Annotated in this window: 56 protein-coding genes (2 of these 56 only partly in view); 26 read left to right on the forward strand and 30 right to left on the reverse strand. The window is 64.5% G+C overall.

Annotated features, from left to right (window positions below):
- The 4 genes from ileS to mutL form a co-directional block, all read left to right on the forward strand.
- Positions 1–169 carry the end of an isoleucine--tRNA ligase gene (ileS, locus tag AAA969_RS03030; RefSeq protein WP_338243486.1) on the forward strand. Its footprint begins 2804 nt before the window's first position, so only the last 169 of its 2973 coding nucleotides appear in the window; its start codon lies off the left edge, out of view; its stop codon occupies positions 167–169.
- Positions 162–761, forward strand: coding sequence for a signal peptidase II (lspA, locus tag AAA969_RS03035; protein ID WP_338243488.1), 600 nt, complete (start codon positions 162–164; stop codon positions 759–761). The genes ileS and lspA overlap by 8 nt, the downstream gene beginning before the upstream one ends.
- 94 nt (positions 762–855) lie before the next feature.
- Positions 856–1392, forward strand: coding sequence for a DUF3035 domain-containing protein (locus AAA969_RS03040; protein ID WP_338243491.1), 537 nt, complete (start codon positions 856–858; stop codon positions 1390–1392).
- An 89-nt stretch (positions 1393–1481) separates the two neighbouring features.
- Entirely contained in the window at positions 1482–3374 is a 1893-nt protein-coding gene (gene mutL, locus AAA969_RS03045; RefSeq protein WP_338243493.1) for a DNA mismatch repair endonuclease MutL, read from the forward strand.
- Between the two features lie 74 nt (positions 3375–3448).
- Here mutL and AAA969_RS03050 read toward each other — a convergent pair whose 3' ends face one another.
- The 4 genes from AAA969_RS03050 to AAA969_RS03065 form a co-directional block, all read right to left on the reverse strand.
- Positions 3449–5113 (reverse strand): thiamine pyrophosphate-dependent enzyme, encoded by a 1665-nt coding sequence (locus AAA969_RS03050; protein ID WP_338243495.1) that lies wholly within the window; start codon positions 5111–5113, stop codon positions 3449–3451.
- 142 nt (positions 5114–5255) lie between these two features.
- Positions 5256–6368: a hypothetical protein gene (locus AAA969_RS03055; protein ID WP_338243497.1), complete on the reverse strand. Its 1113-nt coding sequence runs from the start codon at positions 6366–6368 to the stop codon at positions 5256–5258.
- Positions 6369–6472: 104 nt separating this feature from the next.
- On the reverse strand, positions 6473–7057 hold the full coding sequence (gene rsmD / locus AAA969_RS03060; RefSeq protein WP_338243499.1) for a 16S rRNA (guanine(966)-N(2))-methyltransferase RsmD: 585 nt from the start codon (positions 7055–7057) through the stop codon (positions 6473–6475).
- A gap of 6 nt (positions 7058–7063) precedes the next feature.
- The gene (locus tag AAA969_RS03065; RefSeq protein WP_338243501.1) at positions 7064–8275 is read right to left on the reverse strand and encodes a pseudouridine synthase; all 1212 of its coding nucleotides are present in this window, start codon (positions 8273–8275) and stop codon (positions 7064–7066) included.
- Between the two features lie 14 nt (positions 8276–8289).
- Here AAA969_RS03065 and tadA point away from each other — a divergent pair, with 14 nt between their 5' ends.
- Positions 8290–8805 carry a tRNA adenosine(34) deaminase TadA gene (gene tadA / locus AAA969_RS03070; RefSeq protein WP_338243504.1) on the forward strand — a complete coding sequence of 172 codons (516 nt, stop codon included), beginning with the start codon at positions 8290–8292 and terminating at the stop codon, positions 8803–8805.
- A 101-nt stretch (positions 8806–8906) separates the two neighbouring features.
- The gene (locus tag AAA969_RS03075) at positions 8907–9371 is read left to right on the forward strand and encodes a hypothetical protein (protein ID WP_338243506.1); all 465 of its coding nucleotides are present in this window, start codon (positions 8907–8909) and stop codon (positions 9369–9371) included.
- Between the two features lie 9 nt (positions 9372–9380).
- Here AAA969_RS03075 and AAA969_RS03080 read toward each other — a convergent pair whose 3' ends face one another.
- The 5 genes from AAA969_RS03080 to purD form a co-directional block, all read right to left on the reverse strand.
- A complete protein-coding gene (locus tag AAA969_RS03080) occupies positions 9381–9956 on the reverse strand; it encodes a GNAT family N-acetyltransferase (protein WP_338243508.1) in 576 nt (191 codons plus the stop codon).
- Positions 9953–10696 (reverse strand): sulfite exporter TauE/SafE family protein, encoded by a 744-nt coding sequence (locus AAA969_RS03085; protein ID WP_338243510.1) that lies wholly within the window; start codon positions 10694–10696, stop codon positions 9953–9955. The genes AAA969_RS03080 and AAA969_RS03085 overlap by 4 nt, the downstream gene beginning before the upstream one ends.
- 625 nt (positions 10697–11321) lie before the next feature.
- Complete coding sequence (locus tag AAA969_RS03090) at positions 11322–12386, reverse strand: phosphotransferase (protein WP_338243513.1); 1065 nt, start codon at positions 12384–12386, stop codon at positions 11322–11324.
- Complete coding sequence (locus AAA969_RS03095; protein WP_338243515.1) at positions 12383–13699, reverse strand: metal-dependent hydrolase family protein; 1317 nt, start codon at positions 13697–13699, stop codon at positions 12383–12385. Before AAA969_RS03095 ends, AAA969_RS03090 begins: the two co-directional genes overlap by 4 nt.
- An 83-nt stretch (positions 13700–13782) precedes the next feature.
- Positions 13783–15060, reverse strand: coding sequence for a phosphoribosylamine--glycine ligase (purD, locus tag AAA969_RS03100; RefSeq protein WP_338243517.1), 1278 nt, complete (start codon positions 15058–15060; stop codon positions 13783–13785).
- Between the two features lie 117 nt (positions 15061–15177).
- Between purD and xseA the strand changes: the two genes are divergently transcribed.
- From xseA to AAA969_RS03115, 3 genes are read left to right on the forward strand one after another with little or no spacing between them, the layout of a single operon-like run.
- Positions 15178–16635, forward strand: coding sequence for an exodeoxyribonuclease VII large subunit (gene xseA / locus AAA969_RS03105; protein WP_338243519.1), 1458 nt, complete (start codon positions 15178–15180; stop codon positions 16633–16635).
- A 48-nt stretch (positions 16636–16683) separates the two neighbouring features.
- The gene (locus tag AAA969_RS03110; RefSeq protein WP_338243521.1) at positions 16684–16914 is read left to right on the forward strand and encodes a DUF2093 domain-containing protein; all 231 of its coding nucleotides are present in this window, start codon (positions 16684–16686) and stop codon (positions 16912–16914) included.
- Positions 16911–17822, forward strand: a complete 912-nt coding sequence (locus AAA969_RS03115; protein WP_338243522.1) for a M23 family metallopeptidase — start codon at positions 16911–16913, stop codon at positions 17820–17822. The genes AAA969_RS03110 and AAA969_RS03115 overlap by 4 nt, the downstream gene beginning before the upstream one ends.
- Positions 17823–18199: 377 nt before the next feature.
- On the opposite strand, the gene AAA969_RS15070 is transcribed toward AAA969_RS03115, so the two are convergent.
- The 5 genes from AAA969_RS15070 to AAA969_RS03135 all read right to left on the reverse strand — a co-directional run bounded on the left by AAA969_RS15070 (position 18200) and on the right by AAA969_RS03135 (position 22533).
- The gene (locus AAA969_RS15070; protein WP_425324986.1) at positions 18200–18439 is read right to left on the reverse strand and encodes a DUF2283 domain-containing protein; all 240 of its coding nucleotides are present in this window, start codon (positions 18437–18439) and stop codon (positions 18200–18202) included.
- A gap of 79 nt (positions 18440–18518) precedes the next feature.
- Complete coding sequence (locus AAA969_RS03120) at positions 18519–19439, reverse strand: lysophospholipid acyltransferase family protein (protein WP_338243525.1); 921 nt, start codon at positions 19437–19439, stop codon at positions 18519–18521.
- 9 nt (positions 19440–19448) lie between these two features.
- The gene (lpxK, locus tag AAA969_RS03125) at positions 19449–20462 is read right to left on the reverse strand and encodes a tetraacyldisaccharide 4'-kinase (RefSeq protein WP_338243527.1); all 1014 of its coding nucleotides are present in this window, start codon (positions 20460–20462) and stop codon (positions 19449–19451) included.
- Positions 20459–21754, reverse strand: a complete 1296-nt coding sequence (locus AAA969_RS03130) for a 3-deoxy-D-manno-octulosonic acid transferase (RefSeq protein ID WP_338243529.1) — start codon at positions 21752–21754, stop codon at positions 20459–20461. The genes lpxK and AAA969_RS03130 overlap by 4 nt, the downstream gene beginning before the upstream one ends.
- Positions 21751–22533, reverse strand: a complete 783-nt coding sequence (locus AAA969_RS03135; protein WP_338243531.1) for a lysophospholipid acyltransferase family protein — start codon at positions 22531–22533, stop codon at positions 21751–21753. Before AAA969_RS03135 ends, AAA969_RS03130 begins: the two co-directional genes overlap by 4 nt.
- A 103-nt stretch (positions 22534–22636) precedes the next feature.
- Here AAA969_RS03135 and AAA969_RS03140 point away from each other — a divergent pair, with 103 nt between their 5' ends.
- Positions 22637–23299 (forward strand): fused DSP-PTPase phosphatase/NAD kinase-like protein, encoded by a 663-nt coding sequence (locus AAA969_RS03140; RefSeq protein WP_338243533.1) that lies wholly within the window; start codon positions 22637–22639, stop codon positions 23297–23299.
- 130 nt (positions 23300–23429) lie between these two features.
- Complete coding sequence (locus tag AAA969_RS03145; protein ID WP_338243535.1) at positions 23430–25037, forward strand: GAF domain-containing sensor histidine kinase; 1608 nt, start codon at positions 23430–23432, stop codon at positions 25035–25037.
- A 24-nt stretch (positions 25038–25061) separates the two neighbouring features.
- On the opposite strand, the gene AAA969_RS03150 is transcribed toward AAA969_RS03145, so the two are convergent.
- The 6 genes from AAA969_RS03150 to AAA969_RS03175 form a co-directional block, all read right to left on the reverse strand.
- Positions 25062–26843, reverse strand: a complete 1782-nt coding sequence (locus tag AAA969_RS03150) for an ABC transporter ATP-binding protein (RefSeq protein ID WP_338243537.1) — start codon at positions 26841–26843, stop codon at positions 25062–25064.
- Between the two features lie 15 nt (positions 26844–26858).
- Complete coding sequence (locus AAA969_RS03155) at positions 26859–27113, reverse strand: DUF4170 domain-containing protein (protein WP_338243539.1); 255 nt, start codon at positions 27111–27113, stop codon at positions 26859–26861.
- A 35-nt stretch (positions 27114–27148) separates the two neighbouring features.
- On the reverse strand, positions 27149–28510 hold the full coding sequence (locus tag AAA969_RS03160; protein WP_338243541.1) for a TldD/PmbA family protein: 1362 nt from the start codon (positions 28508–28510) through the stop codon (positions 27149–27151).
- Between the two features lie 40 nt (positions 28511–28550).
- Positions 28551–28943 (reverse strand): MAPEG family protein, encoded by a 393-nt coding sequence (locus AAA969_RS03165; RefSeq protein ID WP_338243543.1) that lies wholly within the window; start codon positions 28941–28943, stop codon positions 28551–28553.
- A 37-nt stretch (positions 28944–28980) separates the two neighbouring features.
- Positions 28981–29643, reverse strand: a complete 663-nt coding sequence (locus AAA969_RS03170) for a DsbA family oxidoreductase (RefSeq protein WP_338243545.1) — start codon at positions 29641–29643, stop codon at positions 28981–28983.
- Between the two features lie 167 nt (positions 29644–29810).
- A complete protein-coding gene (locus tag AAA969_RS03175; protein ID WP_338243547.1) occupies positions 29811–30029 on the reverse strand; it encodes a hypothetical protein in 219 nt (72 codons plus the stop codon).
- Between the two features lie 215 nt (positions 30030–30244).
- Here AAA969_RS03175 and AAA969_RS03180 point away from each other — a divergent pair, with 215 nt between their 5' ends.
- The gene (locus tag AAA969_RS03180; RefSeq protein ID WP_338243549.1) at positions 30245–30817 is read left to right on the forward strand and encodes a YkvA family protein; all 573 of its coding nucleotides are present in this window, start codon (positions 30245–30247) and stop codon (positions 30815–30817) included.
- Between the two features lie 68 nt (positions 30818–30885).
- Here AAA969_RS03180 and AAA969_RS03185 read toward each other — a convergent pair whose 3' ends face one another.
- Positions 30886–32079 (reverse strand): LL-diaminopimelate aminotransferase, encoded by a 1194-nt coding sequence (locus tag AAA969_RS03185; RefSeq protein WP_338243551.1) that lies wholly within the window; start codon positions 32077–32079, stop codon positions 30886–30888.
- 214 nt (positions 32080–32293) lie between these two features.
- Here AAA969_RS03185 and AAA969_RS03190 point away from each other — a divergent pair, with 214 nt between their 5' ends.
- The 4 genes from AAA969_RS03190 to AAA969_RS03205 all read left to right on the forward strand — a co-directional run bounded on the left by AAA969_RS03190 (position 32294) and on the right by AAA969_RS03205 (position 35801).
- Complete coding sequence (locus AAA969_RS03190; RefSeq protein WP_338243553.1) at positions 32294–32713, forward strand: MAPEG family protein; 420 nt, start codon at positions 32294–32296, stop codon at positions 32711–32713.
- Between the two features lie 60 nt (positions 32714–32773).
- A complete protein-coding gene (gene prfA, locus AAA969_RS03195) occupies positions 32774–33847 on the forward strand; it encodes a peptide chain release factor 1 (protein WP_338243555.1) in 1074 nt (357 codons plus the stop codon).
- A gap of 8 nt (positions 33848–33855) precedes the next feature.
- Entirely contained in the window at positions 33856–34812 is a 957-nt protein-coding gene (gene prmC, locus AAA969_RS03200) for a peptide chain release factor N(5)-glutamine methyltransferase (RefSeq protein WP_338243558.1), read from the forward strand.
- A 215-nt stretch (positions 34813–35027) separates the two neighbouring features.
- On the forward strand, positions 35028–35801 hold the full coding sequence (locus AAA969_RS03205) for a DUF4167 domain-containing protein (protein WP_338243560.1): 774 nt from the start codon (positions 35028–35030) through the stop codon (positions 35799–35801).
- Positions 35802–35883: 82 nt separating this feature from the next.
- Here AAA969_RS03205 and AAA969_RS03210 read toward each other — a convergent pair whose 3' ends face one another.
- Both AAA969_RS03210 and AAA969_RS03215 read right to left on the reverse strand, forming a co-directional pair.
- Positions 35884–37296, reverse strand: coding sequence for an MATE family efflux transporter (locus AAA969_RS03210; RefSeq protein ID WP_338243562.1), 1413 nt, complete (start codon positions 37294–37296; stop codon positions 35884–35886).
- 221 nt (positions 37297–37517) lie between these two features.
- On the reverse strand, positions 37518–38291 hold the full coding sequence (locus AAA969_RS03215) for an MOSC domain-containing protein (protein WP_338243564.1): 774 nt from the start codon (positions 38289–38291) through the stop codon (positions 37518–37520).
- Positions 38292–38460: 169 nt separating this feature from the next.
- Between AAA969_RS03215 and clpB the strand changes: the two genes are divergently transcribed.
- From clpB to AAA969_RS03230, 3 genes are all read left to right on the forward strand, one after another.
- The gene (clpB, locus tag AAA969_RS03220; protein WP_338243566.1) at positions 38461–41067 is read left to right on the forward strand and encodes an ATP-dependent chaperone ClpB; all 2607 of its coding nucleotides are present in this window, start codon (positions 38461–38463) and stop codon (positions 41065–41067) included.
- Between the two features lie 416 nt (positions 41068–41483).
- Positions 41484–41705 (forward strand): hypothetical protein, encoded by a 222-nt coding sequence (locus tag AAA969_RS03225; protein WP_338243568.1) that lies wholly within the window; start codon positions 41484–41486, stop codon positions 41703–41705.
- A complete protein-coding gene (locus tag AAA969_RS03230; protein ID WP_338243570.1) occupies positions 41702–41908 on the forward strand; it encodes a hypothetical protein in 207 nt (68 codons plus the stop codon). Before AAA969_RS03225 ends, AAA969_RS03230 begins: the two co-directional genes overlap by 4 nt.
- 13 nt (positions 41909–41921) lie before the next feature.
- On the opposite strand, the gene arsB is transcribed toward AAA969_RS03230, so the two are convergent.
- The 5 genes from arsB to AAA969_RS03255 all read right to left on the reverse strand — a co-directional run bounded on the left by arsB (position 41922) and on the right by AAA969_RS03255 (position 46303).
- Complete coding sequence (gene arsB, locus AAA969_RS03235; RefSeq protein ID WP_338243573.1) at positions 41922–42995, reverse strand: ACR3 family arsenite efflux transporter; 1074 nt, start codon at positions 42993–42995, stop codon at positions 41922–41924.
- Between the two features lie 17 nt (positions 42996–43012).
- Complete coding sequence (locus tag AAA969_RS03240) at positions 43013–43483, reverse strand: arsenate reductase ArsC (RefSeq protein WP_338243575.1); 471 nt, start codon at positions 43481–43483, stop codon at positions 43013–43015.
- Between the two features lie 81 nt (positions 43484–43564).
- Complete coding sequence (locus AAA969_RS03245) at positions 43565–44008, reverse strand: glyoxalase superfamily protein (RefSeq protein WP_425325025.1); 444 nt, start codon at positions 44006–44008, stop codon at positions 43565–43567.
- A 374-nt stretch (positions 44009–44382) separates the two neighbouring features.
- Positions 44383–44814: a DUF6896 domain-containing protein gene (locus AAA969_RS03250; protein ID WP_338243579.1), complete on the reverse strand. Its 432-nt coding sequence runs from the start codon at positions 44812–44814 to the stop codon at positions 44383–44385.
- Positions 44815–44830: 16 nt separating this feature from the next.
- Positions 44831–46303 (reverse strand): M23 family metallopeptidase, encoded by a 1473-nt coding sequence (locus AAA969_RS03255; protein WP_338243581.1) that lies wholly within the window; start codon positions 46301–46303, stop codon positions 44831–44833.
- A 231-nt stretch (positions 46304–46534) separates the two neighbouring features.
- Between AAA969_RS03255 and chpT the strand changes: the two genes are divergently transcribed.
- From chpT to AAA969_RS03285, 6 genes are all read left to right on the forward strand, one after another.
- Positions 46535–47206 carry a histidine phosphotransferase ChpT gene (chpT, locus tag AAA969_RS03260; protein WP_338243583.1) on the forward strand — a complete coding sequence of 224 codons (672 nt, stop codon included), beginning with the start codon at positions 46535–46537 and terminating at the stop codon, positions 47204–47206.
- 130 nt (positions 47207–47336) lie between these two features.
- Positions 47337–50120: a chemotaxis protein CheA gene (locus tag AAA969_RS03265; protein WP_338243585.1), complete on the forward strand. Its 2784-nt coding sequence runs from the start codon at positions 47337–47339 to the stop codon at positions 50118–50120.
- The gene (locus AAA969_RS03270; RefSeq protein WP_338243588.1) at positions 50117–50602 is read left to right on the forward strand and encodes a chemotaxis protein CheW; all 486 of its coding nucleotides are present in this window, start codon (positions 50117–50119) and stop codon (positions 50600–50602) included. Before AAA969_RS03265 ends, AAA969_RS03270 begins: the two co-directional genes overlap by 4 nt.
- 14 nt (positions 50603–50616) lie before the next feature.
- Positions 50617–50991 (forward strand): response regulator, encoded by a 375-nt coding sequence (locus AAA969_RS03275; protein ID WP_338243590.1) that lies wholly within the window; start codon positions 50617–50619, stop codon positions 50989–50991.
- A gap of 11 nt (positions 50992–51002) precedes the next feature.
- A complete protein-coding gene (locus AAA969_RS03280; RefSeq protein ID WP_338243592.1) occupies positions 51003–52187 on the forward strand; it encodes a protein-glutamate methylesterase/protein-glutamine glutaminase in 1185 nt (394 codons plus the stop codon).
- A gap of 1 nt (position 52188) precedes the next feature.
- Positions 52189–53025: a CheR family methyltransferase gene (locus AAA969_RS03285; RefSeq protein WP_338243593.1), complete on the forward strand. Its 837-nt coding sequence runs from the start codon at positions 52189–52191 to the stop codon at positions 53023–53025.
- A gap of 101 nt (positions 53026–53126) precedes the next feature.
- Here the strand turns inward: AAA969_RS03285 and AAA969_RS03290 are convergent, their stop codons facing one another.
- Both AAA969_RS03290 and ctrA read right to left on the reverse strand, forming a co-directional pair.
- Positions 53127–54272, reverse strand: a complete 1146-nt coding sequence (locus tag AAA969_RS03290) for a hypothetical protein (protein ID WP_338243595.1) — start codon at positions 54270–54272, stop codon at positions 53127–53129.
- Between the two features lie 130 nt (positions 54273–54402).
- A complete protein-coding gene (gene ctrA, locus AAA969_RS03295) occupies positions 54403–55098 on the reverse strand; it encodes a response regulator transcription factor CtrA (protein ID WP_338243597.1) in 696 nt (231 codons plus the stop codon).
- Positions 55099–55625: 527 nt separating this feature from the next.
- Between ctrA and fliI the strand changes: the two genes are divergently transcribed.
- Positions 55626–55951, forward strand: the beginning of a protein-coding gene (gene fliI / locus AAA969_RS03300; protein ID WP_425325026.1) for a flagellar protein export ATPase FliI. The gene runs 1018 nt beyond the window's last position; the window shows 326 of its 1344 coding nt (coding positions 1–326); its start codon is at positions 55626–55628; its stop codon lies off the right edge, out of view.

The raw sequence follows: 55951 nt of genomic DNA on the forward strand, positions 1-55951 counted from the left end.
CCGGATCGATGACACGCCCGACATCGCGGTGGTGTCCGGCCGGGCCGATGGCCGCAAATGTGCGCGCTCGTGGAAATACTCGACCGAGATCGGCGCCGACAAGCGCTATCCCGATCTGAGCCCGCGCGATGCCGATGCGGTCGCCTGGTGGGACGCGACGCATGCCTGATTGGGCCACGGATATCCGGCGGCGCTTCGCCGCGTCGCCGGTGCCGGCGCTCGGCCTCGGTCTTGCGGCGATCATCCTGGTCCTCGACCAGCTGACCAAATGGTGGGTGCTGGCCGGACTCAATTTCTCACCGCCCGGGTGCCTCGACTATCAGCGTGCCGAGGGCGCCGAGCGCCTGGCCCTGCCCAATACCTGCGGTCATATCGAGGTCTCGCCGGTCTTCGATCTGACCATGGTCTGGAACAAGGGGGTCAGTTTTGGCCTTCTGGGCGCTGACGGGCCGGTCGGACGGACGATTCTGATCGCCTTCTCGGTTCTGGTCGCCGCCGGTCTGATCGCCGGACTGCTCAATCGCGGCCCGATCCGGGCCACCCGTCGCCTGCAGGGGGTGGCTTTCGGTTTCATCATTGGCGGCGCGCTGGGCAATGCGATTGATCGCGGCCTCTATGGCGCAGTCGTTGATTTCCTCAATTTTTCTGACGTTTACTTCCCTTACGTCTTTAACGTCGCGGATGTCGGCATCAATCTGGGCGTGGTGGCCATCGTGCTCGATGTCTTCCTCAATGACCGCAAGCCCGCCGCCGGCACCTAGGTCCGGAACAGGGTGTGGATTGCGGGGTGGAGTGATGGCCCCGCTTTGGGTTAAACTCCCGCCAACAGAAATTCGGAGTCTCACAGAGATGCGTATGCGTACTGCTCTACTTGTCGCCTCAACCGCGGCTATCGCCCTGTCCGGCTGCAGCAATGTCTCGCGCGCTCTTGGCGCCGAGCGGTCGACGCCGGACGAGTTCCGTACGGTCACAATCGCGCCGCTCTCGGTTCCGCCGGAATACAATCTGCGTCCGCCGCGTCCCGGCGAGCCGCGCCCGGAAGAAATCTACCCGGACCAGCAAGCCCGTGCCGCCCTCTTGGGCGCCCAGGGTGAGTTCGAAGGGTCTGACGCGGAAGCCCTTCTCGTCGCCCGCGCCGGTGGTGGGTCGGCCGACCCCTTCATCCGCTCGATCATCGATGGCGAGATGGCCAGCGTTGTTCGCAAGAATCGCAGCTTTGCCGACCAGGTCCTGTTCTGGCGTGATGGCGCCTATCGTCCGCAAGGCGATGCCACCCCGCTCGATTCGGAAGCCGAGGCCCTGGCCCAGGAGCGCATCCAGAACGTCACCGGTGGTGGCGATGTGGAAATCGAGCGTGATCGTCGTCTCCTGCCCAAGCTGCCGGGTCTTTAGGGCGCGCGCCGAGCGGCACGTCCATTTGAACGATCCAGACACTTGACCCGTTAGAGGCCAGCCATGAGGCTGGCCTCATGTCTTTGGCCATGACCCAACCCATCATCCGACGTCTTCCCCCGGAAACGGTGAACCGTATAGCTGCCGGCGAAGTCGTCGAGCGGCCGGCCTCTGTCGTCAAGGAACTGGCCGAGAATGCGCTCGACGCCGGGGCTCGCCGGATCGATATCACCGCCGAGGGCGGCGGCCTGGTCCGTCTCCTGATCGAGGATGATGGCAAGGGGATGAGCCCGGAAGAGCTCGAGCTTTGTATCGAGCGCCACGCCACCTCGAAACTGCCGATCGGCGAGGACGGGCAGGACGATCTCCTGAACATCTCCACCATGGGCTTTCGTGGCGAGGCCTTGCCCTCGATCGGCTCGATCGCGCGCCTGTCCATCACCACGCAGGCGAAGGGGGCCGGTGATGCCTGGGCGATCCTGGTCGAGGGCGGCAAGACGAATGGCATCGCACCGGCCGCGCCGCTGGGCCGCGGCGGCACGCGGATCGAGGTGCGTGACCTGTTCTATGCGACCCCGGCCCGCCTGAAATTCCTCAAGTCCGAGCGCTCGGAAAATCTCGGCATCACCGATGTCGTCAAGCGCATGGCCATGTCGCGCCCCGATGTCGGTTTCTTTCTCACCCTGGACGGCCGCAAGCGCATGTCGGTGGCGGCCGAGCGTGGCGAGGGGGCCGACGCCCGCATCGCTCGCATGTCCGCCATCCTGGGTTCGGACTTCGGCGAGAATGCCCTTGAGGTCGACCAGACCCGCGACGGTGTCCGCATTTTCGGCTTTGCCAGCCTGCCGACCTATTCGCGCGGCTCGTCCATGCACCAGTATCTCTTCGTCAATGGCCGCCCGGTCCGCGACAAGCTGCTGGGCGGCGCGGTGCGCGGTGCCTATCAGGACTTTCTCGCCCGTGACCGCCACCCGGTGGTGGCGCTCAATATCGAGCTGCCGACCGGTCAGGTTGACGTCAATGTCCACCCGGCCAAGGCTGAGGTGCGCTTTCGTGACGCCGGCGGTGTGCGCGGGTTGATCGTCGGCTCGCTGCGCCATGCGCTGGCCGGCGCCGGGCACCGCGCCTCGACCACGGTCGCCGGCTATGCACTCGGCCGCGTGCGGCCCGAGGGCTACCAGGCGCCGACCCCACCGCCCGGCGGCTATCAGTCCCACACCGCCAGCCTCGCCGCCTGGGGGGGCCCGAGGCCGCCGTCCGAACCGGTCCAGGACCGGGTCTTCGATCCCGGCATGTCGGCCCGCGTGGAACCGGATCAGACCCGCTACGGGGCAGGCTTTGGTGAGAGCCCGGCCCAGGGCTTTGCGCCGGACCAGCAAGCCTCGGCCCCACCGCCGCCGGACTGGCCGCTCGGGGTCGCCCGGGCCCAGCTGCACGAGACCTATGTCGTCGCCCAGACAGCCGACGGGATCGTGATCGTCGACCAGCACGCCGCCCACGAACGCCTCGTCTATGAGCGCATGAAAAAGATGATCGCCGAGACCGGGGTCCAGCGTCAGCGCCTTCTGGTGCCGGAGATCGTCAATCTCGACGAGGCCGAGGCCCGTCGCCTGCTCGACCGGACCGGTGAGCTTGAAGAGCTCGGCCTGGTGATCGAGGCCTTCGGACAGGGCGCCATCGCGGTGCGCGAGACGCCGTCCCTGCTCAGGAAGCTCGATGTGCAGGGCCTGATACGCGATCTCGCCGATGATCTCGCCGAGTATGACCAGGCGCTGTCACTGAAGGAAAAGCTGGAAGATGTCGTCGGCACCATGGCCTGCCACGGCTCGGTCCGCTCCGGCCGCCGACTCACCGGCGAGGAAATGAATGCCCTGTTGCGCGAGATGGAAGCCACCCCGCATTCCGGCCAGTGCAATCACGGCCGCCCCACCTATGTGGAGCTGAAACTGAGCGATATCGAGCGGCTGTTCGGGCGGCGCTAGGGATGCCGCTCACCCGGCCGGTCTGGCCCCGTCTTCCGCAAGGGCGGGGGCGGCTGCAGCCCGCCGGATCGATCTCAGCCCAGAAATTCCCGCGCCTTGGCTATGCCGAATTTCACGGCCTGTTCGGCAGAGATCTTGGGCGGCATGATCAGGGCCTGCGGGTCGACCATGACCTCCACCACACTTGCCTTGGGATGCGCGAAGGCGTCTTTCAAAGCGTCGGCGAGGTCGGCCGGGTCTTCGACACGGATGCCGTGGCCGCCGCAGGCCCGTGCGAAGGCCACGAAGTCGGGATTATCCAGCGCCACGGAATGCTCGGGCAGGCCCTTGGCTTCCTGTTCCATGGCGATGAAGCCGAGCTTGCCATTGTTCAGCACAACATTGACGACCGGCTTGTCATAGCGGATGGCGGTGACGAAACCCGACATCAGCATGGCGAAGCCGCCATCGCCGGAAATCGCGCAGACCGGGCGGTCGGGATAGGCGAATTTGGCACCGATCGCGCCGGACGGGGCAAAGGCCATGCTGGCCAGGGCGCCGGACAGGGTGAAGCGCTGGTCAGGCCCGACGATCAGGTGGCGCGCGGCCCAGGCGGTCGAGGTGCCGGTGTCGATGGTGTAGACCGTGTTGTCCGGTGCCGCGCGATTGATCTCGCTCATCACCCGTTCCGGGGCGATTGGCTTGGCATCCGACGCGCGCCGCTTGTCCTGGTCGCGGTTCCAGCTCGCCTTTTCCGCCTGCATCTGGTCGTAGAATTTGCGCGATGATTTGGCCTCGGTGCCGGTCAGCAATGCCTTCAGGGCCGGCTTGCAATGGCCCGGCAAGGGCGCATCGACCGCAGCGCGTCGACCCATGCGGGCGGGGGCGTTCTCGATCTGGATGATCTTGGCATCGTCAGGGAAGAAGTCGACATAGGGAAAGTCTGTCCCGGCCATGATGAGGCAGTCGCACTGCGCCATGGCGGCGCTGCCAGGTGCCGAGCCGAGCAGGCCGAGCCCGCCGATACAGGCCTCGATATCCTCGTCGATCACGTCCTTCGACCGCAGCGAGCGGATGATCGGCGCTCCGAGGTGGTGGGACAGGGCGAGCAATTCCTCGCGCGCACCGGCACAACCGATCCCGGCCAGGATGGCGACCTTGCTGGACCCGTCGATCACCTTGACCGCGGCCTCCATCGCCTCCGGGCAGGGCATGGACGAGGCGTTCGAGGCCTGCATGTTATAGGTGGTCCGGCTGGTGGACACGCTGCGTCCGGATATATCGGTCGGCACGGCGATGTGCCCGACGCCGGGGCCGGCCAGTGCCGCACGGCAGGCTTCCAGCATGACCTCGGGCAACTGGTCCGGCGTCATGATGGTGCGGGTATACTCCGCGACATCGGAGAAAAGGCGTTCGAGCGCGACTTCCTGGTGATATTCGGTGCCGACAAACCGGGTCGCGGCCTGGCCGGTAATGGCGATCACCGGGGCATGATCCATTTTGGCGTCGTAGAGTCCGTTCAACAGGTGGATCGCACCGGGGCCGGACGTGCCCATGCAGGCGGTCATGCGTCCGGTTAGCTTGGCTTGGGCCGAGGCCATGAAGGCGCCGGCCTCCTCGTGTCGGACCATGACGAATTCCATGTCGTCGCGGTTCTGCAGGGCGAAGGTGAAGTCATTGATGGCGTCGCCGGGGACGCCGTAAACCTGCCGCACGCCATGGGCAGCCAGGATGTCCAAAACCAGGTCGGCCACGCGCATGTCGTGTCCTCCATGGGTTGCTGCTGCTTCTGGACAGGTAGGACCGATCTACAGGGACGCAAGGGGGAAGCGGGCTGCAGGCCATTCATGTGCCTGAGTTTGTTGAGCTATGCTTCAGCGTGCGGCCGGGCCGCTCCCCGCCTCAGAGCGCCTCACCCAGCGCGATCGAGAATTCGTTTAGGATCGCGAAGGCGTCTTCGGCTTCGATCTGATTCGGCTTGCTCCGGGGTTGCTGAAAGCCCCACAGGGAACAGATGTGCTGGACCGTGGACAGGTCCTCGCCGATGACTTTGAAAATGTCCGGCGCATTCAGGATCATGCCGCGGAAGGACTCGACATTGTTGTTGAGCGTAAAATCCTGAAACGACTTGTTGTATCTCTCGATATGAGAGGCTGTGCGTGACAGGCGCCGCTTCGACTCCGTGATGATGTGGCCCAGTTTGTGCTGGAGATATCGGGTATCCGAGGTGCTGGTCCCGACGAACTTCACGTCCTGCATCCGGGTCAGATGGGTCGCTGCGGTCCGCAGGATGTTCTTGTATTGCCACTTGTAATAGAGAATGCCTTTCCAGCCGAACATTCCCTGCTCGTAATTCTCATTGCCGAGTTTGAGGGCATCGCGAATCGGATTGAGCTTTTCGGAGTTCTCGTTGGAGAGGACGATCTTGGCCAGCTTTCTCGAGACGGTGGCGGAGTCGATCGACTTGAAGTCATAGGCCCGCTCCACCAGTTGCGAGATTTCCGTCGAGACGAATTTCTCGATCAGGGCGAGATCGGAGTCGCTGATATCGAAATAGACCCGGTCGGCCTCGACCCCGAAGGCGCGCAGGCGCTCCCTCAGCAGGTAGGGGTCAAACGAGGGCATGCGCGAGATTTCATTGAGAACGTCGAGGTCGCGCTCGACGTTCTCGGGCGCATCATTCCGCGAGAAAACCAGTTCGAGGGCTTCTTGCTTGTTTTGCTGTTCACAGAAAAACGAATAGCCGCCCAGTCTCAGGTTATCGCGCGAAATGGGAATGATGACCTTGGTCACAACCACGCGGTTGTCCAGCACCAGCTCGCGTTCGTGGGGACGCAGGGTGTGCTTGACGATCAGGGCTTCATTGAGCCGGGTGTTGTGGAAAAGCGGCGCATTCTGATAGCCGCTCTTGTTGCTGTGACGCTTGTGAATCTCGTTGAGATTGATGACCCGCGATGTTGACCCGGTGGCGGCCAGTTTCGACAGATCTTGAACTTTTTGATGTGAATTGCTCATGGTCAGCTCCCGACCGGAAACGCCTGTTACCGATCACACGCCCATTTGCCGATAATAATTTATACAAATTGCTAATGTCAGGCGCATGTGAACTGTTCAAACTGTCAGTCGGGGCTGGTCATTCCGGGATGGTCGCGCGTCAGGAACAAGACCTTGGCCGCACCATATTCCTTGACAACCTGACGGACCCAGCCCGGCGTGACCGGCTCTTCATCGGCGCCGACTTCCAGCACGGCCACTGCGTCCTCGCTGACCCAGTTGCCTTCGAGCAGCTTGCTCAGCGTCTTGGGGCCGAGGCCGAAGCCGTAGGGCGGGTCGAGGAAGACCAGGGTGAAGGGGTCGCCGAGATTGGATGGCTTGTCGCCCAGCTGGGTGGCGTCGCGCCGGTGCAGGCGGGTATGTCCGAACAGTTGCAGGACATCGATATTGTCGCGGATCGCGCCGCGGGCCTCGGCGGCCATCTCGATGAAGAGGCAGAAGGCGGCGCCGCGCGACATCGCTTCCAGACCGAGCGCGCCGGAGCCGGCATAGATGTCGGCGACCCGGGCGCCTTTGATCGGCGGACACCAGTCGGCATGCTCGATCACATTGAACATGTTCTCGCGGGCCCGGTCCGAGGTCGGACGGGTCGATTTGCCCTTCGGGGCGACGATGGCGCGATTGCGATACTTGCCGCCGACAATGCGCATGCCGGACTAGCTCCGTCCGCCCGGCTTGCGCGGACCACCCGGGCCTGAGCCGCCATTGCGGGGGCCGCCCGTCCGGGGGCCACCGGTACGGGGAGCCCCGGTGCGCGGGCCGCCTGTGCGGGGGCCTCCGGTTCTTGGTCCATCGCCACGAGGGCCGCCTGTCCGCGGTGCATCACTGCGCGCGCCACCGGGCTGACCAGCGGTCCGGCTGCTTCCCGGACCGCTTGGGCGCGGTGCCGCCTTGGCGGTCGGCTTGCCATCCTTGTCGCGGCGCGCGCGGGTGGATTTGGCGTCCAGCGGACGCCCTTTGCGGGCGTCCTCGATCAGGCTGTCATCAACCTCGCGCTTGGGGAGGCCCGGCTGGCCCGGTCCCCCCATGGCGCGCTGGCCCGGCTTGGCGCCGGGGCGGCCCGGCGCCTTGCGCGGCGGTCGGCTGGGTGTGCGCGGCTTGGCGATGGCCTGACCGGTCGGGGTTTCGCCCATCTCGATCAGGTGGCCGCACTGGTCGTGCAGCACGCGGGACGGCACCGACTTGATCTCGCCCTTTTCCAGCTGGCCGAGCTGGAAAGGACCGTAGGCGATGCGGATCAGGCGGTTGACGCGCAGGCCGACGGCGTCGAGCGCCTTGCGGACCTCTCGGTTCTTGCCTTCGCGGATACCGATTTCGAGCCAGATATTCGACCCCGTCTCGCGCTCCACTTCCACTTCCATGGGCCCGTATTTGAGGCCTTCAACGGTGACCCCGGCGCGCAGGATCTTGAGCGCGCTCTCGGAGATCGAGCCGAAGGCGCGGGCGCGATAGCGGCGCGTCCAGCCGGTCGAGGGCAGTTCAAGGGCGCGGGCGAGGGCGCCGTCATTGGTCAGCAGCAAAAGGCCTTCCGACGTCAGATCAAGGCGGCCGATCGAGATCACTCGGCCGATATCCTTGGGGATGGCGTCAAACACCGTCTCGCGGCCTTCCGGGTCGGCGTGGGTGGTCACCAGACCGTCCGGCTTGTGATAGCGCCACAGCTTGGTCGCGGCCGGCGGGTCTATCCGTTTGCCATCGACCTCGATCACTTCCGTCCCGGTGACCTTGAAGGCCGGCGTGTCGAGTGTCTTGCCGTCGACCTTGATGCGGCCATCCTCGATCATCCGCTCGACCTCACGGCGGGAGGCCACGCCGGCGCGGGCGAGGAATTTGGCGATGCGTTCTGAAGTGTCGGCAGTCCCGGTCACGCTTGACCCTTTCGATGCGGCGCTCTATCGCGCGCAGTATGACGAACCCGCGCGATACACGTTTTATGACGACGGCGCTACGCCTGGCGCAGGCCGCCGCTGAGGCGGGCGAGGCGCCGATCGGGGCGCTGATCGTCGATCCGGCTACGGATAGCATTATCGCGCAGGCACACAACCGTCCGATTGCCGGTCATGATCCGACCGCCCATGCCGAGATCCTGGCCCTGCGCGAGGCCGCGCAAAAGCTCGGCAATTACCGGCTTACCGGTCTGGAACTTTATGTCACGCTGGAGCCCTGCGCCATGTGTGCCGGGGCAATCAGCCATGCCCGGATCGGTCGACTGGTCTTCGGCGCCAGTGACCCGAAAGGCGGGGCGGTGATCAGCGGTCCCCGATTCTTTGACCAGCCGACCTGTCATTGGCGGCCGGACGTGGTCTCGGGTGTGCTGGCCGATGAGGGCGCGATCCTGCTCAAGGATTTCTTCCGTGAACGGCGCAAGGCGAAGGCAGGGAGCCAGCGCCCGGTCTGAGTGCATTTCGATAATTCGGGTTCATGCCAATTTGTCATAAAACCTTGTCTTGAGTTGCCGCGGGGCGCGGACGAAGAGGAGCCATCCAAGCGGAGCGCCTCATGCGTCGTGCACTGATCACATCGTCGTTCGTTCTCGCCCTGGCCACCCTTGTCGGTGGTTTGGCGCAGGCCGAGACCGCCGTCTGCCGCGAGGCCTCCATCCTGCTGCGCGACGTCACCATCATTGACGGCTCCGGTGAGTGGGATGATCAGGACATTCTGATCGAGCAGGGCCGGATCTCGGCAATCGGCTCGGAAATCGAGCTGGAAACCGGACAGGCTCTGGTGGAACTGGACCGTCCCGGTGCGATCGTTCGGCCCGGCGTCCAGACCGCTGCTGCAGCCGGTGCGATCTATATCCGCACGTCGACGGCATCGAGCCGCGGCCGGACCGCCATCCTGTCGGCCGGCTCCCCCGCCGATCTGCTGGTCTACGCCACCGATGCCGCGCGTGCTGGTCAGGTCGAGATCGAGATCCGCGGTGGCCGGATCGCCGGGCTTAATGACAGCTGTCTAGCCGGCTAGGCCTGGAAGCTAGGCCAGTCGCGCATCCAGGCCGGCTTTGACCGTCGGCCATTCATCCCGCAAGACCGAGAAGAAGACCGTATCCCGCCATTCGCCTGTCCAGCACAGGAGGTGGTGGCGCAAGGTGCCCTCGCGGGTCGCGCCCATCTTGGTCATCGCAGCTTGCGAGCGCGTGTTGAGATGGTGGGTCTTCAACTCGACCCGCTCTGCGCCAGCCTCGAAGGCACCGCCGAGCAGCAGGCGTTTGGCAGCGGGATTGATCCGGGTGCCGCGTGCGTCTGCCCGATACCAGGTCCAGCCGATCTCCAGCCGCTTGTGCTCCGGGGTGATGACCAGATAGGCCGAATGCCCGACTGCGGCGCCATCGCTCTGGCGCCGGACCAGATGACTGATCTGGGCAGCCGACTGCGTATTGGCCAGCATGAGATCGAACCAGGCGTCGAAATGCCCGCCATCGCCACGCAGCGAGGTGAGGGCCCAGAGCTCGGCCTCGTCGGCGAGCGGGCGCAATTCCTCACGGTGATGCGCGGTTAGCGGTTCGAGGCGAACGATCGCGTCCTCGCGAATGACGGGGGTGATAATCATGCCGAAGCTCCGGTCAGAAGAAGCACACCCCTCACCACGTAGAGAAGACCGATCGCCGAGACGATCCATTTCGTCCACTGGCGGAACTGGACATCGCTCATCAGGGCGAGGAAACGCGCGCCGGCCGTGGTGCCCAGAATGGCGAGGGGGGCCGCGACCAGCAGCCAGTACAGCGAGGGCAGGTCCCGTGATCCCAGCGCGGGCAGGATATAGTAGGCAATCTTGACGCCATGGCTGATCACCTGGGTGGCCGCCTTGGTCGCGACCACGGTCCGGCGATCCTTCAGGGTGTTGGCAAAGAACACGTCGAGCAGCGGTCCGGATACACCGGCCACGACATTGAGCCCGGTGACCACAAAGCCGCAGGCGACGGCATGGTGGGGCTTGTCGGCATCGAGGTGCAGGACGCGTTTGGGCAGCCAGACAACGGCTGGAACCAGGCCGAGGAGGATAAACAGCCAGGCCTTGGACAGCTCGAAACTGGCAAAAGCCAGTCCAGCCGCCGCCAGCGCCGACCCGGCGAGGTAGATGACCAGGACGCGCCAGTCGATCCAGCTGATGTGCAGCACGGCGCGCCAGCCATTCGACACGCTCTGGATCATGCCATGCACGACCATGGCCGACGCGACCGGCAGGACCAGCGCCAGCGCACCCATCAGGATCAGTCCGCCCGCCATGCCGAACACGCCTGAGATGAAGGCGGTGGCGAAGGTCGCGAGGAGCAGGAAGGCCGCGGTCATACCGGAACTATATCGCCCGCGGTGTCGGGGGCGAGGGCGGGGTACAGGGGATGAGGGATATTGCGGAACGCAACCAGAGCATGTCGTGTGTGACTACGCGTGATTGGCTTGATTGGATGACACGCCTTTTTGCCGCAGTCTTTGTCCGGTTGGTGCGGTGGCGGCCGGCGGGACTGACAGCGAACCCGGCTCTTTGGCGAAGTTGGGAGCAGTCAAGCCGGGCTGTCGGACTGGGGCCTTTCGGACTGTCGCTCTTCACAGATGATGGGGTTGTCAGGCCGGGGAGCTTTTGCGCCGGCGCTGCGTCGCTTGTGGTAAGCTGGGTCTGCGCGTTTTACCTTGGTCGTCTGGAGGGGCCGCGATGATCGGAGGCATTCAAGTCGTCCTTTGGCCCGCTTGGGTTTTCCTCGGGTTGATGGTCACAGTCGTCACCTGCGCGGCGATGGCCGAGGAGGCCCGTCGCAAGCGCGGACGTGAGGATTGACGCGATCAACATGTCCGGCTGATCGGGGGGCGGGGTCTACGGTGTGGAGGCTGGCAAGATCCCGGGCGGATCACAAGCGCTACCGACCGAAGCCCTTGCTTGGCTCTCTAAGGTTCTTGGAACGCCCGTAGACCTGCCCGATTACGCTCCTGCCTGCTTCGCAAATCCCCACGCGGCTTCCGCCATCGGCTCGACCGCTGCGCCCATCTCCGACGCCTTCGCGTTCGAGGCATTGCCCTGCAGCGAGCGGGCATAGACGCCCTGGATGATCGAGGTCAGGCGGAACACATTATAGGCGAAGTAGAAATCCAGCGCCGGGATGCCCGAGCGGTTGGTCCGCTCGCAATAGGCCTGGGTGTATTGCTCGATGGTCGGAATGCCGAGCGCGGCAATGTCGACGCCGAGCAAGCCATTGCGGATTTCCGGTGGCATGACCCAGCCCATCAGCTGATAGGTGAAGTCGGCCAGCGGATCGCCCAGGGTCGAGAGCTCCCAGTCGAGCACGGCGATGACGCGCGGCTCGGTCGGGTGGAAGACCATATTGTCGAGCCGGTAATCGCCATGCACCACGCTGACACGCTCCTGCTCCGGCGCGGCGGTCGGCAGCCACTCGATCAGCTTGTCCATCGCCGGCACGGTGGTCGTTTCGGCGGCCCGGTATTGCTTGGTCCAGCGACCAATCTGGCGCTCGAAATAATTGCCCGGCTTGCCGTAGTCGGCGAGGCCGGTGGCCTCGACATCGATGCCGTGCAAATGGGCAAGGGTGGCGTTGGAGGCGTCGTAGATGGCGCCGCGTTCGGACTTGTCGAGGTCGGGCAGGAGCGGGTCCCAGAAGATCCGGCCCTCGACGAAATCCATGATGTAGAATTCGGTCCCGACGACGTCGCGCTCCATGCAAAGCCCGTGCATGACCGGGGCCGGGAAGCCCTGGCCACCGAGGGCCTTCATGACACGGAATTCGCGATCAACCGCGTGGGCCGAGGGCAGCAGCTTGCCCGGCGGCTTGCGACGCAGGACATAGGCTTTGCCCGGCGTGACCAGCTTGTAGGTCGGGTTGGACTGTCCGCCCTTGAACTGCTCGACCTTGAGCGGCCCGGCAAACCCGTCGACATGGGCGGTCATCCATTCGGCCAGCGCCGCCTCATCAAAGGCCAGCGCATCCACGACCGGTTTGGTACCGGAGAAGCTGTCGTCAATCTCACTCATGGGTTCAGGTAAACCTCGCCGCCCTTCATCACGAAATCGATATCCCGGAGTTCCGAGATGTTATCCAGCGGATTGCCGTCGACCGCGACGATATCCGCAAACTTGCCGGCCTCGATCGTGCCGATATCCGCGTCCATCTGGACATGGCGCGAGGCATTGATGGTCGCCGTGACGATGGCTTCCATCGGTGTCAGGCCGGCCTCGACATAGAGTTCGAATTCGCGCGCATTGACGCCATGCTGCGAGACACCGCTATCGGTGCCGAAGGCGATCGTGACGCCGCCCTCATGGGCCCGGCGGGCCATCTCCAGCATCAGCGGGCCGACCTCGCGCGACTTGGCGCGCTGGTTGTCGGTCATGAAGTCGGCGGTTTCGGCCAGCTCGGCGACGGTGACACCGGCCAGTACGGTCGGCACCAGATAGGCGCCATTGCGCCGCATCAGGCGGATCGAGTCGCGGTCGAGATAGGTCCCGTGCTCGATCGAGTCGCCACCGGCTTCGAGGAAGGAATTGATGCCGGTTGCGCCATGGGCGTGCGCCGTGACCCGGCGACCCATCATGTGCGCGGCCTCGACGATGGAGGCGAGTTCGTCATCGAAGAATTGCTGCTCGACGCCAGCCGCCGTGTCCGACAGCACGCCGCCGGTCGCGGTGATCTTGATCACGTCGGCGCCGCCGCGGATCAGCGAGCGAACGGCCTCGCGGCATTGCGCTTCCCCATTGCAGGCGGTCTCGCTGGCAAACATGTGCAGCACGTCGAGCGAGAAGCCGTTGATATCGGCATGACCGCCGGTCGGGGTTACGGCTGAGCCGGCAATCCGCATGCGCGGGCCGGCGACATCGCCGTCATTGATCGCATCGCGCAGGGCGAGAGACGCTTCGAAATTGCCGCCGACGTCCTGCACCGTCGTGAAGCCGGCCATCAGCGTGGTCCGGGCGTTGACCGCGCCGTCAAAGGCCAGGTCGGCCGCCGACATGGTGAAGGTATTGAAGCGCCGGCCCGGGCCGAGTTCCGATTGCAGGTGGACATGGCTGTCGATGAAGCCGGGCATCACATAATCATCGCTCAGGTCGATGATGGTGGCGCCCTCGGGGCTGACATAGCCGTCCTGGATGCTCTCGATCCGTTCGCCCCGGATCAGGATGGACTGCTCCATCGCCGGGTCCTCGCCCGGGACCGCCAGCAGCCAGCCGGCATGGATGACGGTCAGCGTGTCATTGTCGTCCTGGCCAAGGGCGCCGGGCGCCATGATCGATGTGGCGAGTGTTGTCGACGCCAGTAGCGCGACCGCCGTGAGGGCTGTTTTGAGCATCAGGTCTGCCTCCCCGCAAACATGTGTTTGCGTCAGAAGATGCTGACCGGACCGGTGATGTCAAACGATGGGCGCGGTTGGCGCTAGTGGGTCTTGAGTGCGCGCCAGGCGATGTCGCGGCGGCAGAACCCGCCCGGCCAGTCGATCTCGTCGACCGCCGCATAGGCGCGATCAACGGCATAGTGCAGGGTTTCCCCGCTGGCCGTCACATTGAGCACACGGCCGCCGGTGGCGATGCGGGCATTGTCGGCATCGCGCCCGGTTCCCGCCTCGAAGACGACGACGCCTTCCATCCGGTTGGCCGCATCGACACCCTCTATGACGCTGCCCTTCTGGTAGGCCTCTGGATAGCCATTGGCCGCCATCACGACGGTGATGGCCGGCTCGGCCGTCCAGCTGATCGGCGGCATGTCGGCAAGCTGGCCGGTCGCTGTCGCCTGGAGATAGGGCACCAGATCATCCTCGATCCGCATCATCAGGACCTGGCATTCCGGGTCGCCGAAGCGGATGTTGAACTCGACCACCTTGGGGCCGTCCGCGGTGACCATCAGACCGGCGAACAGCACGCCCTGGAAGGGCGAGCCTTCGCGGGCGAGACCGTCAGCGACCGGCTGGATGATGGTCTTCATCGCGGTCTCGATCAGCGCGGGCTTGGCGATCGGGGCCGGGGAATAAGCGCCCATGCCGCCGGTATTCGGTCCGGTATCGCCTTCGCCAACCCGCTTGTGATCCTGTGCCGCGCCGCAATAGAGCACGGTCTTGCCGTCACACAGGGCGAAGATCGAGACTTCCTCGCCTTCCATGAACTCCTCGATCACCAGCGTCTTGGAGGCTTCACCGAACTTGCCGGACAGGAAGGCATCGATCTCGGCTTCGGCTTCGGCGCGGTCCGACAGGATGACCACACCCTTGCCGGCCGCCAGGCCATCGGCCTTGAGCACATAGGGTGGCTTGAACTGGTCGAGGAAGGCCTTGGCCTCGCCGGCATTGGAGAAGGTGCCATAGCGCGCTGACGGCACATTGTGGCGGGCGTAGAAATCCTTGGCAAAGGCCTTTGAGGCTTCCAGGCGCGCGGCCAGCTTTGACGGTCCGAAAGTCGCGATGCCGGCCTGGCGCAGCCGGTCGGCCAGCCCGTCACAGAGCGGGTTCTCCGGGCCGATGACCACCAGATCCACCGATTCGCTGCGAGCCAGATCGATCAGACCGTCGAGGTCCGAGACAGGGATGTCATGGCAGGTGGCGAGTTCACCAATGGCGGCGCTGCCGGGCGCCGCGAGGAGGGTCGAGACCAGTGGGCTCTGGGCCATTTTCCACACCAGGGCGTGTTCGCGCCCGCCTGATCCAACAACCAGAATCTTCATGTGAGCCTCAATGCATCCCGATGCGCCGATATACGGCCTTGCCTAGCGCAATCGCCCGACAATCGCGAGTCTGTCCGGCCGTTGCGATGGCGCGCAATCCCATTTACCAGAGTCGCCATGAACACACCCGCGGGAAACATCCACGAATTCACGGTCTCCGAGCTCGCCGGATCGCTCAAACGCACGGTCGAGGACGCCTTCGGCCACGTCCGGGTGCGCGGCGAGCTCGGCCGTGTCGTGGTGGCCAAGTCCGGCCATGTCTATTTCGATGTGAAGGACGACAAGGCGGTCATCGCCTCGATTGCCTGGAAGGGCACCGCGCAGAAATTCCGCTTCCGCCCCGAGGAGGGGCTGGAAGTGATCATCGAGGGTCGGCTCTCGACCTATCCGGGGCGTTCGCAATACCAGCTCATCGTCGAGAGCATGGAGCCGGCCGGCGCCGGTGCGCTGATGGCGCTGCTCGAAGAACGCAAGCGCCTGCTCGCGGCCGAGGGCCTGTTCGACAGCGCGCGGAAGAAAGCCATTCCCTTCCTGCCGACCACAATCGGTGTCGTGACCTCGCCCACGGGCGCGGTCATTCGCGATATCCTTCACCGGCTGCAGGACCGCTTCCCGCGTCACGTCCTGTTGTGGCCGGTTCTGGTCCAGGGCGACGGCGCGGCGGCCCAGATTGCCGAGGCCATTCGTGGCTTCAATGCCCTGCCCGAGGGCGGCCGCATTCCGCGTCCCGATGTGATCATTGTCGCCCGTGGCGGCGGCTCGATCGAGGACTTGTGGGGCTTCAACGAGGAGATCGTCGTCCGCGCCGCCGCGGAGAGCGAGATCCCGTTGATCTCGGCGGTTGGCCACGAGACCGATACCACGCTGATCGATTTCGCCTCCGACCGCCGCGCGCCGACTCCGACCGGGGCGGCCGAGATGGCGGTGCCGGTCCGGGCCGAGCTCAAGGCCGATAATGACCAGCTCGGCGGCCGCCTTGTCGCCGCCCTGTCACGCCATATCGAGCGTCGCCGGACCGAGCTTCGCTCGGCGGCTCGGGCCCTGCCGCGACCGGCGGCATTGATGGAACTCAAGCGCCAGCGCTTCGACATGGTCGCCGACAAGCTGGATCCGGCCCTGCTCAATCATACGGCTGAAAAGCGCGGCCGCCTGATGGTCATGGCCGCCGGCCTCAAGCCGGCCGCCCTGGCTCGCGACCTGCGTCACAAGTGCGACCTGCTGCGCGAGCGCACGGATCGGCTGGCGCCCGCCGCCGACCGGGTGCGCCGCGACCGGGCTCGCGATCTTGATAACTGGTCGGCGCGCCTCGAGGCGCTGTCGCACCAGTCCGTCCTCAAGCGGGGCTTCGTGTTGGTTCGCGACCGGGCTGGCAAGCTGGTGCGCTCCGGCGCGTCGCTGATCGAGGGGGCCGGTGTCGACCTGGTCTTTGCCGATGGCGAACGCGCCGCGCGGATCGAGGGCGAGCGCAAATCTCCCAAACGGGCGCCGGAAACCCCGGCCCTGCCGAAAAAGACCAAGCCGAAAGCCAAGCCACGCGGCAAGCCGCAGGCCGAGGGCCAGGGCACGCTGTTTTGATGCCCGCCACCCTCCCGCTTGGCGGCAAACACTGCTAGAGACACGGATATGAGTGATTTCAGTTTCGACAAAGATTTCCAGGGCGAGGCCATTCTCGAGTTTGGCGACAGCGATTTCATCATCCTGAAAGCGGGGCGTTTTGTGCGCTGCGCCGTGACCGGTGACCCGATCGACCTGAATGAGCTGCGGTACTGGAATGTCGACGAGCAGGAAGCCTATCGCGACGTGCTGATTGCGAAGCAGCGCTGGTTGGAACTCAACGCGGAGCCCGGCAAATGATCAGTCTCGCCGTCGTCCTTGCCCTGCAATCCACGACAGCGCTGGTCGATGATGCGTCGGATCCGATCGGTGACCTGATCGCCCAGAATGCGCCGGAGGCGCGGGACGTGGCTGAACCCGGCCCGATGGGATGTCGCGGCCGTCAGGAACAGGGTGCGCTCATCATCTGCCGGTTCGAGCCGGGCACCCGGCTTGATCTCGGTCAGAGTGTCGCCATCGCTGACGCGCAGGGTTTCGCAGTGCTCGGTATTCCGCGCAATGCGCCCGAGGAAATGATCTTCGAGATCTCGACGGCGGGTGTCGCCAACAGCGTCAACCAGATCGATGAAAGCCCGACCTGGTTCATCACCCAGCGCGAGTACAATCTCCAGCATGTCGACGGCGTGCCGCAGGCGACCGTCACGCCCGACCCGTCCACCCTGCCGCGGCGTCAGCGCGAATACGCGCAAAAGCAGGACGCTTTCAACTCGGTCTGGGACGGGCAGGGCTTCCTCGACGGGTTCATCTCACCCGCCGAGGGCATCACGACCGGCGTCTATGGCTCGGCGCGGGTCTATAATAACGGCCACGAAGGCAGCCCGCACTGGGGGCTGGACTGGGCCAATGAGGTCGGCACGCCGGTCTATGCACCCGCGGGCGGCCTGGTCACCCTGGCCGAGCCGGACATGTATTACGAAGGCGGTCTGATCTTCATCGATCACGGCCAGGGCCTGGTCTCGGCCTTCCTCCACCTGTCCGGTGTCGAGGTTTCGGCCGGCGATGTGGTCGAGCAAGGCCAGCTCATCGGTGCCATGGGCGCCGGCGGCCGGGCCACCGGCTCGCATCTCGACTGGCGGGTAAAGCTGCGCAACCAGTTCTATGTTGATCCACAGAGCCTGCTCGATCTGGACCTGTCAGACTTGCGCTAGGTGGGCGGCTTTTTGCCTGTTTTCCCGGGATCGCGGCCTTCAGTCGGATCTGGGCGCCGCGCGCGCAATCAGCCATAGATCGCTTGTCAGCCAGCAGGCCGTATCCGGTTCTTCAGCTCAAGGGTGAAACCGCGAAGCGGCCGCTGTGCGGCCCTTGACCTGAAGAACCGGATACGGCGACCTCTCGGCAAGCGGTTTATGGATGAGTGTGCGCAGGCGCGGGAATTAACAGGGACATACACCGACTTCCCTGACGGGATTCCAAGTCTCGGCTCCAGACTTGATGGGCTAAGGCCGGGCGCTAGCGTCCTTCTCCCTTGGGAGAAGGTGTCGCGGAGCGACGGATAAGGGGGATCAGCGCCGCTGCATCGGTGTCCTTAAAAGATGTCTATTCCCATCAATCGCCCCTTCGAGTCGAAATCCAGAACCACGTCATCACCCTCATATGCTCCGATAAGATCGCGAATTCTGATGGACTTGCTCACCACACCGGAGACGTCCCGACTTGGGTGGTCTGGCAGGTATAGATAAGCGGGACCGTCTTTCATCCCGGATAGATGAAACCTGTACGAGCTACTGAAAAGTGCCCGCAGTCGCATAAGTATACTAGAGAACATGAGTGGCCGTCCTATCGTCGACTAGGCTGAGGAATGCGGGCCAGCGCGTGTGCCGCCCCAAACACCACCCCAGCCCCACCTAGCCCCTATAAACCGACTTAGCCCAGCGGCGATGGACCCAGAACCATTGTTCCGGGGCCTGGCGGATTTCGCTTTCCACCCATTGATTGATTCGTGTGACCGTCTCGATGATGGCGGCGGACTTGTCGGGATTGATCGAGATCTCGATGGGGTCGTGCACTTCCACCCGGAAGCGCGCTCCGCTCATGCGGCGGATCGACAGGGGCAGGAGCGGGCAGCCATGGCGCATGGCGAGGCGTGTCGGGCCCGGTGCGGTCATTGACGGCAGGCCGAAGAAGGGCGCCTCGACCCCGTCATTCATCTTCTGGTCGTTCATCAGCGCCACCGCCTCGCCGGCCTTCAGCGCCTGCATCAGTGCCTTGGCGCCATCGCCGCCCTTGGCGGTCAGCGTCTTGACCCCGTAGCCAACGCGCATGTCGGTGATCCGTCGGTCGATCAGCGGGTTATTGGCCGGTCGATAGGTGATGTGGCAGGGCAGGCCGGTCCGGCTGAGGGCGGCTGCACCGATCTCCCAATTGGCCTGGTGCATCGAGATGATGACGGCCGGTTGGCCGGCATCGCGCAGGGCTTCGAGTTTTTCGCGACCGATAAACTCCACGCGCTCGTCGAACTCGGGCCCGGAGAAGACGCCCAGATGCGGCATCTCACCGGCGAGACGGCCGAAATTCTCCCACATCGCGCCGAGCAGGCGTTCGATCTCCGGCGCCGCGGCCTCGGGGAAGCAGCGCTGCATGTTGATGCGGGCCACCTTGTGCACCGGAAACAGTGGGCCGAGCTGGCGCAGCAAGGCACCGGCGGCGTCGGAGGCCTTGTCGATCCCCTTGATCTTGTACCAGCCGGCATAGGCATCCCAGGCGGCGGCTTCGAACCGCCAGCCGATCCGCGTCAGGGTCGAGGCATTGCGCTGGGCGTCTATCATGGATCGGATTTAGCCATCCTGAGCTTCGGCGTCCACGACGTCGCGCAACAGACCATCCAGGGCCCCCGGATTGGCGAAGACAGCGCGGACCGGCCAGGCGGTGATGCGTGAGCGCGCGTCGGCGGGCAGGCGCACCCAGTCCTTCTCGGTCGTGATCAGCTGCGCGTCATGGGCGGCGGCCAGCGCATCGAGATGGCGCAGATCACCGGCCGTGAAGGCATGATGATCGCCATAGACCGCGACTTCGCCCAGATCGCCCCCGGCGGCGACCAGCGCGTCGAAGAATTTCTGCGGCCGGCCGATGCCGGCAAAGGCGACCAGCTTGTCGGCCGGCGGTGGTGCCACAGGTTCCAGCCAAGCCCGGAAGACCGGGATTTGCAGATCGGCGAGGCCGAGACCGGCCCAATCCGGCTGGGTGTTGGCATCGGGCATCATCACGATTACCGCATCGGCGCGGGCGAGCCCCGCCCTGACCGGCTCCCGCAGCGGCCCGGCCGGGAAGATCGTGCCAGGGCCCCAGCCGGTCAGGCCGTCGACCACAATGATCGAGCAATCCTTGTGAAGGTCGGGGTTCTGGTGGCCGTCATCCATCAGCACGAGATCGACCCCGCCTGCCGCCTCGATCGCCTGGCCGCCCGCCGCGCGGTCACGCGCGATCCAGGCCTGGCCAGAGCGGGCCAGCAGCAGCGGCTCGTCGCCGACCTGGGCGGCGGTGTGGGCATGCGGGTCGACGCGCAGCGGTCCTCGCTCGCGTCCACCATAACCGCGCGACAGGGTGGCCGGGGTCAGGCCCATGTCGCAGAGACGGTGCATCAGGGTCTGGCTCACCGGGGTCTTGCCGGTGCCGCCAACGGTAAGATTACCGATGCAGACGACTTTCGGGGCAATGCGGACCGGGCTCGCCCTGCGGATGCGCCGGGCGACCGCGAAGGCATGGAGCCAGCCCAGGGGCGCCAGCAAGGCCCGCGCCAGCGCGCCGGACCCGCGACCGCCATCGGTGCGCCAGAAAGCCGGTTCCTTCATGCTGCGTCGCCCTCCGGTCGGGCCGGGTGGAGCAGGGCGCGGAGCGCCGACAGTGTGGTCTCAAGGGCGCCGCCGGAGGCTTCGTTGATGGCGCGTTCGGCGCTTGCCTTGCCCGGGGCCTTGGCCTGCCAGACCTGTTCGACGGCGGCCGCGAGACCGGCGGCATCCTCGACTTCCAGCATGGCGCCGTGACGCCGATAGGCGGTGTAAAGATCGTCGAAACTGTCGACATGAGGGCCGCTGATGACGCAGGCGCCGGCCTGGCTGGCCTCGATCGGGTTGTGACCGCCAATGCCCGGCTTGAGGCTGCCGGCGATCAGGGCCGCCGGTGCGAGGGCAAACCACAGACCCATTTCACCCAGTGTATCGGCGAGCCAGACCGTGTCCTGGCCGTCCGGGACCTCGCCCCTTGACCGCCGCGCGTGATGGAAGCCGCGCTGGCGCACCAGACCCGCCAGAGCATCGCCCCGCTCGGGGTGGCGCGGTGCCAGGATCAGCAGCGCGCCGGGATGGGTCTTGCGCAATAGCGCGTGGGCGGCGAGGACAAGGTCGTCCTCGCCATCATGCGTTGAGGCGGCCAACCAGACCGGGCGACCGGCAAGCGCGACTTTCAGGGCCGAGAGCTCGCGGGCATCGGGCGCCAGCGGGCGGGCTTCCAGCTTGAGATTGCCGGCCAGGATGATCTCGCGGCCGGTCAGGTCCTCCAGCCCGTCGCGGGTGCGGGTGTCTGCTGCCCCGATCCACTCGAAGCTTTCCAGCAGCGACCGCACACTGTCACCGCGCTTGCGCCAGCCGGCGAGGGAGGCGGCATTCATCCGCGCATTGACCAGGGCCATCGGAATGCCGCGCCTGCCGGCCTCGATCAGCAGGTTGGGCCAGAGCTCGGATTCGGCGAAGACGCCGAGATCAGGTTGCCAGTGGTCGAGAAAGCGCCGCACCGCGCCGGGTGTATCGACGGGAACATATTGATGCTTGGCCTGAGGCGGCAGCCGCTTCGCCATCAGGGCCGCGGACGTGAGGGTCCCGGTTGTGACGAGGAATTCCAGTTCCGGGTCGCGGGCGGCCAGCTTGTCGACCAGGGTCGCGAGGACCAGGCTTTCGCCGACACTGGCGCCGTGCAGCCAGATCAGCGTGCCATCGGGGCGCTTGATCGCCGGCCTGCCGAGGCGCTCATTGCGCCGGGTCGGGTCTTCCTTGCCGGCGCGGGCCCGCCGCGACAGGATGACGGGCAGGAGCGGGGCGGCGAGCCCGGTGAGCGCGCGGTAGACCTGAAGCGAGGCCGGCAGGCTCACGCGGACGCCCCCGGGCTGTCCGCCGTGTCTTCATGGATCTTGCCGGTTCCCGGCCGCAGCGCCTCATCGGGCAGGACAATTTCGCCCGCCACAGCCTGGTCGGCCTCGAGGGTCAGGGCGTTGAGCTGGTTTTCCAGGTTCAGCCGCGCCGCTTCCAGATCGGCCTGGCTGGCCCCTTTGGCGACATGGATCGGCTCGCCCCAGATGATGATCCCGCGGGTGAAGAAATGCGGCAGGCAATGGTGGTCCCAGGCCTTGTGCAACACGGTTTTGCGATGGGCGGACCAGGTGAAGGGCAGGATCGGGACGCCGGTATCGCGGGCCATGCGGATGGCGCCGAAGCCGGCCCGCATGCGTGGCCCGCGCGGTCCGTCCGGTGTCACCGCGCCGCAGCCGCCGGCCGTGAGGTGATTGACCATGGCCCGATAGGCCGCCTCGCCGCCCTTGGCCGCCCCGGGCTTGTTCGGATTCCGTGAGGAGCCGCGCACCACACCGACCTTGTACCAGCGCGCCAGCCGGCGGCCGATTTCGCCTTCGCGGGAACGCGAGGCCAGCGCGACCATGCGGTCCTTCTGGCGGGCCCAGCCATGCAGCGCCATCAGGACGCGGCCATGCCAGACGCACCCCAGGATCGGCTTGCGCTCGTCCCAGACCGAATTCACGTAGTCGGCGTTGCGATATTCCCAGCGCATGGAGCGTCGGACCAGCTCGATATAGAGCAGGACGAGGAAGGCGAGGACTTCCTGGGCCCAGGGCCGGGAGAGCAGGCGTTTCGTCATGATGGTCCCTAGCTCACCTCCGCCGGGCAAAAGGTCAAGCATGGCGCGCGGTTGCGTCAGGGGCGAGACCGGCCTAAATGCGCTGCCAGACGAAAGGCCCAGCATGCCCTATGACCTGAATGATCCGAAGGACCGCGAGCGCGCGTGGAAAGATTATCTGTGGAAGGATCACGGGATCCTGCGCCAGAAATTCCACAATATGCACGAGGTCGGCGGCGGCATGTGGCGCGCCAACCAGCCCTCGCCGGAGCGGCTGGAGCAGCTGGCGGCCGACGGTTTCAAGACCATTCTCAACATTCGCGGTACGCAGCCGGGTGTGTGCTATTACGATCTCGAGAAGGAGGCCTGCGAGCGTTTTGGCCTCGAGATGATCGACATGCCCTTCGGCTCACGCGAGGCGCCCCATGTCGATCGCATGCAGCGCGCCGTGAAGATTTTCGAGACGATCGAATATCCCGCCCTCATTCATTGCAAGTCGGGCGCTGACCGGGCCGGCATCATCTCCGTCCTCTACGCCCTGACCAAGCTCAACCTCCCCTATGAGGAGGCGATCACGCACTTGTCGCTGAAATACCTGCACGTCAAAGCCGGCAAGACCGGGGTGCTGGATTATTTCTTCGAATGTTATCGGGTCTACAATGAAGCCAACCCGATCGCCTTCATGGATTGGGTCGAAAACGTCTATGACCGGGATACGGTCCAGGCCGGCTTCATGTCGAGCTGGTGGGGCAACCTGCTGACGGAAAAGCTGCTTCGCCGCGAGTAATCCGGGTCGATTCTTTATGACCAGCGGATTCATCAGATATGACGACTCCTGCCACAGGATTGCGGCACATTAACCCTCGTTAACCACGTTCAGCGCCCCGGGCTCGGGGGGAGCGAAGGGAGAGGGGCACATGCCGGATCTGGCCATACGACTGGACTGCACGCAGGAGCGGTTGAACCGTCTCAATTTCCTGTTGTCCCGGGAATGTGGTCCGGCGTTTCTCGAGGCCTTCGTGAAGCAGACCGCCGAGGTTTTTGCCGCCGACCGGGTCTTCATTGCCCGTATCGATGCCACCCATTCGCGGATGCGCACGCTCAAGGTTTCCTGCGGCAGCGCACTGGTCGGCAATTACTGCTACGAACTGCGGGGCACGCCGTGCTCGGACGTGATGGCGGCTGGCGCAGACATTTTCGAGGACCACGTTGCCGCACGCTATCCGCGCGACTTCATGCTCGAGGAAATGGGCATGCGTGCCTATGTCGGCATGCCGCTCTATAACGGCGCCCAGTCGGTCGGGATTGTGGTCGCCATGTTCAAGCGCCCGGTCGATCTGGCTGACGAAGTCCTGTCCGTCTTTCATCACTATCGCCGGCGGCTGACCGGCGAGATCCTCGCCACGGAATCCGGCGACCGCGCCGAGTTGGCGATGAGGGGGACATCGGACGGTATCGTCGATCTCTGCCTCGAGACCGACCAGATCTACATCTCGGCCCGGGGCCGCGAACTTCTGGGTTATCAGCCCCGCGAATACACAGCCGCCGCAGACAGTTTCACCGCGCTGATCCACAGCGATGACCGCAAGCGCTTCCAGTCCGCCCTGAACGCGCACTTTCGCGCCGGTCGACCGTTCGACCTCACCGTCCGCCTGAAGGTGGTGGGCGGTCTGCATCGCTGGTTCCGCATGCGCGGCGAGGCGGTCCGGACCCCGGAGGGGGATCCGGTTCGCATGGTCGGCGCGATGACGGATATTCATGACCTCGTCGAAGCGCGCCAGCAGGCGACCGAGGCGAGTCGGGCCAAGTCGCGCTTCCTGGCAACGATGAGCCACGAAGTGCGCACACCGATGAATGGCGTTCTGGGCATGTCGGCGCTGCTGGCCACAACGGAGCTGGAACCGTCCCAGCGCGAGATGGTCAACCTGATCGAGGCGTCCGGACAATCGCTGCTGGCCATTCTCAACGACATCCTCGACCTCGCCAACATTGAGTCCGGCCGGTTCGAGATCGAGCAGGCGAGCTTCAATCCGGCCGAGCTGGTACGGACCGTTGCGGGGCCCTATCGCATGAAGGCGATGGAGCAGGGGTTGAAGCTGCACCTGGAAATCGATCCGGTCGCCGAGCGCGCAGTGGTCGGCGACCCGGCCCGTGTCCGTCAGATCCTGTCCAACCTGATTTCGAACGCCGTCAAGTTCACAGATCGCGGGGAGGTCCGCGTGCGCTGCCTGATGACGCAGACCGCCGACCGCACCCACGACGTCACTTTCGAGGTCGGTGACACCGGCATCGGCATGGATAGTGATCTCATGACCCGGATCTTCATGCCCTTCAGCCAGGGCGAGGCTGTGCTTCAGCGCAAGAATGGCGGTACCGGCCTGGGCCTGGCTATCGCCAAGAAGCTGGCCGAGCTGATGGGCGGCGATATTCGCGTTGAAAGCGCGCCGGGGGCGGGGTCCAAATTTACCGTTACCCTGCCGGCTGCGGGTCGGCGCAGCGAACATGTGCAGGCTCAGCTGGCCTGATCACCCGCCGACAGGGCCCGGGCGCTAGGCGCCGAACTGCATGCGGCAGAGCCGGGCATAGAGGCCGTCGCGGGCGACCAGATCGTCATGGCGGCCTTCCTCGGCGATGCGACCGCCATCAAGCACATAGATCCAGTCGGCCTGGCGCACCGTCGACAATCGGTGGGCGATCACGAGACTGGTCCGACCTTCCGACAGGCGTTCCAGGGCGGCCTGAACACGCTGCTCCGATTCCGTGTCGAGGGCGCTGGTCGCTTCATCCAGCAGCAGGATCGGCGCATCCTTCAGGATCGCGCGGGCGATCGACAGGCGCTGGCGCTGGCCGCCCGACAGATTGCTGCCGCGCGGGCCAACCGGACTGTCATAGCCACCCGGCAGTGCCATGATGAAGTCATGCGCATCGGCGGCCTTGGCCGCGGCGATGATGGCGGCCCCGTCGGCATCGAGGTCCCCGAAACCGATATTGGCACGCACACTGTCGTCGAACAGCGTCACATCCTGGCTGACCAGCGCCATGGTGGCGCGCAGCGAGGATAGTGACACGGCCCGGATATCAGTGTCGTCAATCGCGATCGAGCCCGACTGGACGTCGTAGAGGCGGGGCAGGAGATTGAGCAGGGTCGACTTGCCGGAGCCCGATGGGCCAACGAGGGCGATGGTCTGGCCCGGCTCGGCCTTCAGCGTGATATCGCTCAGCGCAACCGACCCGTCCGGATAGGCAAAGCTGACACCGGCGAGCGCCAGAGCGCCGGATTTGACCTCAAGAGCCGGCGCATCCAGTGCAGCGGTCACGGTTTCATCGGTGTCGAGTATGACGAAAACGCGCTCGAGGACCGCAAAGCCTTCCTGGACGACGGCGTTCAATGTTCCGAGCGCCCGGATGGCCGGCGAGATCACGCCGATCCCGGTCAAAACGCCGATGATATTGCCCAGCGAGGTCTCGCCCTCCAGCATTCGCCAGCCAGCAAAGGCGACCAGTCCGGCAAAGGCCAGCCCGCCGACCACTTCGAGGATCGGATCGACGCGGGCCTTGTTCTCGGTGATCTTCAGCAGGAAGCGCAGACGGTCGGCGAAGGATTGACGCGCGCGCTCGCCCTCATAGTCCTCAAGCCCATAGGTCTTGACCATGCGGGCGCCGGAGAAGCTTTCCTCGAGCTGGCTGGTGACCTCGCCCATCTGGGCCTGGGCCTGTGATGAGGTCTTGCGCAGGCGCTGGCCAATCCGGATCACCGGCCAGGCGGCGATCGGATAGACCACCAGGATCAGCAGCGACAGCATCCAGTCGAGGCTCAACATGACGCCGATCGTGATGATCACGGTCAGCACGTCGCGCATCAGGTTGTTGGAGAGACGGACGATCGTCTCGCGTAACAGGGTGATGTCATTGGTGAAGCGCGAGACCAGTGAGCCGGTGCCCTCGGCCTGCAGCCGGGCGAAATCAGCCCGGACCAGCTTGGCGAACATGGCGTTCTGCAGGTCCTGCATCACGTTCAGCGCGAGCCGGTTGGTCTGCACGGTCTGCAGATAGAGGCTGACGCCGCGAATTGTTGCCAAACCGACGACCGCCAGCGGGGCCAGCGGGAAGAAGTCGGCGGCGCCGGTATTCAGCTTGTCGAAGGTCCAGGCAATCACACCGGCATAGGAAGCCGCAGCCCCGGCCGTGATGGCCGACAGGATGAGGGCCAGCACGACAAGGCCGGGCCGCCGCCACAGCCAGTCACGCCACAGCCGTTTGCCAAGCGCAGCGGTCGAGGCCGGTTTGGCCTCGTCGGCGTTCGCCGGGCCGGAGTGTGCCGGGTCTGTCACGCCGCGTGTCGGACCCTAGCCGTCCTTCTTCTCGGTCGAGGGATCGAGAAGCTTGTGGGCGTGGATGATGAAATAACGCATATGGGCATTGTCGACCGTGCGCTGGGCCGCGCCTTTCCAGGCCGCGCGGGCTTCGGCATAGTTGCCGAATGCGCCGACAAAGTCGACGGCGTCGAGATCCTTGAATTCGCAGTTCTGCGGGTCGACGCAGGCCAGCTCGCCACCGATCACGAGGTGCAGCAGCTGGTTGTTGATCTTGGTTTCGGTCATGCCGGGCTCCTTGGGTTGGGCTGTCCGGGACGGGCCTAGAGGCCGCCGATGGACATGGCGTCCACAAATACGCTGGGGGCGTTAACAGATCCCCGAAATTCCAGATCACTGCCCGGAATGAGACGGGCATAGATGTCGATCAGATTGCCGGCGACGGTGATTTCGCTGACCGGATGGTCGATCTGGCCATCGGCGATGCGATAGCCGGAGACCCCGACCGACCAGTCACCGGTATTGGAATTCAGCGACGGGCCGAACATTTCCATGACCAGGACACCCTCCTTGATCCCGCCAATCAGATCGTCGCGGCTGGTCGAACCGGCTTCCATGTGGAAATTGGTCGGACCGGCACCGGGCGAGCCGCCCATATTGCGGCGGGCATGGCCGGTCGGCGCCATGTCGAGCTGGCGCGCGGCGGCGGAGTTCAGGAACCAGGTGGTCAGTCGGCCATCCTCGATTATGGCGCTGCGCTGATTGACCGTGCCTTCACCATCAAAGGGTGAGGAGGCATGGCCCCAGGCCCGGTGCGGATCGTCAATCACGGTGATGCCCGGCGCAAAGATCTGTTCGCCGAGCTTGTCGCGCAGGAAGGAGACGCCGCGGGCAACGGCCGGTCCGGAAATGGCCCCGGCCAGCGATCCGATAAAGGTCGTGGCGACGCGGCGATCAAAGACCACCGGCATCACGCCCGAGCCGAGCTTTTTCGGTCCGACCCGGCGGGCGGCCCGTTCACCGGCTTCGCGGCCGATCTCGACGCGGTCGCGCAGGTCGGCGCGGCGGCGGGCGCTGGTGGCGGCATAGTCGCGCTCCATGGCGCCGTCCTTGCCGGCGATCACGCTGGCGCCATAGCCGAAGACGCTCTTCTTCCAGCCGGCATTGAAGCCGGTGGAGGTGGCGTAGGCGGCGGCGCCCTGTCCGGACGAGGCAAAGGCCGCGTCGGTCATGGTCACGCCTTCGACGGCGCGGGCGGCGTTCTCAATGGCGAGCGCCGTTTCCTCGAGCTCTTCCGGTGACCATTCGCCGGCCTCGAACTGGTCGATCACCGGCGGTGTCTTGCACAGGCGCTCAGGGTCTGCCAGCGCGGCATAGGGGTCTTCCGGCGCAGCGCGGGCCATGGTCACGGCACGGCCAATCGTGAAGTCGCGTCCTTTTTCCGACAGGTCGGAGAAGGCGACGCCGGCATGGCGCTTGCCGACAAAGACCCGCAGACCCGCATCCAGTGTTTCCGACCGGCCGATATCCTCCAGCTTGCCGTCGCGCACCGAGAGCTCGGTTTCACGCGACTCGGCGACCGAGGCTTCGGCGCTGTCGGCGCCGGCTTTCAGCGCGCGGGCAACAAGGTCGGCTGCGATCTCTTGCAGGGCGGCGGGGTCGGGGGCTTTGAAGGTCTGTGTCATGCAAGCGCTATAGCCCCGCGAGGCCCCGCCGGGCAATGGCTCAACTGATGGCCGTCCAGATCAGGAAGCCCGAGCCGACAATCAGCGCCACCCAGGTGAGCAACGTGCCGACGGCACGACCAAACGAGGTCCCTGACGAGGTCGACAACCCCCAGGCATGCAGGACCCGGCTGAGCGTCAGCGTGATGCCGATGCCGTGCACGACCAGGATCGGGGCGCTGGACAGGGCGAGCGCGCCGATAATGATCAGGCCGACGGGGACGTACTCGATGGCATTGCCGTGAACGCGGCAGGCCCGCTCGAGCGCTTCATCGCCGCCGGTCCCGAAGCCGACCTTGGCGCGCTGGCGGTGGCGCACGACGTTGAAGGCGAGAGCCATGAGCAAAAGCCCGTTGATCCCGGTGTAGAGTGCAAAGGCGTCGATAGCGGTCATGGTGTCTCCCCCGTCTGACCGGCCCGGTTGTCCGGGCCTATTCTGTTTCTGCCGGTTCCTTGGTCGCCTGGCGGATGGCGTCGGCCAGTACGGCCGGCTCCTGGGCGCCGGACACGGCAAAGCGTCCGTTGAAAATATAAGTGGGCACGCCCGACACGCCGAGCTTGCGATAGAACAGCTCTTCTTCCCAGACGGCTTTCTCGTCGCGGTCGGTGGCCAGGAGGTCTGCGGTCACGGTGCGGTCCAGTCCGGCATCGCCCGCCAGCTCTGCCAGCGTATCGCGATCACCGATATTGCGGCCCTGCGAGAAGAAGGCCGCGAACAGGGCCTCCGCCATCGCGTCGGCCTTGCCCTGACCGCCGGCCCATTTCATCAGCCGGTGCGCATCGAGCGTATTGGGGCGCTGGGTGATCTCGTCAAAGCGAAACTCGATCCCGGCGGCCGGTCCGGCCTGCTCGAGATGATCGCGCATCATTTTCCAGCGACCCGAGGCTTCGGCGCCGGAGAATTTCTCGCGCATGTAGTCCTTGTAGGGTCGGCCTTCGCGGGCCAGCGTCGGATCAAGCTGATAGGGTCGCCAGATCGTTTCCACCTTGATCTTCGGCGTCAGCTTGAGCGCCGCATCCCAATGGCGCTTCCCGAGCCAGCACCAGGGGCAGACGAGGTCGGAAACGATATCAACGGTCACGGTATGGGTCATGACCCCGATTTAGGCATGTTCTCCGGAAAATGCGAGACTTGTTGCCGCGAGTGGGACGGATCGTCCCGATAGCCGGTTCGTCATCCCCCCGGCTTGGACGCCAGGCCATCGCGGGCCTGATACAGGGGGGATGACGCCCACCGGCCACCCACCGACCGGAAGTCGGGCTAGACCGTGATGTCCAGCAATCTGTCCGTCATCTCGCTTGCCGTTCGCGCCACCAGGGCCGAGGCCGACTGGGCCTGCTCGGCCTTCTTCAGGGCGACCACGGACTGGATGATGTCCTCGCCCTTCGCGGCATTGTTGACCAGCTGGCGCGCAGCCTCCCCGGCGTTGGATTGCGCGGTCAGCATGCCTGAAACGGCGGTATTGAAGGCGATGTTCATGTCCCAAGGATAGCGCCTCGCAGGCCCAGGGCTGAGCGAAGAGTGTGGGTAGGGTTAAGGCGCGGTAACCGGCGGGCTTCGGCGTGGGGTCGGGCGGACTGGACCGGATGTCCGTCCCGCGGGACGCGGGCTTGTCTGTTCCCGCTATTGGCTGGACGGGCCGTGTGGGACAAGGTCGTCATCAATCAACGGCCACAGGAAGGTGCCACATCATCATGACCAACGCGTCCACCCCGACTCTCAAGGTTGAGTTCGAACTGTCTGAAACCGATCTCGCCTTTTTCCGGGATCGTCTCGAGACGGCGCGTGCCGACCAGGCTGATCTGGATGAAAGCCGGATCACGGCCGGTGTGGCGGACATGATCGCCAAGGCCCTGGCCGCCAATCCGCCGGAATTCGTCAAGACCCGCCTGCGTCAGCTCGGCCCGCTCGTCGCCATGCTCGATGACGCGGACTGGAATCTGGAAGGCGAGGACCGCGAGCGTGTGCTCAATGCGCTGGCCTATTTCGCGGACCCGGAAGACCTCATTCCCGATGCCACGCCGGGCATTGGCTATATCGATGATGCAATCATGATCGAACTGGTCTCCGCTGGCCTGGCACCTGAACTTGAGGCCTATTCCGATTTCGTCGCTCACCGTGAGGATCTGGCGAAAAAGGATGCGGCGCCCAAGCCGCCGCTCGAGGAAGTCCGGACGGTCATGCAGGACCGCATGCGTCGCCGTCGTGGCCGCGCCAAGGCGGGTGGCCTGTGGTCGCACTCGACCGTGATCCGTCACTACTTCTGACGACCAATATGCCGGACTGCCCGGCATCCTCCCTCAACCGGGCAGAACGCACAGCGTGATCCGGGCGGTCAGACCGCCCGGATTGCCGGCTGTCTGGATTTGAGGAATGTCGCCACGCCGCGCGCCGCCTGACGGATACGCTGCTCATTCTCGACCAGGGCCAGGCGCACGAAGCCCTCGCCATGCTCGCCAAAGCCGATGCCGGGCGCAACCGCCACGTGGGCCTCTTCCATCAGTTTTTTGGAAAACTCGAGCGAGCCCATCTCCTCGCAGCCGCGCGGCAGGGGTGCCCAAGCAAACATAGAGGCTTCCGGCGACGGAATCGGCCAGCCGGCCCGGCCAAAGCTCTCCACCAGAACATCGCGGCGGTGCTTGTAGATCGCTCGCGTCTCGTCAACGCAGTCCTGCGGTCCGTCGAGTGCGGCACAGGCGGCGACCTGCACCGGCGTGTAGGCACCGTAGTCGAGATAGGATTTGACGCGGGCGAGCGCGCTCACCAGGCGCTGCGAACCCGTTGCGAAACCGACCCGGAAACCGGCCATGGAGTAGGTCTTGGACATCGAGGTGAACTCGATCGTGCGCGCCTTGGCGCCTTCGACCTGCAGCATGGACGGGGTCGGCTCGTCACCGAAATAGATCTCCGAATAGGCCAGGTCGGACAGGATGAAGAGGTCGTGCTCTTCGGCGAAGGCGACCACCCGCTTGTAGAAGTCCAGCGAGGCGGTCTGTGCGGTGGGGTTGGAGGGATAACACACCACCACGGCTATCGGTTTGGGTACGGTGTAACACGCCGCATGCTCCAGCCCGCGCAGATACTCGTCCGGCGACGGGGCGTGGACATGGCGGATCGTGCCGCCGGCAATCAGAAATCCGAAGGTATGGATCGGATAGGAGGGCGAGGGGGCGAGGATGACGTCACCGGGGGCGGTGATCGCCTGGGCGAGGTTGGCAAAGCCCTCCTTCGAACCCAGCGTCACGATGACCTCGCTGTCCGGGTCCAGATCGACATCAAAGCGCCGCTTGTAATAGCGAGCCTGGGCCTTGCGCAGGCCCGGGATACCGCGCGAGGCGGAATAGCCGTTGGCGCGCGGCTTCTCCGTCGTTTCCCGCAGCTTGGCGAGAATGTGCGGCGGTGTCGGCAGGTCCGGATTGCCCATGCCGAAATCGATGATGTCAGCGCCATTGGCCCGCAATTTGGCCTTCAGGCGATTGACTTCTTCGAAAACATAAGGGGGAAGGCGCTTGGTGCGGTGAAATTCCATCGTTAAATCCGGCGTATTCGAACTTTGTCCCATAAAACGCGGTCTGCTCCCGACCCGCAAGAGGCTAGACCCAGCACATGGCGGGAATTGGCAGGCAAATCGGCGGATTTGCGGCACCGCCCGGCTGCACCGTCCGTGGGCCGGGTCACTGAAAACGCTCGCCAATTCCCTGCGACCTGTCATAGGCTCTGCAAGAGGCCGGGGAGGGCTGACCATGTTTCAATCAATGATGACACCGATTTTGGCGCTGGTGTGCTGGACGCTGGTGATGTGGCTGTGGATGTACGCGACGCGTATTCCGGCGATGCAGAAGGCCGGGATCGATCCCGCCACCGCGAAAGACAAGTCGGTGATGGACAAGCTGCCGATGGAAGTCCGGCGCATCGCGGACAATTACAATCACCTGCACGAGCAGCCGGTCATCTTCTACGCCCTGGTGCTCTACTCGCACCTGGTCGGTGTCTCGGACGAGTTCAACATCATGCTGGCCTGGGCCTATGTGCTGATCCGCGTGGTCCATTCACTGATTCAGTGCCTGTGGAACTTCATCCCGATGCGCTTTCTGGTCTTCGCGCTGGGCTCGATCGTGCTGATCATCATGGCCGTGCGCAACGTGATGGCCGTGCTGGCCTGAGCCCGTCCGTGACAGCGGCTCAGGATTTTCAACGTCCGCGCTTGGTGCTAACGGAGCGACATGCACGCACCCGAAGCCAGACTCGCCCAAGTGATCGACCGGTTCGACCAGGTGGAAGCCCGCCTGGGCGCCGCCGCCGATCCCGATGAAATCGTCAAGCTCTCCAAGGAGCATGCCGAGCTGAAGCCCGTGGCCGAAAAGGCCAATGCGCTGAAGGCGGCCCGCGCCGAGCTTGCCGACCTTGCCGAGATGATGGAGGGGGGCGACGCCGAGATGGCCGACATGGCGCGTGAGGAGTATTACGCGCTCAAGGAACGCCTGCCCGACCTTGAGCACGCGATGAGCCTGATGCTGCTGCCCAAGGACAAGGACGACAGCGCCAATGCCATGATCGAGATCCGGGCCGGGACGGGTGGCGATGAAGCCGCCATTTTCGCCGGCAATCTCTATGGCATGTATCAGCGCTATGCCCAGCTCCAGGGCTGGACATGGGAGCTGGTCTCGGCCTCTGAGGGTGAGCATGGCGGCTACAAGGAAGTGGTCGCGGCAATCTCCGGCAATGGCGTGTTCGGTCGCCTCAAATTCGAGAGCGGCGTGCACCGTGTGCAACGCGTGCCGGCAACCGAGAGTCAGGGCCGCATCCACACCTCGGCGGCGACCGTGGCGATCATGGCGCAGCCGGAAGATATCGATATCGAGCTCAATATGAGCGAGGTCCGGGTCGATACAATGCGCGCCTCCGGTGCAGGCGGCCAGCACGTCAACAAGACCGACAGCGCCGTGCGCATGACCCATATCCCGACCGGCCTTGTGGTGGTCTGCCAGGAGAAGTCCCAGCACCAGAACCGGGCCCGGGCCCAGGAATTGCTGAAGGCCAAGCTCTACGACATGCAGCGTGAGGCCGCGGCCGCTGAGCGGGCCGCCGAACGCAAGGGCCAGATCGGCTCCGGCGATCGCTCCGAGCGGATCCGCACCTATAACTATCCGCAGGGCCGGGTCTCCGACCACCGCATCAACCTGACCCTATACAAGCTCGACGACATTGTTGCCGGTGACGGTCTGGACGAGGTCGTCACCGCCCTGATCTCCGAAGACCAGGCGGCTCGCCTCGCAGCACTCGAAGACAACGCTTGAGGCCGGCCATGACCGGGCCCTTTGACAAGCTGGTCGATGCGGCGCGGTCGGGATTTGATACGGCCGATCACAAACCGCTCCTGCAGGCTTGGCAGGGTCTCGCCCTGGCGCAGATCCGGGCTGACCTCGTCGCCCGTCTTCTGGCGGCCGGTATTGATGAGGCAGCAGACGAGGCGCGCTTTCTCCTCAACCATGTCCTGGCTCCCGCCAGCCTGGCCCAGGCACTGGCCGATCCTGCGCTCTTTTCCTGGCAGCAGGCCGAGCAGCTGGCCGCCTTGTCCTGGCGCCGGCTGGCGCGTGTGCCGCTGTCCCAGCTTCTGGGCAGCCAGCCATTCTGGACGCTGGACCTCGTTGTGACACCGGACGTTCTGACCCCGCGCGCCGATACCGAAGCCCTTGTCGACGCTGTGCTGGCCGAGGCAGGCCCGGAGGCGGCCTTCCTGGTCGATCTCGGCACCGGTTCGGGCGCCATCCTGCTCGCCCTTTTGTCCGAGCGGCCGGCCTGGACCGGGTTGGGTGTCGACCTGTCTGAGGCGGCGCTCGCCGTCGCCGGCCGCAATATCGACCGCTACCAGCTGACGAATCGGGCATGCCTTGCCCAAGGCCGCTGGGGAGAGGGGCTGGCCGACGGTTCGGTCGATATCCTGGTCTCCAACCCGCCCTATATCGTCTCCGACGTCCTCGCCGGACTTGATCCGGAGGTGCGCGATCACGAGCCGGCTTTGGCGCTCGATGGCGGCGCGGACGGGCTCGACGCCTATCGTCCCATCATCGCGGATTTGCCGCGCCTGCTCAGGCCGGACGGCCTGTTTGCGCTGGAGATCGGCTATGATCAGGGCGCGAGTGTCAGTGCGCTGGCGCGTGCGGCCGGCCTGCAGGATGTACGCGTGAAGCCGGACCTTGCCGGGCAGGACCGGGTGGTCATTGGCCGCGGGTCCGGTCGTGCGGATTCCGCTGACGGCTAAAAGGGCTTGGAATGACCGGCCTCGCAGTCTAGGGTCCGATCCAAGGCAAGTGGATCGCGCCAGTACCGGGGGTCTCGCGCGGCCGGATGAGCCACTTGCCATTATCCGGTCAATTCGATGGATCCCCACGGTATCAGCGCACAGGCTTGCACCTGCGAATGCACCGCCAAGCCCGAAGTAAGATTTGCATCGCTGTTGAACAGGATTTAGGCGAGATGAAGCGTCAACGTGGTCGAGGACGTAAGCCCGGCAATTCCGCGAACCGTAGCTATCAGAGCAATGGTCCGGAGGTTAAGATCAACGGCAATGCGTCCCAGATCTATGACAAGTATCTCCAGCTGGCTCGCGACGCATCGTCGGCCGGTGACCGTGTGCGGGCGGAGAATCTCTACCAGCACGCCGAACACTATCTGCGCGTCCTTCAGCTGACCCAGCCCAAGCGTGATCCGAGTCAGGATGACGATAATGGCGGTTATGACGGCGATGATGATGACGGCTACCAGGGCAATCACAGCGAACGCCAGTCGCGCGAGCGCCGGGATCAGCAGGAACGTCGTGATCGCGGTGACCGCAACGATCGCAATGACCGCAATGATCAGGGCGATAATCGCGACAGCCGGGACAATCGTGAGACCCGCGAACCCCGCGAACCCCGTGAAAACCGCGAACCGCGTGAACCGCGCCGTGGCCGTAACCCGCGCAATCGCGGGTCCAGCGACCGCGAGCCGCGCGAGCCCCAGGATGATCCGCTCGGTGTGGTGACCCCGGAAGGCGATTCGGGTTCCTCGAACAAACAGGCCGAAGCGCCGGTAGAGAGCGATGCCGGCGGAGCCGAGCCCAGCCGTCGCACGCGTCGCCCGCGCCGGACCAAGGCCGAGATGGAAGCCGCCCGTGCGGCCGAAGCCGCACTGAAAAATGCCTCGGCCTCGGCTGATGAAGGCGGGTCTGACAAGACCGGTGGTGACGGGTCGGAAACCGAGGCCGCCTAGGCCGGGATTGGCGTCCAGCCAGATTGGAATTGGGGATGGCCGGGTGACCCGCCATCCCCTTTTTGTATCTGTCCGGGTAGGCTCAGGGCGGGGTTGGCACCGTGCCCCGCTTGGCTTCTGCCGGGATCAGCCCGAAGCGATAATCGCGTGCCCGTGCCGTGTACAGGAGAGTCAGGCCGGTCAGGCCAAGCATGAGCACTTCCGCTGCCGGGCTGGCCAGCCATATCCCGGTCTCGCCGAGCACAAGCGGCAGGGTGAGGGTGAGGGGGATGGCAAACAGGTAGGTCCGGGACAAGCTCAACAACCCCGCGCGTCCGGCCTCGCCCATCGCCTGGAAATGGGTGGAAATCATCACCGAAGGGCCGGCCAGCACGTAGGCAGCAACGATCATCGGCAAGATCCGCCCAACGGCGTCGATCACCGCCGGATCGGTTACAAAGAGGCTGGCCAACGGGCGCGCTGCCAGCACGAAGATCGCCTCGGCGCTGGCGGCGTAGGCCAGGGCGCAGAGCATGGCGATCCGCAGGGTCTCGGCGACCCGCCCATGAAGACCTGCGCCGAAATTATTGCCGACGATCGCCTGTAAGGCCTGCGCCATGCCCATCAAGCCAAGAAAGCTGAATGACAGGAGGCGGGTGATGATGCCGTAGGCGGCGACCGTCGTGTCATAGTCCGGCACATCAAGCGCCTGCAGGGTCAGCAGGACCGTGGCAGATCCAAGGGACATGCCGAGAAAAGCGAGGCTTTGCGGTGCGCCGAGCGCGATGAAGCGGGGCCACCCCGTCCGCCAGGCCTGCCAGGGCAAGCGCAGCGCGGGGAGTTCGCCATGGCTGCGTGCCCGGAAGACGAGAATGGCTACCAGGCCAAGCGCCTGGGCAACAGCGGAACCGATGGCCGAGCCCGAAACGCCCCAGCCAAGCCCCGCGATGAAGGCGAAATTGAAGGCGATATTCGCCAGTGTGACGAGGGCGCCCGTGATCGCCATGAAGCCGATCCAGCCCTCGACCCGCAAGGCCGTCGATTGAACCGATAGCAGGAAGGCGAGGGGGGCGGTGAAGATGGTGATCGCAAGATAGCGGTAGCCGTAGTCGGCGAGGGCCCCCGGACCGTTCGCGGCGAGCTCGACAACGGAGCGGCCGCCGACGAGAAAGAGGATGACCAGCAAGGCGCAGGTGAGAACGGACAGGCCGTGGGCTCCCGCCAGGCTGGCGCGGGCCGCATCGATCTGCTCTCCTCCAAGCTGACGCGCCATCACGCTGGCCATGCCGTTGGCGACCAGGGTGGCGAGGGCCACCGACATCATGACGATCGGGAACATGACGGTGACACCGGCCAGTGCATCGGCACCGACATAAATGCCGACAAAGATTGCATCGACGACATTGAACAGGCCGCTGACGGTCATCAGAAAAACAATCGGCAGGGCGGTGCGGGCAAACAGGGCCCCGATCGGGGCACCGGTAAAGTCTGTTTTGGTGGCGTCGGGACGAGCCATCGGATTTCCTTTGCAGGCGCAGCCCGGCCGCTGCGCAAAGCAGGCCCGGACCATGCAAAAGCGTCTGGCCCGCCGCGTTCAGGGATAGCGGAGGCGCCAAGGCTTGGTTTCAGAAAAGGGGGCTCGCATTGCCGGGCACAAAAAGGCCAAGGGGAAAACGAGGGTTTCACCGGACCACGAGGGTTTGCGAGCGGCGGGCACCCGGCGCCCGTGTCGCAGTTCTAGGCTGGCGCGCCGGAAGCGTCAATCTCGACCGGGTCGCCCAGCGCAATCACGCCGTCTTCCAGGACGGTGAGATAGAGACCGCAATCCATGTGCCCGTAGTGCTCGAACAGCGCTGCGGGTACATTGCTGTCCAGCTCCGCACTGTCCGGATTGACGCTGGTCGCGACGCAGCGCCGGATCCGGCTTTCGACGCGGCATGTCACGCCACCGATGCGGATCGCCTGTCCAATCAGCTCGAACTCCTCCCACGGCGCCAGGCCGTCGATCAGCAGGTTGCCGCGAAAGCGCAGCGGGTCGAGCGGCTGGCCGATCTTGTCGGACAGTTCGCGCACCGAGGCGGCATTGATCAGCGAGATCTGCGGCTGCGGGATATCGGTCATCGCCTGGCCCGGCGCATGGACCAGCCGCAGCGGCCCACGCACGGCTTCGCCCAAGAGGGCGTTCAGCACGTCAAACAGGGGCAGGTGGGTGGCCGGGTCATCCAGCTTGACCGTGACCGGGGCGGCACCGTCCAGGCTCACCGAGTAGGTCTGGCCCTGCGCGTCATGGTGGCAGGTCAGGCGGGCCAGGTCGGACTGGCCGGCCAGCATCAGGAAATGCTTTTTCGGCAGATGTCCCGGCGCCGCGTCATCAAACGGCGAGGGGCCGTTCTCGATGGCCCAGGCCCGGTCCAGGGGCAGGGCCGCGCCGGCCATCAGCTGGACCTGGTCAAGCGGATCGGGGCCCAGTCCCTTGACGGGGAAACGCGTGATGGCTGAAAGCTGGGGCATGGGGTAGGATGGCTCCGCTGGGTCCGGTTGAAAACCGTGGTCAGAATGTCGCGGCCCGACCTCTTGTGTTGTTCATATGCAACACCTACATGCGGTCTGAAACGCGATTGTGCCGTGCTTGATAAAGGCGGCGTATCGCAACTTATCTCGCCTTTTTCGGGGGATCGACATGGAATTCGACAAATATACAGACCGCGCGCGGTCCATCATCCAGGCCGCCCAAGGCCTGGCACTCAAATCAAGCCACCAGCAATTCACGCCTGTCCACGTGCTCAAGGCGCTGATGGACGACACCGCCGGGCTGGCCGGCAATCTCATCCAGACGGCCGGTGGCCGCGTCCGCCAGGTCCAGGACGGGGTCGAGCAGGCGTTGGCCGCCCTGCCCAAGGTCGATGGCGCCGAGGCCAAGCTTTACCTCGCACCCGAGACCGCCAAGCTGTTCGGTGCGGCCGAGGAGGCGTCTCAGAAGGCCGGTGACCAGTATGTCACGGCCGAACGCGTCCTCTTGGCCATGGCGCTGGCGAGCGGCACCAAAGCGTCCGACATCCTCAAGGCGGCCGGGGTCACCCCGCAGGCGCTCAACACCGCCATCAATGATCTGCGCCAGGGCCGGACTGCTGACAGCCAGTCGGCCGAGGACGGCTATGAAGCGCTCAAGAAATATGCCCGCGACCTGACCGAAGTGGCCCGCGAGGGCAAGCTCGATCCGGTCATTGGCCGCGACGAGGAAATCCGCCGCGCTATCCAGGTCCTGTCGCGCCGGACCAAGAACAATCCGGTGCTGATCGGCGAGCCGGGCGTCGGCAAGACCGCCATCGCGGAAGGCCTGGCCCTGCGCATCGTCAATGGTGATGTGCCCGAAAGCCTGAAGGAAAAACGCTTGCTGGCGCTCGACATGGGCGCACTCATCGCCGGTGCGAAATACCGCGGTGAGTTCGAGGAACGGCTGAAGGCGGTGCTGTCGGAAGTCGAGAGCGCCAATGGCCAGATCATCCTCTTCATTGACGAGATGCACACCCTTGTCGGTGCCGGCAAGACCGATGGCGCCATGGATGCGTCCAACCTGTTGAAGCCGGCCCTGGCGCGCGGCGAGCTGCACTGTATCGGCGCGACGACGCTGGACGAGTATCGCAAGCATGTCGAAAAGGACGCGGCCCTGGCCCGGCGTTTCCAGCCGGTCATGGTGGAAGAGCCGAGCGTCGCCGACACCGTCTCCATCCTGCGCGGGCTGAAGGAGAAGTATGAGGTGCACCACGGCGTGCGCATCGCCGACAGCGCGATTGTCGCTGCGGCCAACCTCTCCAACCGCTACATCACCGACCGCTTCCTGCCCGACAAGGCCATCGATCTGATGGACGAAGCCTCGGCCCGTCTGCGCATGCAGATCGATAGCAAACCGGAAGCACTCGACGAGATCGACCGTCGCGCCATCCAGCTCAAGATCGAGGCCGAAGCGCTCAAGAAGGAGGCTGACGACGCGTCCAAGGAACGTCTCGCCACCATCACCAAGGAAATCGCTGAGCTGGAGTCACAGTCCGCCGAGATGACCGCTGCCTGGCGCGCCGAGAAGGACAAGCTCGCCTCGGCCACCACGCTCAAGGAATCCATCGACCATGCGCGCTCCATTCTCGCCGATGCCGAACGGCGCGGCGACCTGGCCCGGGCCTCGGAGATCAAATACGGCCAATTGCCCGATCTCGAGCGCAAGCTCGCCAAGGCGGAAGCCGAGGGTGATGCCGCCGGGACGATGCAGGAAGTCGTCGATGACGAGCAGATCGCCCAGATCGTCTCGCGCTGGACGGGGGTGCCGGTCGACAAGATGCTCGAAGGCGAGCGCGACAAGCTGCTGCGCATGGAAGACGCGCTGCGTGGCCGTGTGATCGGCCAGGATGCAGCTCTGGAAGCGGTCTCCGACGCCGTCCGCCGGGCGCGTGCCGGTCTCAAGGATCCCGCCCGTCCGATCGGTTCCTTCCTCTTCCTCGGCCCGACCGGTGTCGGCAAGACCGAGCTGACCAAGGCGCTGGCCGAATTCCTGTTCGATGATGAAAGCGCTATCTCGCGGCTCGACATGTCGGAATACATGGAGAAGCACTCGGTCTCGCGCATGATCGGCGCACCGCCCGGCTATGTCGGCTATGAGGAGGGCGGAGCCCTCACCGAAGCCGTGCGTCGCCGACCCTACCAGGTCGTCCTGCTCGACGAGATCGAAAAGGCGCACCCGGATGTCTTCAACGTTTTGCTCCAGGTCCTCGATGATGGCCGGCTGACCGATGGTCAGGGCCGCACGGTCGATTTCCGCAACACGATCATCATCATGACCTCGAACCTGGGGTCCGAGCACCTGCAATTGGTCGATAATGCCGAGGATGCGCGGGACGATGTGATGGCCGCTGTGCGTGGACATTTCCGGCCGGAATTCCTCAACCGGATCGACGAGGTCATCCTGTTCCGCAAGCTCGCGGAAGAGCATATGGGCGCCATTGTCGACATCCAGCTGGGCTATCTCGAGCGCCTGCTGGCCGACCGTCGCTTGACCATCTCGATCGACGCCGGCGCCCGCTCCTGGCTGGCCACCAAGGGCTATGACCCGGCCTATGGCGCCCGGCCGTTGAAGCGCGTCATCCAGAAGGAACTCCAGGACCCGCTGGCGAGACTGTTGTTGGAAGGCAAGATCAAGGATGGCGAGAACATCCAGGTCTCCAGCGAAGCTGGCATGCTGACGGTCAATGGTGTCGCGGTTGGCGTGAGAAAGCCGACGCTGGAAGCGGTGAACTAAGCCGAATTGTCGGGGCGGTCGCGAAGACCGCCCCGTTTTCCTTCAGGAAGGGGCAGGCCGCCTGCCCAACCATCCATTCTTGGCTTGCCGAGAGTCGGCCAAGTGGGGTTCAGCCCGTCAAGGGCGGCAGAGCCGCCGCGTAGCGGTTTCACCCTTGACGGGCTGAACCCCACTTGGCAATTGGCTGACAAGCCAAGAATGAATATCTCCCCGCAAGGCGCGGGTTTGCTCAGCGCCCCGGAAGAACGGACGTCAGCTCGCTGATACACCTAGAAAACCGGGACTGGCCTTTGTGTGATGAATTGGCCTGTGTTGATCAATCAGGTCGGGTCAGTGATCCGCGCGGCAGCCACGCGGCGTACTAGGGACTCTGTATGGGCACGAAATCAGAACGCATACACGTGCAGGTGCACAGCTTGGCGACGGCGCTGTTTGTTTTGGCGGTTATTCTGGAATTGGCCAACACTGCGGACCCGAATTTGTTCGGTCTGAATTTCCTGGTCGGATTTTTCTACATCGGGACTGGCTGGCTTTATCTTCTCAATCCGGAGATTGAATTCTCGCGGCTGTCTCTCGCGGGCCCGCTGCTTCTGATGGCCTGTTTTGTGTCGCTGTTCGGTTTCGGTGGAGCGCCATGATGAAGTCTAACCTACGTCGGAACACCGATGCCTTCGACCTGTCTTACAACCTGCCCGGGCTCGTGCCGATGTGCACCGTGATCTGGCTGCAGGACTTCCAGCGGGATGGATTGCTCTTGCTGGTCGCGCTGCTGGTTATGTTCAATCTTCATTTTCTCAGGCGTCGCCGACACTATGACACCGAGACCCAGCGCAATCCGTAGAAACGTCGGCCCCCTAGCGCCCCGCGAACCAGCCCTGTGTCCGGTTGGCGAAGGCCACCAGGGACAGCATCACCGGAACCTCCACCAGCACGCCGACCACGGTCGCCAGCGCGGCGCCGGAGTTGAGGCCGAACAGGCTGATCGCGACGGCCACCGCCAGCTCGAAGAAGTTCGAGGTGCCGATCAGGGCGCAGGGGGCGGCGATGTTGAAGGGCGTCTTCCACAGCCAGGCGGCGCCGTAAGCGATGGCGAAAATCCCGTAGGACTGGAGGATGAGCGGCGTGGCGATGATGGCGATGGTGACCGGCTGGGTCAGGATGGTCTCGCCCTGGAAACCGAACAGTATGATGACCGTGCCGATCAGGCCGATGATCGAGGCCGGTTTGATGCGGGCGGTGAAATCGCCCACGGCCTTGTCCGCCACCTCGGCCGACTTGCCGCGCGACAGCGCCTTGCGGGTCAGCCAGCCGGCAATCAGCGGGATCACCACATAGAGGCCCACCGACAGCAGGAGCGTGTCCCAGGGGACTGTGATGTCGGTTACGCCCAGCAGCAGCGCCACGATCGGAGCAAAGGCGACGACCATGATGAGGTCATTCGCGGCGACCTGGACGAGAGTGTAATTGGCATCGCCCCGCGTCAGCTGGGACCAGACGAAAACCATCGCCGTGCACGGCGCGGCACCCAGGATAATGACGCCGGCAAGATATTGTTGCGCATCCTCGGGCTGCAGCCAGCCGGCAAAGACATGCTCGAAGAAGAGCACGCCCAGCAGCGCCATCGAGAAGGGTTTGACGAGCCAGTTGGTGACCAGGGTGATGATCAGGCCCTTTGGCCGCTCGCCGACATGGGCCAGGGCGGAAAAGTCGATCTGGATCATCATCGGCCAGACCATGGCCCAGATCAGCACCGCGATGGCCAGATTGACCGAGGCGACCTCGAATCCCGCCAGCCAGGCAAAGAGGTCCGGCACGACCACACCCAGCGCGATGCCACCCGCCATGCCCATGGCGACCCAGACTGACAGCCATTTTTCAAAAAAGCCGATCCCGCCGGGGGCCGTATCCTGTGTGTTGGTGGCGGTCATGCGGTTGCGTCCTGTCGCTAATTGATTGTGTCGAAGGCCTGCTTGAGCGCGTCGAGCGTGTCGCCGTGAAGGGCGGACATCAAGGCGCTGACGCGCGCATCGAGTGCGTTGAACGTGTCGTTGAAAGCGGCGCGGGCGGCGTCGGGATCGGTGATGGCAGCCGGGTCGGGCAGGCCCCAATGGGCCTTGGTCGGCGCACCCGGCCAGACCGGGCAGACTTCCGCGGCGGCGCTGTCGCAGACGGTGATGACGGCATCGAGGACAGGCGCGTCCGGAGCCGCGAACACGTCCCAGCTCTTCGAGCTGTAGCCGGTCGCCGGCAGGCCGTGGGCGGCGAGTGTCTCGAGGGCGAGCGGGTTGGGCTGGCCGGTCGGCGTCGAACCGGCGGAATAGCCTGCGACCCGGCCCTGACCGCGTGCATTGATCAGCGCTTCACCAAGGATGGAGCGCGCGGAATTGCCTGTGCACAGAACCAGGATGTTGAGCATGCGACCCCGCCTGCCTTGTGGATGTCAGGCGGGGTCGTAAGCGCAGTCGGGGCGGACTTCAACCAGAATTCGTTTCGCGATTTAGCGAAGGGCGAGTTCCAGGTGCGGCGTGCCGTCGGAGGTATGCGCGGCCGATCGGCCATTGCGGCCGACGGTGCCGTTGATGCGGCGCCGGAAGGACGAAAAACTGTCAAAGCGGACCACGTCGACCGCCTCATCGAGCGCCAGCGAAATACGCCAGCCGCCTTCGCCGCCCGCAAGGGCGTGCAGGCCGACAATGTCCGCCTCAAAGGCTTGGCCGAGATAATGACCGGAGACACGGCCGCCGACCGCAAGCGGGGCCGAGGGGCGGTTGCCGATAGCGGCACTGAGCGTGTTCCAGTCGCGATAGCCCATCTGGCTCGCGAGCAGTTCGAGCGCCTCGCCGTGAGAGATGAAGTTGCCTTCCGCTTCCAGCGCTTTTCGCAAACGCTTGGCCTGCGCCTTCAGCGCATCGCGGGAGAGTGGGTGTGTTGCCGTCGTCATGACATGCCCTTCTTTATGGCATGCGGTCATTGTGATGGGGCTCGCCTTGCCATCCCGCCGCATGTCGCAAAGACAATCAGGGAAATGCCAGATCATTCGGAGATTTCACCAGGGCCGAAGCCTGCGAGCGGCGGGCATCTCCGTGCCTGTCGCGCTTGATAGGCGCGGTGAGGGCGTCGGTCAATGGGCATCGATGCCGCTTGTCATCCCCGTTGGATGTCCGGCGCAGGCCGGACGCAAGACGGGGACCTAACAGGTCGCCAACATATAGGTCCCTGACTTTCGCCCCGCCTGCGCGGGGCGTCCATCAGGGATGACAAGGCTGGCCCAAAGAGAAAACCGCTGCAGCTACGGCCCGCTGGCTGACAAGTGATCTATGAATTACTCTGCTCATTTTGCGCGGAAATACGCGACTGTCGCGCCTGGCAGCGATTGCTATCGCACGTGAATTTGAAGTGACGCCCGACTTGCGTGAGAGTCGATAGTTTGTTGAGCGCTTCAGCGAGTTTTTTGCCACGGAACAATATTCCCCGGCTTTCTAGAAACAGTTCCAGTCGCCAAGCATCAAACAGTTCCGGCTCGTCGAACTTGTCATGGATATCGACGCACTGGTTACTCAGGCGGTGGGTGAAACAAACTCCCAATCCGTGGCGCCGGAATGTCCATTTGCCGGAGGTCACAGTGAAATTGCCTTCCGACGGGGCCGCGGTCAGGATCATGTCGAGGCCGAATTTCCGGGCCCATTCGCTTACAAGTTCAACCTGACAGGCGATCAACTCTCGGCAACTGGCTTCGATGTTGATCACTCCGAAACCCCAGCCCCTATTGCGCGCCATTGCCCGCATCGGCGACCAGCGGTGCATCGTTGTCGTCGGCCAAATGGGCGGCTTCGCGGATGGCGATGATGCGGTCACGCTCGGCTTCGAAGAGCGGGATCTCGGCCTCGGTCAGCTGGCGACCGGTCGGTAGGTCGAGCGTCATCGGATTGCGCGGCGTGCCGTTCTGATGGACTTCATAATGCAGGTGCGGCCCGGTTGAACGACCGGTGGTGCCGACATAGCCGATCACCTGGCCCTGCGTCACGCGGGAGCCGGCCCGGACACCGCGGGCGAAGCCGTTGAGGTGGGCATAGGCGGTCTGGAAGCCATTGGCGTGACGGATGCGGATATAATTGCCGAAACTGCCGAAGCGGTCAGCCCGTTCGACGACGCCATTGCCCGCGGCCATGACCGGGGTGCCCCGCGGCGCGGCGAAATCGGTGCCGTTGTGGCGACGCGTATAGCCCAGGATCGGGTGGCGCCGGGCGGTCGAGAAGGATGAGGACAGGCGGGCGCCATTGATCGGGGTCAGCATCAGCAGACGCTGGGCGCTGGCGCCTTCCGGGCTGTAATAGCCGACAATGCCGTCCTCGGTCTCGTAACGGTAGAACTCCTTGGCATCGCCGCGGCCGTCATACATCGCGTAGAGGATGTCGCCGGTACGCGCGGTATTGCCTTCCTCGTCCACGAAGCGCTCGAACAGGATGTCGAATTGGTCGCCCGGCTGGATCGAGCGCTGGAAGTCGATGGCATAGGCGAGCACGCCGGCCAGCTCGACAACCACCCGGTCGGTGGCGCCGGCCGCCAGCGCGTCGACATAGAGCGAGGCCGTGATCGAGCCGGAGGCGCGCACGATTTCACGGTCAAACTGGGCGATGGTTTCGCGGGCCCGGAAATCACCCTCGAAGGTCCGCGCGACGGTGATCGAGCGTTCGACATCAGGGCGGAAGGACAGGCCGTCGAGACGGGTGACGGCGTCGCTGCCATCAGCCGGTGTGTCGGTTTCGAAATAGAGATTGATACGCTCGCCGGCGCGCAGATAGCGCAGGTCGAAGACGGTGCCGAGGGCCGAGATGGCGCGCGCGGCCTCGACCCGGTCAACACCGGCATCATCGAGCACGCCGGCCAGGGTCCCGCCACGCGGAACCGTGCGTTCGGCCTGGATGCGGGTCGGGCAGCTCCGGCAGTCTGTGAAAGCGGCGTCATTGACGCGCAGCAGGACATCGGGTTCGAGAAGGAGAGGCGTGGTGTCTTCCGTTGCAGTGTCCTGAAGCGGCACGCCGGCATCGGAAACCGTGGCCGGATCGGTCGGTGCCGCCATGGCCAGCCGGATCGCGTCGCCGCTTGCGGCATCGCTCTGCGGCTCGCCGGTCAGCATCAGCGCGGCCAGCAGCCCGGCAGACAGCGCGAGGCTGGCAAGGGCGACCAGGCCGCGTGTGCGACGGGTATCGGCGCGGGTAACGTCAAATCCTGACACGGTCCCAAAACTCCGGTCTGCTCAAAACGACACGTATGTGTCTTGTCCACCAAGCAAATCCCGCACCGTTCTCCGGGCACCCGCCCGAAGTCGTCGCAGAACCTGTCCCCACAGTCCGGGGATGAATCATGTCTTGGACTGATCTGGTTGCCAAGACCTTTCCAGACAACCGATTGCAGCCGGAATGCTAAAACCGGCTCTATCGCGCGAGAATCGTGTAAAGAAAAATCCATGCAAGACACGCTCCCCGCCGAACTCCCGGCCGAACAACTCGCCGCCCTGCTCTGTGCACGGCTCTGTCACGACCTCGTCAGCCCGGTTTCCGCGCTGAGCGCTGCACTGAGCGTGTTCGATGATCCGGACAGTTCGGACATGCATGATGATGCGATGGAGCTGGTCCGGGAGAGTTCGCGCCAGGCCCAGGCCAAACTGGAATTCTGCCGTCTCGCCTTCGGAGCCGGCGGGTCTGCGCCGGGCATCATGGATTGCCGCGAACTGCAGCGCCTGACCGAAGCCATGTTCTCGGCGGTGAAGCCGCAGATCGTCTGGAAGGTCGAAGCGAGCGGTCTGGAAAAGCAGGCCGCCCGGCTCCTGCTCAACATGTGTCTGCTCGGTGTCGACGCGGCGCCGCGCGGCGGCACGGTGACCGTCGAGGGCGCCGATGCAGCCGGTGGTGCGCGTCTGCGGGTCATTTCCGAGGGGCCGCGCGCCCGTCTGGAAGAGGGCACAGCGCGGGCGCTCGAAGCGCGGGCCCCCGAGAACGGTTATGACGGCCGCTCGATCCAGCCCTACTATACCGGCCTGATTGCGCGCGGTAATGGCGGCCGTGTCAGTGCGCAGGCCAGTGAGGATCGGGTCGAGTTCATCGCCCTGGTGAAAGGCCCTGAAGGGATGATCGGCTAGCCTCGCAAGGCCGATGCTCGCGTCCTCATATTGTATTAGCGCTATCCATGAAATCACGGAGTTGAGGCCAAGAGTCCGTTAACCAAGCCCTGTCAGATTACGGTGAAATCAGAACCGTATGGGGCCTGCCATGGACGATCTCATCAGTGAATTCCTGACCGAAACGGGCGAAAGCCTCGACGTCATCGACTCTGAACTGGTGCGTTTTGAGAATAATCCGGAAGACCGGGCCATTCTCGACAATATTTTTCGCCTTCTGCACACGATCAAGGGAACCTGTGGTTTCCTCGGTCTGCCGCGACTGGAAGCGGTGGCGCATGCCGGCGAAACGCTGCTTGGCAAGTTCCGGGACGGCGAACTCAGCGTCAGCCCGCCCATGGTCACCCTCGTCCTGCAGGCCATTGACCAGATCAAGGTCGTGCTCGAATCGCTGGAGCATTCCGGTGTCGAACCGGCCGGTGACGATGCCGAGCTGATCGGTCGCCTCGAAGACGCCGCGATGGGCCGACTGCCCGAGCAGGTCGCAGAGGAAGCCCCGAAGGTTCCTGATAATTGGGATGCCGACCTGGGACGCGAGCTGCGCCCGGGCGAAGTCTCCCTCGCAGATCTTGAAGCCGCCTTCCACAGTGCTGTTCCCGAAGTCGAAGTTGCGCCGACCGTGGCCCCGGTCGCCGACGCTGCTCCGGTTGAACACCTTGGTGTGGGTGATTTCGATCCCGATCTCGGCCGCGAGCTGCGCCCGGGTGAGGTTTCCGCTGCCGAGCTTGAAGCCGCTTTCGCCAGCGCCGAGCCGGAGCCGTCGGTTGCCCCGGCAGCGGCCCCGAACCTGATCTCCAAGGATATGAGCCGCGAAGAAGCCCTGGCGACGGCGATGGCCGAGCTCAAGGGCGCCGATGACCATGTCATGGGCGAGGGCGGCGTGAAGGTTCAGCAGACCGTGCGCGTCGGTGTCGACGTGCTCGAAGCGCTGATGACCACGGTGTCGGAACTCGTTCTGACCCGGAACCAGCTCATGCAGACAATTCGCGGTCTGGAAGATGACGACCTCAAGGGCCCGCTGCAGCGTCTGTCTGCCGTGACCGGCGAGCTGCAGGACGGTGTCATGAAGACCCGCATGCAGCCGATCGGCGATGCCTGGCGCAAACTGCCGCGTATCATTCGCGATGTCTCCACCGATCTTGGCAAGAAGATCGAGCTGCAGATGGACGGCAATGATACCGAGCTCGACCGTCAGGTGCTCGAGCTGATCAAGGATCCGCTCACCCATATGGTCCGCAACTCGGCTGACCATGGCCTGGAACTGCCGGCCGACCGCGTCAAGGCGGGCAAGTCTGAGAAGGGCACGATCAAGCTCTCGGCCTACCATGAAGGTGGCCACATCATCATCGCGATCTCCGACGATGGCATGGGTCTCAACACCAAGCGCATCGGCGAAACGGCTCTCGAGAAGGGCCTGACCACCCATGATGAACTGGAGCGGATGACGGAGCAGCAGATCCACCGCTTCATCTTCGCCCCCGGCTTCTCGACCGCCGAGAAAGTCACCAACCTGTCCGGCCGCGGTGTCGGCATGGATGTGGTGCGGACCAATATCGAACAGATCGGCGGCGTCATCGACGTCACCTCGACCGCCGGCAAGGGCTCGCATTTCTCGATCAAGATCCCGCTGACCCTGGCCATCGTCTCGGCCCTGATCGTCGGCTGTGACGAGCAGCGTTTCGCAATCCCGCAGCTCGCCGTGCGCGAACTGGTCCGGGTTGGCGCAGGCTCTGACCACACGGTTGAAAACCTCAACGGTGCCCGTGTCATGCGCCTGCGTGACCGGCTCATGCCGCTGGTCGACCTGCATGATGTCCTCGGTGTCGGTGAAGCCTATAGCGGCAATCCGGACGAGACCGGCTTTGTCGTCGTCCTCGACGCCGGTGGTCGCAATGTCGGCCTCGTGGTCGACAATGTCCTTGATACCGAGGAAATCGTCGTCAAACCGCTCTCCGACTCGCTGCGCGGTGTGCATGCCTATTCCGGCGCCACCATCCTCGGTGATGGCTCGGTGATCATGATCCTCGATCCCAACGGCCTCGCGGGCGAAATCGTCACCGCGATGGACGAGGAAGCCTCGATCGAAGCCGGCGCCTCGAAAGGCACGGAAATGGCCAATACCCAGCGTCTGCTCCTGGTTCGCGCCGGTGGCGCCGAGCCGAAGGCGGTTCCCCTGGCGCTGGTCACGCGTCTGGAAGAATTCAACCAGGACGCCATCGAAAGCACCAATGGCCGCCTGGTCGTTCAATACCGTGGCCGCCTGATGCCGATCGTGCCGATCGGCTCGGAAATCCGCACCGCCGAAGGCCAGCGCCAGCCGGTCCTGGTCTTTGCCGAGAACCACACCTCGATCGGTCTCGCCGTCGACGAGATTGTCGATGTCGTTGAAGAGCGCGTCGACCTGCAGATGTCGTCCGACAAGCCGGGTGTCATCGGGTCTGCGATCATCAAGGGCAAGGCGACCGATGTCGTCGATATCGCCTGGTATCTCGACCAGTCGCGCGCCGGCAATATCCAGCGCCGCTCGAGCAATCGTCGCCGCCGGATCCTGCTGGTCGATGCCGACGCCTTCGCGCGCCGCATGATCGCGCCGCTGCTGGCGGCCGCCGGTTATGACGTGACCCCGACGGGTGGCATGCATGAAGTCTATGCGATCGCCGAAGCGGGCGAGAAATTCGACGCCATGGTGGGCGATCCCAGCGCGCTGTCGCGCATCCGCCAGGAAGGCCTGTGGCCGAACCTGCCGACGCTGGCCGTCACCGACTGGCCTGAAGATACCCAGGCTGAAGGCCTGACTGCCGTGCTGCCGAGATCCGATCGTGGCGCCCTGATCGCCGCCCTCGACTCGGTGTCTCAAGAGGAGAAGGTGGCATGACCACGCATCACACTGACAATTCCGAAATGAGCGCCGAACTGATGAACGAGTACGTCTCGGTCCGCATCGGCGATCAGTTGTTCGGTGCGCCCGTCGACGCGATCCGCGAGGTCTTTGCCCCGCAATCGGTGACGTCCGTCCCGCTGGCACCGACCGAAGTCGCCGGCCTGCTCAACTTGCGGGGCCGCATCGTGACCGCGATCGACGCCCGCCGCCGCCTCGGCTTGCCGCCGCGCCAGGCCAACGAGACCGGCATGGCACTTGGCGTTGAGCGTGGTAGCGAAATTTTTGGACTTATCGTGGATAGTGTCGGTGAAGTGCTTCGTCGCCCGAGGGCGGAGCTGGAACCGGTGCCCGCCCATGTCGACCCCCAGTGGCGTTCAATGGTCAAGGGTGTGCACAGGCTGGAAAAAGAATTGCTCGCTGTCCTCGATGTCTCGGCCGTAATCGGATCGGCCGCATCCAGGGCAGAGGCAGCCTAGCGGAGGGTGTTGGGATGAAAACGTGTCTGGTGGTTGACGACTCCCGAGTCATTCGGAAAGTCGCCCGTAAAATTGTCGAAGAGCTGCAATTCGAATGCGCCGAAGCCGGCGACGGGGCGGAAGCCCTCGAGGCGTGCCGCAAGCACATGCCCGATGCCATCCTGCTGGACTGGAACATGCCGGTCATGAACGGCCTTGATTTCGTCAAGGCGCTGCGGCGCGAGGAGACCGGCGACCGTCCGGTCGTCGTGTTCTGCACGACCGAGAATGACATGGCGCACATCACCGAAGCCCTGCGGGCCGGTGCCGACGAGTATGTCATGAAGCCCTTCGATGGTGACATCATCGAATCCAAATTCCAGCAGACGGGTTTGCTGCAGGCCTCTTGAGGGAGTTTCCCATGACGGAACTCGCTCGAAAAGCGTCTCCCGCCAACTCTATTGCCCGGGTTCTCGTGATCGACGACTCGGCAGTCGCCCGGGGTCTGATGACCCGCTGGGTGGAAGAAGACGCTGACCTGACCCTGGTCGGCGCCGCCGTTGACGGCGAGCAGGGACTGGCCAAGGCCACGGAATTGCAGCCAGACCTCATCGTGCTCGATGTCGAGATGCCGAAGATGGACGGGCTGGCCGCCTTGCCGCTGCTGCTCAAGGCTGTCCCGCGCTGCCGGGTCGTCATGGCCTCGACGCTGACGCGCCGCGGTGGTGAAGTCACTATCCGGGCCCTGTCGATGGGCGCGGCGGATTACGCCTCCAAGCCGCAGGCCGGACGTCTGGCAGGCGCGGAAGAGTTTCGCCGTGATCTGCTGACCAAGCTGAAGGCGCTGGCACCGCGACCGATCCCGCCGGTTCCGACCCAGACTGCTGTGGCCCCGTCCCCGACGCCTGCTGCGCCGACGGGCCGGACATTCACCGCCCCGCCGCCGCCGGCGGCCCCGGCCAAGAAAGCCTACGCGCCGGTTGCCCAGCCGCCAATGTCACGCGGCGCGACGCCGCGCCATTCCGGTCGCCCGGAAATCATCGCAATCGGCTCGTCAACGGGCGGACCGCAAGCGCTGCGCGATGTGATCGGGGCCATCCCCGCCGATGTCCGCGCGCCGATCGTGATTGCCCAGCACATGCCGGCCCTGTTCACCAAGATCCTGGCCGAGCACCTCACCAAGGCCAGCAAGCTGGTCTGCAAGGAAGCGGAAGACAAGGAGCGCCTGAAGGCGGGCTGTGTCTATGTCGCTCCGGGCGATTTCCACATGACGATCCGCAAGGATGCAGCGGGCTATTACGCCGTGCTGGACCAGACCCCTCCGATCAATTTCTGCCGCCCGGCTGTCGATCCTCTGTTCCAGTCGGTCGCCGAGGTGACCCGTGGCGCCGCGCTCGGCATCATCCTCACGGGCATGGGGCATGACGGCCGCGAGGGCGCCCGCACGCTGCGCAATGCCGGTGGAACCATTCTCGCCCAGGACGAGCCGTCAAGCATCGTCTGGGGCATGCCGGGAGCGGTGGCGGAAGCCGGCCTGGCCGATGAAATCCTGTCCCTCGCGGACATGGGGCCGGGCATTGTCCGGCGCGCGAAAGGTGGACTGTAAAATGATCAAACACGACGACATCCTTTTCGTTGCAGCCGAAGCGTTCAAACGATCCGGCCTCGTCCTGTCGGCCGACAAGGGTTATCTCCTGGAAAGCCGTCTGGCGCCGCTCGCCCGGGCGGAAGGCTATCCCTCGATCGAGGCGCTGATCACCGCGTCCCGCCGTGATGCCGGGGGCCGTCTGCTGTGGGCGATCACCGAGGCCCTGGCAACGCACGAGACCTTCTTCTTCCGCGACAATACGCCGTTCGATCTGTTCAAGCAGGATGTCCTGCCGGTTCTGGCGCGTGCCCGGGGCAATAACGGGTCAATCCGGATCTGGTGTGCAGCCTGCTCGTCGGGCCAGGAACCGTACTCGCTGGCCATGTTGCTTGAGGAAGAACGTGCCCGGATCGGTAACCTGCGCGTCGAAATCGTCGCCACCGACATGGCGCCGCGCGTTCTGGAAAAGGCCAAGGCCGGGATCTACTCCCAGTTCGAGGTTCAGCGCGGGCTCGCCGTGCAGCGCCTTGTGCAACATTTCGAGCAGTCCGGCGAGCAATGGCGCATCAAGCCTAATATCCGCTCGATGGTGACCTTCCAGAAGCAGAATCTGCTGGAGAACTTCGGCCAGCTTGGCACGTTCGACCTCGTTTTGTGTCGCAATGTGCTGATCTATTTTGATCCGGACACCAAGAAGAAGGTGCTTTCCCGCATCGCGACGCAGACGGCGCCGGACGGCTATCTGATCATGGGCGCTGCCGAGACCGTTGTCGGCCTGTCCAGCGACTTCTCGCCGGTTGAAGGCCGTCGCGGACTTTATGGCCGGGCTTCCGTCGCCAAGTCCGCCGCCGCCTGACCGTCGCCTACCGATGTTAGACAAACAAGCCCCGCAGCCATCGCTGCGGGGCTTTTTCTGTCGGGCCGGCGGGCTGGGCCCGCGAACGCCTGGCCTGTCGGCTACTCGCTTGCAGCCGGGCTCTGACCCTGCGGGTCGATGACCATCCCGTCGGCCAGAATGCGCATGGCATTCCAGTTCATCGCATCCAGTCGGGCTTGCAGCTCGGCGGTATCGGTGGTGCCCACGCCGGTGATCTCGAACCAGAGGAGGGAGGTGGCGGTCTCCTCCTCAAACCAGGTCTTGCGAACGCTGAGTGTGGCGGGGTCCTCGCCCGGGGGCGTCCCGGTGCAATGCTGCCAAAGGCGCTCCACCCCGCCGGCATCGGTCGCCAGCACGGGGCTGCCAGGCACGCACCAGTCAGGTGTTGCCGGTCGTGAAATCTCCTGCAACGTGTCGGGGTCGAGGCGGTCTTCGTCTGTCTCGGTATTCTTGCCGTCGATCGCGAAATTGACCGCCCAATCCGAATTGAGGCGGAATGCTTCTTCTTCCATGACGCGGGATGCGGCGGAGAGCTGGGCGGCAACCGTTTCGGGATCAGGAAAATGCATGAAACCGTCCGAGCCCGCCATCAGGGAATCAACCAGCACCTGCCATTCGACGCGGTCGGCACTGGTTTCCGGGTTGGGCGTAAGGATCAACGCTTCCATGATGTCGTTGGCCATGGCGACCAGGAACTCGCTGCCGGCATCCCGGACGGCGACGGACTCGGCCGACATTGTGGTATCGGCGGTGATATAGAGGGTCTGTTCGCCAAAGGGGGCGCCGAGAATGCGGTTCTGGACGAGCGAAGTGGCCTCGTCATCGGTGATGATGGAGCGGCATAGCGTGCCAACAAGCTCAAGCGGCTGACGGGTTGTCAGCGTGATCTCCACGGGCTCCGCGCACGGGTCGGAAGCGGGCGTGTCGGTGCTGAAGTTCACATTGAAATCGAAGCCCCACTGCCCGCCATCCGCGTCGGCCATGGCGTTGAGCTGATCATAACGGGTCTCTATCTGCGCGACGAGCTGCCCCGGATTGTCGAGCGCCAAACGGTTGCCGGACGCGACACCGATGCGGACGATCTGATCGACCAGGCCAGCCCCGGAGAAGTCTTCGGGCTCGGCATCCGTGACGGGTGCCGGCGACGGGTCCTGTGCGCTTGCGGCCGGGGCAGCAGCAAGGGTCATGGCCGCAAGTGCGGCGAGCGTAATGGCGTGACGGTTCATGGAAGCCTCCCCCTTGTTCCCGGCAAGTATGGAGGAGCCAGTCGTGCGGGAAAGCCCCTGAACAGGGGATAGGCACAAAAAAGCCCGGGCGGGCGGCCCGGGCTTTTTCAAATCACGTTTGAGACCGGGGTCAGGCGGACGCCTTCTCCTCGACCGGATCACGCAGCACATAGCCACGGCCCCAGACCGTCTCGATATGGTGTTCGCCATGGGTGGCGGCTGCGAGCTTCTTGCGGAGCTTGCAGATGAAGACGTCGATGATCTTCAGTTCTGGCTCGTCCATGCCACCATAGAGATGGTTCAGGAACATTTCCTTGGTGAGCGTCGTTCCCTTGCGCAGGGAGAGCAGCTCGAGCATCTGGTATTCCTTGCCCGTCAGGTGGACGCGCTGATTGTCGACCTCGACCGTCTTGGCATCGAGATTCACGCCGATCGAGCCGGTGCGGATGATCGACTGGGAATGACCCTTGGAGCGGCGCACGATCGCATGAATGCGGGCGACCATCTCGTCCTTGTGGAAGGGCTTGGTCATGTAGTCGTCGGCGCCACAGCCGAGGCCGCGCACCTTGTTGTCGATGTCGGCATTGCCGGTGAGGATCAGGATCGGGGTATCGACCTTGGCCACGCGCAGCGTCTTGAGAACATCGAAACCGGGCATGTCCGGCAGGTTCAGGTCGAGCAGGATGATGTCGTAATCATACAGCTTGCCCAGGTCCACGCCCTCTTCGCCGAGGTCGGTCGTATAAATGTTGAAGCCTTCGGACTTCAGCATCAGCTCGATGGACTGGGACGTTGCCCGATCGTCCTCAATAAGAAGAACCCGCATTTGGTTCGCCTCCGGTTTTTGTTTCCCGAGCGAATCAGTACGCGCCCGGCCTCATAGGGTGATTAACCTTATTCGGACGCTATGCGGAAACCCTTAACGAAAGTTAACTGCGGCTTGACCCATTTTTGGAATCGCAGATTTCCCGATTCCGGTTCTTCATCCTTGATTCGTATTTCACGTAAACCATTCAAGGGTTAACGATCAGGCTACAGCTTCCTGCCGGGCCAGAATCTGCGAATTGATCAAATATCCAGGGCATAAAGTATTCCCGATCGATGCCCGGATTTCCCAACGATAGCGCGCAAATCAGCCCAGAATTGGCGCTGAGGTAGTCAGCAGACTTATCCACAGCCAATTCAAGGGTCTTCGGGACTCCGAGTTGGAATCGGAGTCCGGTCCGCCCCAGAATCGATGCGGAGCGGGGCTGTAAAAATTGCCGGGTGTTTACATCGAGGCAACCCGCGTCGTCTAAACTGAGGTTGAAGTGGCTTTTATGCCACGCTTTGCAAGGCGGGCTGACCCGTATGATGCGCACTCTGATCGATCGCGTTGAACGCCTCGATGACCGGATCCTGGAAGGACGGGTCACCGCGCTCAACGGGCTGCTTGTCGAGGCCGAGGGGCCAAAGGCTGGCCTGTCGCTTGGCGCCCACGCCCAGATCGAGACCGGCAATGGCATGGCCGAGTGCGAAGTTGTCGGCTTTCGCGGCGAGACCGCCCTGATGATGCCGTTCGGTCCGCTTGAGGGCGTTCGTCCTGGAGCCCGAGCCCGTCTGCAGCCCGAAGCGGCCCGCGTTCGTCCCAGTCAGGCTTGGCTGGGTCGCGTCCTCGACGGTTTCGGTCGCCCACTGGA

The sequence above is a fragment of the Maricaulis maris genome, assembly GCF_036322705.1.
GTDB classification, from domain to species: domain Bacteria; phylum Pseudomonadota; class Alphaproteobacteria; order Caulobacterales; family Maricaulaceae; genus Maricaulis; species Maricaulis maris_B.

Excerpts from the sequence above, each read along its gene's own strand:
- AAA969_RS15070 (WP_425324986.1), bottom strand. The coding sequence starts at position 18,439 with ATGTTCTCTAGTATACTTATGCGACTGCGGGCACTTTTCAGTAGCTCG.
- AAA969_RS03120 (WP_338243525.1), bottom strand. The coding sequence starts at position 19,439 with ATGATAGACGCCCAGCGCAATGCCTCGACCCTGACGCGGATCGGCTGG.
- prfA (WP_338243555.1), top strand. The coding sequence starts at position 32,774 with ATGCACGCACCCGAAGCCAGACTCGCCCAAGTGATCGACCGGTTCGAC.
- AAA969_RS03245 (WP_425325025.1), bottom strand. The coding sequence starts at position 44,008 with ATGACGACGGCAACACACCCACTCTCCCGCGATGCGCTGAAGGCGCAG.
- ctrA (WP_338243597.1), bottom strand. The coding sequence starts at position 55,098 with ATGCGGGTTCTTCTTATTGAGGACGATCGGGCAACGTCCCAGTCCATC.
- purD (WP_338243517.1), bottom strand. The coding sequence starts at position 15,060 with ATGAAGATTCTGGTTGTTGGATCAGGCGGGCGCGAACACGCCCTGGTG.
- AAA969_RS03145 (WP_338243535.1), top strand. The coding sequence starts at position 23,430 with ATGCCGGATCTGGCCATACGACTGGACTGCACGCAGGAGCGGTTGAAC.
- AAA969_RS03075 (WP_338243506.1), top strand. The coding sequence starts at position 8,907 with ATGCGTCGTGCACTGATCACATCGTCGTTCGTTCTCGCCCTGGCCACC.
- AAA969_RS03190 (WP_338243553.1), top strand. The coding sequence starts at position 32,294 with ATGTTTCAATCAATGATGACACCGATTTTGGCGCTGGTGTGCTGGACG.
- rsmD (WP_338243499.1), bottom strand. The coding sequence starts at position 7,057 with ATGCGCATTGTCGGCGGCAAGTATCGCAATCGCGCCATCGTCGCCCCG.
- AAA969_RS03230 (WP_338243570.1), top strand. The coding sequence starts at position 41,702 with ATGATGAAGTCTAACCTACGTCGGAACACCGATGCCTTCGACCTGTCT.
- AAA969_RS03085 (WP_338243510.1), bottom strand. The coding sequence starts at position 10,696 with ATGACCGCGGCCTTCCTGCTCCTCGCGACCTTCGCCACCGCCTTCATC.
- AAA969_RS03090 (WP_338243513.1), bottom strand. The coding sequence starts at position 12,386 with ATGAGTGAGATTGACGACAGCTTCTCCGGTACCAAACCGGTCGTGGAT.
- AAA969_RS03095 (WP_338243515.1), bottom strand. The coding sequence starts at position 13,699 with ATGCTCAAAACAGCCCTCACGGCGGTCGCGCTACTGGCGTCGACAACA.
- AAA969_RS03110 (WP_338243521.1), top strand. The coding sequence starts at position 16,684 with ATGAGTGATTTCAGTTTCGACAAAGATTTCCAGGGCGAGGCCATTCTC.
- AAA969_RS03140 (WP_338243533.1), top strand. The coding sequence starts at position 22,637 with ATGCCCTATGACCTGAATGATCCGAAGGACCGCGAGCGCGCGTGGAAA.
- chpT (WP_338243583.1), top strand. The coding sequence starts at position 46,535 with ATGCAAGACACGCTCCCCGCCGAACTCCCGGCCGAACAACTCGCCGCC.
- mutL (WP_338243493.1), top strand. The coding sequence starts at position 1,482 with ATGACCCAACCCATCATCCGACGTCTTCCCCCGGAAACGGTGAACCGT.
- AAA969_RS03240 (WP_338243575.1), bottom strand. The coding sequence starts at position 43,483 with ATGCTCAACATCCTGGTTCTGTGCACAGGCAATTCCGCGCGCTCCATC.
- clpB (WP_338243566.1), top strand. The coding sequence starts at position 38,461 with ATGGAATTCGACAAATATACAGACCGCGCGCGGTCCATCATCCAGGCC.
- AAA969_RS03115 (WP_338243522.1), top strand. The coding sequence starts at position 16,911 with ATGATCAGTCTCGCCGTCGTCCTTGCCCTGCAATCCACGACAGCGCTG.
- AAA969_RS03290 (WP_338243595.1), bottom strand. The coding sequence starts at position 54,272 with ATGAACCGTCACGCCATTACGCTCGCCGCACTTGCGGCCATGACCCTT.
- lpxK (WP_338243527.1), bottom strand. The coding sequence starts at position 20,462 with ATGAAGGAACCGGCTTTCTGGCGCACCGATGGCGGTCGCGGGTCCGGC.
- prmC (WP_338243558.1), top strand. The coding sequence starts at position 33,856 with ATGACCGGGCCCTTTGACAAGCTGGTCGATGCGGCGCGGTCGGGATTT.
- AAA969_RS03185 (WP_338243551.1), bottom strand. The coding sequence starts at position 32,079 with ATGGAATTTCACCGCACCAAGCGCCTTCCCCCTTATGTTTTCGAAGAA.
- AAA969_RS03135 (WP_338243531.1), bottom strand. The coding sequence starts at position 22,533 with ATGACGAAACGCCTGCTCTCCCGGCCCTGGGCCCAGGAAGTCCTCGCC.
- AAA969_RS03040 (WP_338243491.1), top strand. The coding sequence starts at position 856 with ATGCGTACTGCTCTACTTGTCGCCTCAACCGCGGCTATCGCCCTGTCC.
- AAA969_RS03280 (WP_338243592.1), top strand. The coding sequence starts at position 51,003 with ATGACGGAACTCGCTCGAAAAGCGTCTCCCGCCAACTCTATTGCCCGG.
- AAA969_RS03180 (WP_338243549.1), top strand. The coding sequence starts at position 30,245 with ATGACCAACGCGTCCACCCCGACTCTCAAGGTTGAGTTCGAACTGTCT.
- AAA969_RS03275 (WP_338243590.1), top strand. The coding sequence starts at position 50,617 with ATGAAAACGTGTCTGGTGGTTGACGACTCCCGAGTCATTCGGAAAGTC.
- AAA969_RS03165 (WP_338243543.1), bottom strand. The coding sequence starts at position 28,943 with ATGACCGCTATCGACGCCTTTGCACTCTACACCGGGATCAACGGGCTT.
- AAA969_RS03055 (WP_338243497.1), bottom strand. The coding sequence starts at position 6,368 with ATGAGCAATTCACATCAAAAAGTTCAAGATCTGTCGAAACTGGCCGCC.
- AAA969_RS03270 (WP_338243588.1), top strand. The coding sequence starts at position 50,117 with ATGACCACGCATCACACTGACAATTCCGAAATGAGCGCCGAACTGATG.
- AAA969_RS03265 (WP_338243585.1), top strand. The coding sequence starts at position 47,337 with ATGGACGATCTCATCAGTGAATTCCTGACCGAAACGGGCGAAAGCCTC.
- lspA (WP_338243488.1), top strand. The coding sequence starts at position 162 with ATGCCTGATTGGGCCACGGATATCCGGCGGCGCTTCGCCGCGTCGCCG.
- tadA (WP_338243504.1), top strand. The coding sequence starts at position 8,290 with ATGCGGCGCTCTATCGCGCGCAGTATGACGAACCCGCGCGATACACGT.
- AAA969_RS03285 (WP_338243593.1), top strand. The coding sequence starts at position 52,189 with ATGATCAAACACGACGACATCCTTTTCGTTGCAGCCGAAGCGTTCAAA.
- AAA969_RS03210 (WP_338243562.1), bottom strand. The coding sequence starts at position 37,296 with ATGGCTCGTCCCGACGCCACCAAAACAGACTTTACCGGTGCCCCGATC.
- xseA (WP_338243519.1), top strand. The coding sequence starts at position 15,178 with ATGAACACACCCGCGGGAAACATCCACGAATTCACGGTCTCCGAGCTC.
- AAA969_RS03155 (WP_338243539.1), bottom strand. The coding sequence starts at position 27,113 with ATGACCGAAACCAAGATCAACAACCAGCTGCTGCACCTCGTGATCGGT.
- AAA969_RS03050 (WP_338243495.1), bottom strand. The coding sequence starts at position 5,113 with ATGCGCGTGGCCGACCTGGTTTTGGACATCCTGGCTGCCCATGGCGTG.
- AAA969_RS03160 (WP_338243541.1), bottom strand. The coding sequence starts at position 28,510 with ATGACACAGACCTTCAAAGCCCCCGACCCCGCCGCCCTGCAAGAGATC.
- arsB (WP_338243573.1), bottom strand. The coding sequence starts at position 42,995 with ATGACCGCCACCAACACACAGGATACGGCCCCCGGCGGGATCGGCTTT.
- AAA969_RS03175 (WP_338243547.1), bottom strand. The coding sequence starts at position 30,029 with ATGAACATCGCCTTCAATACCGCCGTTTCAGGCATGCTGACCGCGCAA.
- AAA969_RS03205 (WP_338243560.1), top strand. The coding sequence starts at position 35,028 with ATGAAGCGTCAACGTGGTCGAGGACGTAAGCCCGGCAATTCCGCGAAC.
- AAA969_RS03080 (WP_338243508.1), bottom strand. The coding sequence starts at position 9,956 with ATGATTATCACCCCCGTCATTCGCGAGGACGCGATCGTTCGCCTCGAA.
- AAA969_RS03215 (WP_338243564.1), bottom strand. The coding sequence starts at position 38,291 with ATGCCCCAGCTTTCAGCCATCACGCGTTTCCCCGTCAAGGGACTGGGC.
- AAA969_RS03170 (WP_338243545.1), bottom strand. The coding sequence starts at position 29,643 with ATGACCCATACCGTGACCGTTGATATCGTTTCCGACCTCGTCTGCCCC.